This is a genomic window from Pseudomonas bharatica (genome assembly GCF_048586865.1).
Taxonomy (GTDB): domain Bacteria; phylum Pseudomonadota; class Gammaproteobacteria; order Pseudomonadales; family Pseudomonadaceae; genus Aquipseudomonas; species Aquipseudomonas bharatica.
On sequence record NZ_JBMAWR010000002.1, the window covers coordinates 1 to 55,952 of the forward strand.

General features: G+C 63.7%; 53 protein-coding genes (1 of these 53 running past the window's edge). 30 read left to right on the forward strand and 23 right to left on the reverse strand.

Features of this window, described 5'->3' with window-relative positions:
• Window positions 1-69: 69 nt before the first annotated feature.
• Window positions 70-567 carry a PaaI family thioesterase gene (locus tag ACKLLE_RS02460; protein WP_420056676.1) on the reverse strand — a complete coding sequence of 166 codons (498 nt, stop codon included), beginning with the start codon at window positions 565-567 and terminating at the stop codon, window positions 70-72.
• 149 nt (window positions 568-716) lie between these two features.
• On the opposite strand from ACKLLE_RS02460, the gene ACKLLE_RS02465 reads away from it, so the two are divergent.
• Window positions 717-1,121 (forward strand): DUF7832 domain-containing protein, encoded by a 405-nt coding sequence (locus tag ACKLLE_RS02465; protein ID WP_420056677.1) that lies wholly within the window; start codon window positions 717-719, stop codon window positions 1,119-1,121.
• A 159-nt stretch (window positions 1,122-1,280) separates the two neighbouring features.
• Window positions 1,281-1,925, forward strand: a complete 645-nt coding sequence (locus ACKLLE_RS02470) for a TIGR04211 family SH3 domain-containing protein (protein ID WP_420056678.1) — start codon at window positions 1,281-1,283, stop codon at window positions 1,923-1,925.
• Here the strand turns inward: ACKLLE_RS02470 and ACKLLE_RS02475 are convergent.
• Window positions 1,922-2,866, reverse strand: coding sequence for a LysR family transcriptional regulator (locus tag ACKLLE_RS02475; protein WP_064304460.1), 945 nt, complete (start codon window positions 2,864-2,866; stop codon window positions 1,922-1,924). The genes ACKLLE_RS02470 and ACKLLE_RS02475 overlap by 4 nt on opposite strands.
• A 91-nt stretch (window positions 2,867-2,957) precedes the next feature.
• Here ACKLLE_RS02475 and ACKLLE_RS02480 point away from each other — a divergent pair, with 91 nt between their 5' ends.
• From ACKLLE_RS02480 to fusA, 8 genes are all read left to right on the forward strand, one after another.
• Window positions 2,958-4,010, forward strand: coding sequence for a Gfo/Idh/MocA family protein (locus ACKLLE_RS02480; RefSeq protein WP_420056679.1), 1,053 nt, complete (start codon window positions 2,958-2,960; stop codon window positions 4,008-4,010).
• Window positions 4,011-4,127: 117 nt separating this feature from the next.
• Window positions 4,128-5,504, forward strand: a complete 1,377-nt coding sequence (locus ACKLLE_RS02485) for an MFS transporter (protein WP_420056680.1) — start codon at window positions 4,128-4,130, stop codon at window positions 5,502-5,504.
• 18 nt (window positions 5,505-5,522) lie between these two features.
• Complete coding sequence (gene aroQ, locus ACKLLE_RS02490; protein ID WP_420056681.1) at window positions 5,523-5,963, forward strand: type II 3-dehydroquinate dehydratase; 441 nt, start codon at window positions 5,523-5,525, stop codon at window positions 5,961-5,963.
• Window positions 5,964-6,180: 217 nt separating this feature from the next.
• Window positions 6,181-6,303, forward strand: coding sequence for a hypothetical protein (locus ACKLLE_RS02495; protein ID WP_420056682.1), 123 nt, complete (start codon window positions 6,181-6,183; stop codon window positions 6,301-6,303).
• 113 nt (window positions 6,304-6,416) lie between these two features.
• Window positions 6,417-9,041 (forward strand): T6SS effector BTH_I2691 family protein, encoded by a 2,625-nt coding sequence (locus tag ACKLLE_RS02500; RefSeq protein WP_420056683.1) that lies wholly within the window; start codon window positions 6,417-6,419, stop codon window positions 9,039-9,041.
• A complete protein-coding gene (locus ACKLLE_RS02505) occupies window positions 9,042-10,211 on the forward strand; it encodes a DUF6708 domain-containing protein (RefSeq protein ID WP_420056684.1) in 1,170 nt (389 codons plus the stop codon).
• The gene (locus ACKLLE_RS02510) at window positions 10,212-11,294 is read left to right on the forward strand and encodes a DUF6708 domain-containing protein (protein WP_420056685.1); all 1,083 of its coding nucleotides are present in this window, start codon (window positions 10,212-10,214) and stop codon (window positions 11,292-11,294) included.
• Between the two features lie 331 nt (window positions 11,295-11,625).
• Window positions 11,626-13,731 carry an elongation factor G gene (fusA, locus tag ACKLLE_RS02515; protein WP_009394274.1) on the forward strand — a complete coding sequence of 702 codons (2,106 nt, stop codon included), beginning with the start codon at window positions 11,626-11,628 and terminating at the stop codon, window positions 13,729-13,731.
• Window positions 13,732-13,826: 95 nt separating this feature from the next.
• Here fusA and ACKLLE_RS02520 read toward each other — a convergent pair whose 3' ends face one another.
• Window positions 13,827-15,290 carry a SulP family inorganic anion transporter gene (locus ACKLLE_RS02520; protein WP_420056686.1) on the reverse strand — a complete coding sequence of 488 codons (1,464 nt, stop codon included), beginning with the start codon at window positions 15,288-15,290 and terminating at the stop codon, window positions 13,827-13,829.
• A 400-nt stretch (window positions 15,291-15,690) separates the two neighbouring features.
• Between ACKLLE_RS02520 and ACKLLE_RS02525 the strand changes: the two genes are divergently transcribed.
• From ACKLLE_RS02525 to ACKLLE_RS02550, 6 genes are all read left to right on the forward strand, one after another.
• Entirely contained in the window at window positions 15,691-16,968 is a 1,278-nt protein-coding gene (locus ACKLLE_RS02525) for a bifunctional O-acetylhomoserine aminocarboxypropyltransferase/cysteine synthase (RefSeq protein ID WP_420056687.1), read from the forward strand.
• Window positions 16,969-17,212: 244 nt separating this feature from the next.
• Complete coding sequence (locus tag ACKLLE_RS02530) at window positions 17,213-18,982, forward strand: flavin monoamine oxidase family protein (RefSeq protein WP_420056688.1); 1,770 nt, start codon at window positions 17,213-17,215, stop codon at window positions 18,980-18,982.
• Window positions 18,979-20,661, forward strand: coding sequence for an alpha-keto acid decarboxylase family protein (locus ACKLLE_RS02535; RefSeq protein WP_420056689.1), 1,683 nt, complete (start codon window positions 18,979-18,981; stop codon window positions 20,659-20,661). Before ACKLLE_RS02530 ends, ACKLLE_RS02535 begins: the two co-directional genes overlap by 4 nt.
• A gap of 21 nt (window positions 20,662-20,682) precedes the next feature.
• Window positions 20,683-22,680 (forward strand): hypothetical protein, encoded by a 1,998-nt coding sequence (locus ACKLLE_RS02540; protein WP_420056690.1) that lies wholly within the window; start codon window positions 20,683-20,685, stop codon window positions 22,678-22,680.
• A gap of 219 nt (window positions 22,681-22,899) precedes the next feature.
• The gene (locus tag ACKLLE_RS02545; RefSeq protein ID WP_420056691.1) at window positions 22,900-23,415 is read left to right on the forward strand and encodes a hypothetical protein; all 516 of its coding nucleotides are present in this window, start codon (window positions 22,900-22,902) and stop codon (window positions 23,413-23,415) included.
• A gap of 125 nt (window positions 23,416-23,540) precedes the next feature.
• Window positions 23,541-25,496, forward strand: coding sequence for a DNA topoisomerase III (locus ACKLLE_RS02550; RefSeq protein WP_420056692.1), 1,956 nt, complete (start codon window positions 23,541-23,543; stop codon window positions 25,494-25,496).
• 118 nt (window positions 25,497-25,614) lie between these two features.
• Here ACKLLE_RS02550 and ACKLLE_RS02555 read toward each other — a convergent pair whose 3' ends face one another.
• Window positions 25,615-26,436: a class I SAM-dependent methyltransferase gene (locus tag ACKLLE_RS02555; protein ID WP_420056693.1), complete on the reverse strand. Its 822-nt coding sequence runs from the start codon at window positions 26,434-26,436 to the stop codon at window positions 25,615-25,617.
• Between the two features lie 116 nt (window positions 26,437-26,552).
• Between ACKLLE_RS02555 and ACKLLE_RS02560 the strand changes: the two genes are divergently transcribed.
• The gene (locus ACKLLE_RS02560; RefSeq protein WP_420056694.1) at window positions 26,553-26,942 is read left to right on the forward strand and encodes a VOC family protein; all 390 of its coding nucleotides are present in this window, start codon (window positions 26,553-26,555) and stop codon (window positions 26,940-26,942) included.
• 82 nt (window positions 26,943-27,024) lie between these two features.
• Here the strand turns inward: ACKLLE_RS02560 and ACKLLE_RS02565 are convergent, their stop codons facing one another.
• The 3 genes from ACKLLE_RS02565 to ACKLLE_RS02575 form a co-directional block, all read right to left on the reverse strand.
• Window positions 27,025-29,118, reverse strand: a complete 2,094-nt coding sequence (locus tag ACKLLE_RS02565) for a TonB-dependent siderophore receptor (protein WP_420056695.1) — start codon at window positions 29,116-29,118, stop codon at window positions 27,025-27,027.
• Window positions 29,119-29,296: 178 nt separating this feature from the next.
• Window positions 29,297-30,241, reverse strand: a complete 945-nt coding sequence (locus ACKLLE_RS02570) for a p-hydroxyphenylacetate 3-hydroxylase reductase component (protein ID WP_420056696.1) — start codon at window positions 30,239-30,241, stop codon at window positions 29,297-29,299.
• Between the two features lie 69 nt (window positions 30,242-30,310).
• The gene (locus ACKLLE_RS02575; RefSeq protein ID WP_420056697.1) at window positions 30,311-31,480 is read right to left on the reverse strand and encodes a p-hydroxyphenylacetate 3-hydroxylase oxygenase component; all 1,170 of its coding nucleotides are present in this window, start codon (window positions 31,478-31,480) and stop codon (window positions 30,311-30,313) included.
• 259 nt (window positions 31,481-31,739) lie between these two features.
• Between ACKLLE_RS02575 and ACKLLE_RS02580 the strand changes: the two genes are divergently transcribed.
• Window positions 31,740-33,224 carry an aldehyde dehydrogenase family protein gene (locus ACKLLE_RS02580; protein ID WP_420056698.1) on the forward strand — a complete coding sequence of 495 codons (1,485 nt, stop codon included), beginning with the start codon at window positions 31,740-31,742 and terminating at the stop codon, window positions 33,222-33,224.
• 185 nt (window positions 33,225-33,409) lie between these two features.
• Entirely contained in the window at window positions 33,410-34,273 is an 864-nt protein-coding gene (locus tag ACKLLE_RS02585) for a LysR family transcriptional regulator (RefSeq protein WP_420056699.1), read from the forward strand.
• Here ACKLLE_RS02585 and ACKLLE_RS02590 read toward each other — a convergent pair.
• The 5 genes from ACKLLE_RS02590 to ACKLLE_RS02610 form a co-directional block, all read right to left on the reverse strand.
• Entirely contained in the window at window positions 34,270-35,418 is a 1,149-nt protein-coding gene (locus ACKLLE_RS02590) for an HPP family protein (RefSeq protein ID WP_420056700.1), read from the reverse strand. The two genes, ACKLLE_RS02585 and ACKLLE_RS02590, sit on opposite strands and share 4 nt — an antisense overlap.
• Window positions 35,419-35,619: 201 nt before the next feature.
• Window positions 35,620-36,330, reverse strand: coding sequence for an anti-sigma factor (locus ACKLLE_RS02595; RefSeq protein WP_420056701.1), 711 nt, complete (start codon window positions 36,328-36,330; stop codon window positions 35,620-35,622).
• On the reverse strand, window positions 36,327-36,863 hold the full coding sequence (locus tag ACKLLE_RS02600) for a sigma-70 family RNA polymerase sigma factor (protein ID WP_420056702.1): 537 nt from the start codon (window positions 36,861-36,863) through the stop codon (window positions 36,327-36,329). The genes ACKLLE_RS02595 and ACKLLE_RS02600 overlap by 4 nt, the downstream gene beginning before the upstream one ends.
• A gap of 68 nt (window positions 36,864-36,931) precedes the next feature.
• Entirely contained in the window at window positions 36,932-37,456 is a 525-nt protein-coding gene (locus tag ACKLLE_RS02605; protein ID WP_420056703.1) for a DUF3455 domain-containing protein, read from the reverse strand.
• 120 nt (window positions 37,457-37,576) lie between these two features.
• A complete protein-coding gene (locus ACKLLE_RS02610; protein WP_064303765.1) occupies window positions 37,577-37,864 on the reverse strand; it encodes a hypothetical protein in 288 nt (95 codons plus the stop codon).
• A 154-nt stretch (window positions 37,865-38,018) separates the two neighbouring features.
• On the opposite strand from ACKLLE_RS02610, the gene ACKLLE_RS02615 reads away from it, so the two are divergent.
• Entirely contained in the window at window positions 38,019-38,456 is a 438-nt protein-coding gene (locus ACKLLE_RS02615) for a hypothetical protein (RefSeq protein ID WP_009408865.1), read from the forward strand.
• Between the two features lie 71 nt (window positions 38,457-38,527).
• On the opposite strand, the gene ppnN is transcribed toward ACKLLE_RS02615, so the two are convergent.
• Window positions 38,528-39,901 (reverse strand): nucleotide 5'-monophosphate nucleosidase PpnN, encoded by a 1,374-nt coding sequence (gene ppnN, locus ACKLLE_RS02620; protein ID WP_064303766.1) that lies wholly within the window; start codon window positions 39,899-39,901, stop codon window positions 38,528-38,530.
• Window positions 39,902-40,065: 164 nt separating this feature from the next.
• Window positions 40,066-41,259 (reverse strand): Bcr/CflA family multidrug efflux MFS transporter, encoded by a 1,194-nt coding sequence (locus ACKLLE_RS02625; RefSeq protein ID WP_420056704.1) that lies wholly within the window; start codon window positions 41,257-41,259, stop codon window positions 40,066-40,068.
• Window positions 41,260-41,491: 232 nt separating this feature from the next.
• On the opposite strand from ACKLLE_RS02625, the gene ACKLLE_RS02630 reads away from it, so the two are divergent.
• Window positions 41,492-42,040, forward strand: coding sequence for a cupin domain-containing protein (locus ACKLLE_RS02630; RefSeq protein ID WP_009408871.1), 549 nt, complete (start codon window positions 41,492-41,494; stop codon window positions 42,038-42,040).
• A 33-nt stretch (window positions 42,041-42,073) separates the two neighbouring features.
• Here the strand turns inward: ACKLLE_RS02630 and ACKLLE_RS02635 are convergent, their stop codons facing one another.
• The gene (locus ACKLLE_RS02635; RefSeq protein ID WP_420056705.1) at window positions 42,074-43,555 is read right to left on the reverse strand and encodes a DASS family sodium-coupled anion symporter; all 1,482 of its coding nucleotides are present in this window, start codon (window positions 43,553-43,555) and stop codon (window positions 42,074-42,076) included.
• Between the two features lie 445 nt (window positions 43,556-44,000).
• On the opposite strand from ACKLLE_RS02635, the gene ACKLLE_RS02640 reads away from it, so the two are divergent.
• The gene (locus tag ACKLLE_RS02640; RefSeq protein ID WP_009408875.1) at window positions 44,001-44,333 is read left to right on the forward strand and encodes a hypothetical protein; all 333 of its coding nucleotides are present in this window, start codon (window positions 44,001-44,003) and stop codon (window positions 44,331-44,333) included.
• 97 nt (window positions 44,334-44,430) lie between these two features.
• Here the strand turns inward: ACKLLE_RS02640 and ACKLLE_RS02645 are convergent, their stop codons facing one another.
• The 5 genes from ACKLLE_RS02645 to ACKLLE_RS02665 form a co-directional block, all read right to left on the reverse strand.
• Complete coding sequence (locus ACKLLE_RS02645) at window positions 44,431-44,733, reverse strand: hypothetical protein (RefSeq protein WP_420056706.1); 303 nt, start codon at window positions 44,731-44,733, stop codon at window positions 44,431-44,433.
• A 174-nt stretch (window positions 44,734-44,907) separates the two neighbouring features.
• Window positions 44,908-45,099: a hypothetical protein gene (locus tag ACKLLE_RS02650; RefSeq protein ID WP_009408879.1), complete on the reverse strand. Its 192-nt coding sequence runs from the start codon at window positions 45,097-45,099 to the stop codon at window positions 44,908-44,910.
• Window positions 45,100-45,236: 137 nt separating this feature from the next.
• Entirely contained in the window at window positions 45,237-46,121 is an 885-nt protein-coding gene (locus tag ACKLLE_RS02655; RefSeq protein WP_420056707.1) for an EamA family transporter, read from the reverse strand.
• A 280-nt stretch (window positions 46,122-46,401) separates the two neighbouring features.
• Window positions 46,402-46,953: an ATP-dependent Clp protease proteolytic subunit gene (locus tag ACKLLE_RS02660; RefSeq protein WP_064303771.1), complete on the reverse strand. Its 552-nt coding sequence runs from the start codon at window positions 46,951-46,953 to the stop codon at window positions 46,402-46,404.
• A gap of 27 nt (window positions 46,954-46,980) precedes the next feature.
• On the reverse strand, window positions 46,981-47,373 hold the full coding sequence (locus ACKLLE_RS02665; protein ID WP_064303772.1) for a low affinity iron permease family protein: 393 nt from the start codon (window positions 47,371-47,373) through the stop codon (window positions 46,981-46,983).
• Between the two features lie 166 nt (window positions 47,374-47,539).
• Between ACKLLE_RS02665 and ACKLLE_RS02670 the strand changes: the two genes are divergently transcribed.
• Genes ACKLLE_RS02670 through ACKLLE_RS02680 form a run of 3 tightly spaced genes read left to right on the forward strand, consistent with a single transcriptional unit; the run spans window position 47,540 to window position 49,313 of the window.
• Window positions 47,540-48,457: a DUF72 domain-containing protein gene (locus ACKLLE_RS02670; protein WP_420056708.1), complete on the forward strand. Its 918-nt coding sequence runs from the start codon at window positions 47,540-47,542 to the stop codon at window positions 48,455-48,457.
• 12 nt (window positions 48,458-48,469) lie between these two features.
• Window positions 48,470-48,898, forward strand: a complete 429-nt coding sequence (locus tag ACKLLE_RS02675) for a hypothetical protein (protein ID WP_420056709.1) — start codon at window positions 48,470-48,472, stop codon at window positions 48,896-48,898.
• A 43-nt stretch (window positions 48,899-48,941) separates the two neighbouring features.
• On the forward strand, window positions 48,942-49,313 hold the full coding sequence (locus tag ACKLLE_RS02680; protein ID WP_064303775.1) for a hypothetical protein: 372 nt from the start codon (window positions 48,942-48,944) through the stop codon (window positions 49,311-49,313).
• 48 nt (window positions 49,314-49,361) lie between these two features.
• Here the strand turns inward: ACKLLE_RS02680 and ACKLLE_RS02685 are convergent, their stop codons facing one another.
• Together ACKLLE_RS02685 and ACKLLE_RS02690 are read right to left on the reverse strand one after the other, a co-directional pair.
• On the reverse strand, window positions 49,362-49,598 hold the full coding sequence (locus ACKLLE_RS02685; protein ID WP_009408894.1) for a metallothionein: 237 nt from the start codon (window positions 49,596-49,598) through the stop codon (window positions 49,362-49,364).
• Window positions 49,599-49,613: 15 nt separating this feature from the next.
• Window positions 49,614-50,081, reverse strand: coding sequence for a hypothetical protein (locus ACKLLE_RS02690; protein WP_064303776.1), 468 nt, complete (start codon window positions 50,079-50,081; stop codon window positions 49,614-49,616).
• A 152-nt stretch (window positions 50,082-50,233) separates the two neighbouring features.
• Here ACKLLE_RS02690 and ligD point away from each other — a divergent pair, with 152 nt between their 5' ends.
• From ligD to ACKLLE_RS02715, 5 genes are read left to right on the forward strand one after another with little or no spacing between them, the layout of a single operon-like run.
• Window positions 50,234-52,705 (forward strand): DNA ligase D, encoded by a 2,472-nt coding sequence (gene ligD / locus ACKLLE_RS02695; RefSeq protein WP_064303777.1) that lies wholly within the window; start codon window positions 50,234-50,236, stop codon window positions 52,703-52,705.
• Window positions 52,706-52,718: 13 nt separating this feature from the next.
• A complete protein-coding gene (locus ACKLLE_RS02700) occupies window positions 52,719-53,762 on the forward strand; it encodes an acyl-CoA dehydrogenase family protein (protein WP_064303778.1) in 1,044 nt (347 codons plus the stop codon).
• A complete protein-coding gene (locus tag ACKLLE_RS02705; RefSeq protein WP_420056710.1) occupies window positions 53,759-54,511 on the forward strand; it encodes a PIG-L deacetylase family protein in 753 nt (250 codons plus the stop codon). Before ACKLLE_RS02700 ends, ACKLLE_RS02705 begins: the two co-directional genes overlap by 4 nt.
• Window positions 54,508-55,107 carry a class I SAM-dependent methyltransferase gene (locus ACKLLE_RS02710; protein ID WP_420056711.1) on the forward strand — a complete coding sequence of 200 codons (600 nt, stop codon included), beginning with the start codon at window positions 54,508-54,510 and terminating at the stop codon, window positions 55,105-55,107. The genes ACKLLE_RS02705 and ACKLLE_RS02710 overlap by 4 nt, the downstream gene beginning before the upstream one ends.
• The gene (locus ACKLLE_RS02715) at window positions 55,104-55,757 is read left to right on the forward strand and encodes a glycosyltransferase family 2 protein (protein ID WP_420056712.1); all 654 of its coding nucleotides are present in this window, start codon (window positions 55,104-55,106) and stop codon (window positions 55,755-55,757) included. Before ACKLLE_RS02710 ends, ACKLLE_RS02715 begins: the two co-directional genes overlap by 4 nt.
• Window positions 55,758-55,785: 28 nt before the next feature.
• Here ACKLLE_RS02715 and ku read toward each other — a convergent pair whose 3' ends face one another.
• Window positions 55,786-55,952, reverse strand: partial view of a non-homologous end joining protein Ku gene (ku, locus tag ACKLLE_RS02720; RefSeq protein WP_064303781.1) — the 3' portion only. Its footprint extends 667 nt past the window's final position; 167 of the gene's 834 nt are visible here — the last part of the coding sequence; the start codon falls outside the window, past its right edge; it ends in the stop codon at window positions 55,786-55,788.

The window sequence follows — 55,952 nt, forward strand, 5'->3', positions numbered from 1 at the left end:
GGTATCGCATGCTCCGCAGAACCTTGTGGGAGCCGGCGTTGCCGGCGATAGGGCCCTCAAGCTCGACCATCAATCGTGTCCATGCGCCTTCTGCTTCAACCGCTCCGTATCCACCTGCACGAACACTGAGTCCGCCGTCACCGTCAGTACATCCCCCGCCCACACCTCGCAGATCACCCGGGTCTTGCGTCCCGGCTCGCCTTCGACCCGGGCCTTCAAGGTCAGCTCCACGCCCATCGGCGTCGGCTTCAGGTAGGTCAGCCCCAGGTGCCCGGTGACGCAGTCGATGCGCGGCAACGACCCCGGCTCACGCCCTTGGGCGCGGTAGTTATACGCCATCGCCGTCCAGTTCGAGTGGCAGTCCACCAGCATGGCCAGCAGCCCGCCATAGACCAGGCCGGGCCAGCCGCAGAAGGTGCTGTCGGGAGAATGGGTGCAGACCACATGGACGCCATCATCGGCCCAATGGCTTTTCAGATGCAGGCCGCTCGGGTGGGCCGAGCCGCAGCCATAGCAGACGCCGTCCGGCGCTGCCAGGTCCTGGAGGGAGGGTGCTGGGTTGTTCATTTGTTTCCAGATTTGTTTTTGTTGGAAAGTTCAGATGTTAACGCTGCAAACGCCGATGCGTCATTAAGTCTCATATGGCTACCCGCCATGCCAGGAAGGAGTAAGCTAGGCGCCCAGCAAGGCCCCACATCAGAACAAGGACTGCTGCGATGATTGCTCAAGATGCCAGCTGGCATTATGCCGATGACGGTTCCCCACGCCACGCCCCCTACACCGGGCTGTTCCTGGCCTGGAGCGCCAACCGCGACCTGCTCAGCCGCGACTTCAAGGCCGACTACGACGCCGAGATCCAGGCCCTCGCCGAACGCCTGCTGACCCCCGCCCGCTTCTTCCAGTTGTGCTGCGACAGCCTGCTGGTGGACGAAGACCTCAACCGCCAGGGCAATGCCTTCGCTGCCCACTACCTTGGCCGCAAGGCCCCGTCCCTGCCCGACGACCTGACCCAGTTGCTCGGCATCGTCGGCATCGACGAGCCCGGTGCCAGTTGGGAACACTACGACCTGCTCGCGCCGCGCCTCGACCAACGGTTCGCCCAATGGCAGGCCGACCAGTGAACCTGACGCGATAAAAACTGTCTTCTCGCGGTGGCTTGTCGCGGCACTCCCTGACTGACAAGCCCCGGGGACGTCCATCGGTTATCCCCTTTTTTCGTTGCGCTGGCGGCAGGCATGCCGGTCGGCGGTTTTCATTTTTTCTTCTCGGGGAAGATAACCATGCGCCTGCTTCGCCCTCTCCGCGCACGCTCCGCCGTGCTTCCCGCAGTGTTCGCCGGCCTGCTGCTTAACACCCTCGCCCATGCCGAAGAACCTGCCAGCGACGACCGCTGGGTCAGCGACAGCCTCAGCACCTACGTACGCAGCGGCCCCACCGACGGCCACCGGCTGGTCGGCACTCTCAAGTCCGGGCAGAAGGTCAAGCTGCTCGGCAGCCAGGGCAACTACAGCCAGGTCCGTGGCGAGTCCGGCGATACCGTGTGGATTGCCAGCAGCGATCTGCAAAGCGTGCCAGGCCAGGCCGAGCGCCTGCCGCAACTGACCGAGCGGGTCGCCCAGCTCGAGCAGGAACTGAAAATCATCGATGACAGCTGGAAGAACCGCGTCCAGGGCATGCAGGAAACCATGGACTCGCGCAAGCAACTGGTGGACGAGCTCCAGGCACGCAACCAGTCCCTCAGCGAGGAGCTCACCCAGGCCCAGTCGCAGCTGCGTGATACCCAGGCCCGTCTTGGCGACGAGAACAAGCAGGTGATGATGCGCTATATGGTCTACGGCGGCGGCATCGCCGGGGCGGGCCTGCTCGCCGGGCTGATCCTCCCGGCGCTGACCCGCAGCCGCAAGCGCAACAGCGGCTGGGCTTAATCCTCTTTCGTCAAGGCATAGGGCCCGCTGGCCAGCTGTTCACGCAGGAACGCCACGCAGGCCCGTACCTTGGCCGAGCTGGACGAGCGTACCGCCGTCACCGCCCAGATATCGGCCGGCTGGTACCAGGCCGGCAGCACCTGGACCAGCGCGCCACTCTCCAGGCTGCCGGCGATATCCCAGCGCGAGGCCATGATGATGCCGTGCCCGTCGTGGGCCCACTGGCGCACGATATCGCTGTGATTGGACGCCATGGGCCCGGTGACCTTGACCGTTTCCGCGCCGTTGGGGCCGACCAGGCGCCACACCCCGAAACGGTCGTCGCGGCTGCGAAACAGCAGGCAGTCGTGCTGGGCCAGGTCCGCCGCCACCTTGGGCATCCCGCGCTGCTCCAGATACTCCGGGGCCGCCGCCAGCACCCGGGTGCTTTCGGCGATGCGGTGGGCAATCAGGTGCTTTTCCTGAACCTCGCCGACGCGAATATCGATGTCGAAATTGTCGGCGATCAGGTCGACCCGGCGGTCCAGCAGTTCGACCCACACCTCCAGCGCCGGATACTGGCGGCGCAGTAGCGAGAGAATCGGCGCAATGTGTTCCCGGCCCAGGCGCAGGCTGGTGCACAGCCGCAATGTCCCCTGCGGCTCGCGCTGGCCGCCGGACAGCGCATCCACCATCGCCCCCACGTCTTCGAGGATCTTCTGCGCCCAGACGAAGGCGGCCTCGCCATCGCTGGTGATGTTCACCCGCCGCGTGGTGCGGTTGAACAGCTTGACCCCGAGCTGTTCCTCGAGCGTGGCGATGCGCTTGCTCACATGCGCCGGCGACAGGCCGGTCTCGCTGGCGGCGGCGATGAAGCTCGAGCGCCGGGCCACTTCGCAGAACAGCTGAAGGTCACGCAGCAAGGGTTCATTATTCGCTGTGAGCACATTCTGATTCTTCATTGCGCCCGATTATCTCCTGGGACTTTTTATTTAGGCTCTCACATAACCTGCCTTGCCTTGAAGCAGGATTTAAAAAGAACAAGAGAGACCCATGAAGAAGATCCGCATTGCCGTGGCCGGCGCCGGGCTGATCGGCCGCCGCCATATCGAACTGATCCAGGCCAGCAGCGAGTGCGAACTGGCCGCCATCGTCGATCCGCTGCCGGCTACCGCCGCCTATGCCGAATGTCTCGGCGTGCCGCTGTTCGCCGATCTCGACAGCCTGCTCGCCAGCGAACGACCCGATGGCGTGATTCTCGCCACGCCCAACCAGCTGCATGTCGAAGGCGCCCTCGCCTGCGTCGCCCGTGGCGTGCCGGCGCTGATCGAGAAACCGGTCGCCCACACCCTGGACGAAGGCAAGCGCCTGCTGGCCATTGCCGAACAGGCCGGGGCCAGGTTGCTGGTCGGCCATCACCGTGCCCATAGCGCGATCCTGGAAAAGGCCCGGGAGGTGATCGCCGAGGGCGTGCTGGGCAACCTGGTGGCGGTGATGGGCAGCGCGCTGTTCTACAAGCCCGACGACTACTTCGACGCCGCCCCCTGGCGCCGCGAGGCCGGTGGCGGACCGGTGCTGATCAACATGATCCATGAAATCGGCAACCTGCGTTCGCTGTGCGGCGAGATCGTCGCGGTACAGGCCCAGGCGTCCAGCGCCACCCGTGGTTTCGCCGTGGAGGACACGGTGTCCATCAGCCTGCGCTTCGCCAGTGGCGCGCTGGGCACCTTCATGCTTTCCGATACCGCCGCCTGTTCCCGCAGTTGGGAGCAGACCGCGCGGGAAAACCATGACTACCCGAGTTATGCCGACGAAGACTGCTACGTGCTGGCCGGCACCCAGGGTTCGCTGTCGATCCCGACCATGCGCCTGAAGTATTACGCTAAACGCGAGGATCGCTCGTGGTGGAAGCCGTTCGAGACGGCGGTGGCGCAGTTGCAGGAAGCCGATCCGCTAGCGCGTCAACTGGCGCATTTCTGCCAGGTGATCCGCGGTGAGGCCGAGCCGCTGGTAAGTGTGCGCGACGGCCTGCGCAACCTGCAGATCGTCGATGCGATCAGCGAGGCGGCGCGGACCGGGCAGATCGTTTCGACCGAACAGTTGTAGAGACCTTTCGGGCCTCATCGCTGGCAAGCCAGCTCCCACAGGGTCTGGACCTGTGGGAGCTGGCTTGCCAGCGATGAGGCCCCCAAGAACACCATAAAAACAACAAGAGTGAACACCATGGCCACACACGACAACAACCGGCAGACCCGCAAGGCTACCGCCAGCGGCTGGGTCGGTTCCGCCCTCGAATACTACGATTTCTTCATCTACGCCCAGGCCGCTGCGCTGATCTTCCCGCAGATCTTCTTCCCCGCCGGCGACCCGAAACTGGCGATCATCGCCTCCCTGGCCACCTACGGCGTCGGCTACCTGGCCCGCCCGGTCGGCGCCTTCGTGCTCGGCCACTGGGGCGACACCCGCGGGCGCAAGAACGTGCTGCTGCTGTGCATGTTCCTGATGGGCATCGCCACCTTCGCCGTCGGCCTGCTGCCAACCTTCAACCAGATCGGCTACTGGGCCCCGGCCCTGCTGGTGGTGCTGCGCCTGATCCAGGGCTTCGCCGTGGCCGGCGAAATCGCCGGGGCCAGCTCGATGATCCTCGAACACGCGCCACCGGGACGCCGCGGCTTCTTCGCCAGCTTCACCCTGCAAGGCGTGCAGGCCGGCCAGGTGCTGGCGGCAGCGATCTTCCTGCCCCTGGCCTACTTCATGCCGGAAGACGCCTTCAACAGTTGGGGCTGGCGCATTCCCTTCCTGCTCAGCGCCGTGGTACTGATCGCCGCCTTCATCATCCGTCGCGAGGTCAAGGAACCGGAGGCCTTCGTGCACAAGGTCGAAAAGGTCGCCCGCACCCGCTCGCCGATCGGCGAAGCCTTCAAGTACAGCTGGCACGGCATGCTGGTGGTATTCGGCGTGTCGCTGATGAACGTGATCCCGGTGGTCACCACCATCTTCGGCGCCGCGTACGCGGTACAACCGGCCTATGGCATCGGTTTCGACAAGAGCGTGTACCTGTGGATCCCGGTGGTGGGCAACATCGTCGCGGTGCTGGTCATCCCCTTCGTCGGCAACCTGTCCGACCTTATCGGCCGGCGCCCGCTGGTCATCGGCGCGGCGATCGGCTGCGGCCTGATGTCGTTCCTCTACCTGTACGCCATCAGCATCCATAGCGTACCGTTGGCCTTCGCCGCCTCGCTGCTGATGTGGGGCACGATCTACCAGGGCTACAACGCGATCTTCCCGAGCTTCTTCCCCGAGCAGTTCCAGACCCACTACCGGGTCTCGGCGATGGCCGTGTCCCAGAACATCGGCTACATGATCACCGCCCTGCTGCCGGCGCTGTTCACCGCCGTGGCCCCGCCGGGTTCGGACAACGTGCCACTGCTGATCGGCGCGATCACCTGCGTGGTCACCGCCATTTCGGCGATCGCCGCCTGGAGCGCCCCGGAAACCTACCGCACCCCGCTGGACCAGCTCGGCAAGCCCGACGCCGTGGCCCTCGACAAGACCACCTACGACGCGCAACGGGCCCAGTCCCTGCGCAGCAACGCCTGACCAAGGAACCTTTTGCCCATGAAAACCGTACTCGTCCTCAACGGCCCCAACCTCAACATGCTCGGCCTGCGCCAGCCCGAAGTGTATGGCCGCGAGACCCTCGCCGATGTCGAAGCCCTGTGCCGCGCCGCCGGTGCCCGGCACGACCTGGCCATCGAATTCCAGCAGACCAACCATGAAGGCCAGATGATCGACTGGATCCACCAGGCCCGTGGCCGGGTCGACGGCATCGTCATCAACCCGGGTGCCTGGACCCACACCTCGGTGGCCATCCACGATGCCCTGATCGCCGCCGAAGTGCCGGTGATCGAGGTGCATATCTCCAACGTGCATCGCCGCGAAGCCTTCCGCCATCACTCCTATGTATCGCTGGTGGCGCAATCGGTGCTGGCCGGTTTCGGCACCCACGGCTATGTGCTGGCGGTCGATCACTTCGCCCGGCAACTGCGGGGAGCCTAATGTGAAAACCCTCGCCGATCCGCACGGGCGCGTGCGCCTGGGCTTCGTCGGCGGTGGTCTGGAGTCGTCCATCGGCTCTTGACACACTTCGTACTTGAGCTGCTTTCCGGTGCTTGGAAGTTCAGACATTTCAAGCGGCTGCTTGGGAGTTTTCCTATATATCGGCTACTGAATGACATGCAGGATCGCCTGGAAATTCTTTCCATGGCGATTCCGCATGTCCGCCCAATCCGATCTGCGCTTCACCTTCTCCGCCGGCCCCGATGAGTTCGAGGTCGTCGAGTTCCGCCTGACCGAAGGCCTTTCCGAGACCTTCTACCTCATTGCCTCTGAACGCTAAGCCGAACATCGGGCTAGAGCCATGGTTGCTCATGGTCCGAATTGGTCGGCCAATCTTTTGCGCCCCAAGTACTGCCCACCCTGTATCGAAAAGTCCCACAGAAGAGAGCTCCCATGTCGAAACCCACCCGTTCCCTCAGCGAGCTACTCGCTATCAGTCGTCGGGCCTCGAATGAAACGCTAAGCGATGAGCTCCCCAGCCCGTGCGTCAGTTGCAAGCGCACGTTCACCATTCTTCCGTTGCGTTATGGCGTGGTCTCCGGATTGGAGCAGGTCGCCGTCGAGCAGCTGGCTCCAGCACTTCCCGCTCACCTGGGTCGGCGCCTGGTAACTCCCCTCAGTCACAGTCGCTATGCCGTGCGCAGTATTCGTGAAGGCTACGTCTATGTATTCGTCAAGCGCATAGGCCGGAACTACGTCTGCGAAGGTACTTACCGCGCACATGACACTGGCCTTCTGCAACCCGTTTTGACGTACGAACCCGGAACACCGGTCGGCGGTATTTCTGCGTTGGGAACTTGGACCCTGACCGTGGGGGACCCAGAAGACGTGGATGAAGCACGCCTGCTGTTCACGCCGGACCCGCTCAGCCCCGACATGCTGGAGCGCTATTTGAAAACCAGCCGCTACCGTGATCGCCTGCAGAGGTTTGACCTTCGGATATTGGCCAACAGCTGTGGCGTTTTCGACGACGTCATCACGCCTTCGCTGGTGGATAGCACCGTTGCGGAGTTTCTGGCCTCCAACAATGCTGCTTCCCGGGCCCTGTTGGAAAAACAGGCATTTCCTCCTTTCCGTAGCGCACTCGCCCCAGGCGAGCTGCCCAGGGACATGGACTCTATCTACCGCAATGCCCTCGAAAAGTTGATGGATGGAAGAGGTGTTGCCGTAGTTCTCGATGATCCCATTGGCATCGTTCAGGAACTGAACGCGTGGCGCAATGACGCCATCGAAATGAACTTGCCCTGGCTCAAAGCAGTAGATGCGGATGGCATCAGCAATGAGCGCAAGTACATGGTGGCCGAGGCTTTGGATGACGTTAAAACCGCCATGCAGTTGGGGTACGTCCAGAATGCTGTCGAAGCGGCAGAGCGCAAGATCAGGGACGAAAAGAGGTACGAAATGATGAACGCGACCCGCTTCGGTACTCGCTTTGGCGGGCCAGCCGAAAGGGGGGACCACCATGATCCTGAACTCGTGACGCACCAGGCCGAGCTGGAGAAGTTCAGGGTCTTCGACAAGTACGAAGCCATGCTCGACTGGAAGGCCAAGGACGACATCCAGGTCGAATTCGCGAGGCGCGATCTTCGCGCTCAGCAAGAAATGGGCAAGCGCGAAGCAGACCACCTTGCCTGGCTGGACAGCGAGATGCTGGAACAGGCTCTGGATCTCTATGATCGCCAACAACCCATCTGGGGACACGCGTTCTCGAGTCAGATGACCCTTTGCCTGATCGGCATGAACGGCTGCAGCAGTGGTTCGGCAAAGCTGGGTTCCTGGTGGAGGGACACCAACATTGCCAAGCGAAATCTGGCCTGGCGGGCCTTGACTCGTAACCAGGTCGAAATCGAAGAGAGAGTGAAGGAGGCGTTTGCCACGGCGAAGGTCGAAGCCAGCGAACTGACCGTCGACAACCTCGGTGCTGAACTAGGAAATGCCAGTGGCTGGTTCCAGAAGGTCGTCGATCTAATGATCAAGGCGGACGCGGTGACACAGCTGGCAGTGGACGTTGGTAGCCATCGCTGGTTCGATCCGCAGCGGCTCGCCATGTCGCTGACGCCTTTTGCCTTCCTTCATCAGCACCTGCTGTCCCTCCTGCCGGCCAACGCACTGGACCGTCGTCTGTTGGGCCCAATGCTGGCCTTCGTTCATGCCGGGCTGGGCGAGGTGACGACCCGTTTGCGGATGAGTGAATTAGCGGCTGCTGGCCAGGTGGCCAATGTCAATCGGGTGGCAGGTCAGGTGAACTCCCAAATCAACCGGGTGCGTGACTCCATCATGCGCGAGTTTCAGAACGGAGCGGGTGGAGACTTTCGCCGCCTGAGGGGCGGCCTTCTGCTGGCAATCATCGAAGGCGTGATTCTCGGCGTCAAAGCTTCGAACAGGGAAGGAGGGGAAAAGGAGTATCTGGAATATCAGGCGGCATTTCTGATTACTTCGGCAGCCGGGATCGAACTGGCTGCGCTCGGTGTACAGTCGGTTGCTGACCGGTTTGGATCTAGGGGAGTTGTGGCGCGGGGAACTGCTGTTGCGCTGGGCGGGTTGCGGTTGGTGGGAGGGAGCTTGGCAACCGTGGGTGGGGGCATGCTTGCTTATGTTGATTTCATCGACGGAAAGAAATCATTTGAAAATGACTTCCGGGTATTGGGTGGTGCTTACTTTTTAAGAAGTGCCTTGTCGCTGGGCGTATCAGTTCTTGGTGGATTGGTGTCAATTTCTTATACCGCCCCTTTGTTGCGTTTGATATTTGGGCAGAAAAGTCAATTGCAAATGATCTCGGCAGTAGAAGGACTCGCCGGGGCCGGACTCAGGGGCATTATGCTACGTTTAATAGGCATTGGTAGCTTAGTTACCCTAGGCATCAGCCTGGCAATTATCTACCTCTCACCAGATGATATGGAGCAGTGGTGCTGGCACAGCTGCCTCAAGGAGCGGACATCGGACGGTTTTTTTAAACCCTTCCAAGACCAAGAAACAGAACTGCAAAAACTGTATGAAGCGCTGGAGGCGGTGGTCTGAATGTATTGGATAGAATGGATGCTCTGGTATATCCAGACCTCACCACGTGAAATCGAGCAGTGGCAAGAAAAACTGAAGAAGATTCTCGCTGCCAAAAAAATAGATAAAAACAAAGGTAGGACTTCCGAAACCCTAGGCCGAGTTAGTGAAACCCCGACTGCAGAAGGATCAATATATGAATTCAATGAAAAATATATTGAGCTTCAGGCAGGAGAGTCACAAGAGCGTCGCGGACTAATTACATATATCTCGATTGCGATTATTTGCTGTGGCTACAAGGCTGCGAGCATAGCGCCAATGCTAAATATGGTCTGGTTCACTGGCACTCATCATTCTTTAACCATTCCTGCAAGTGGGGGTTACTATGCTTCAGCGGTTTTTGTTGCCCTTCTGACAGCTTTGCTATTTTATTTTTTAGTTAGGTATGTAGGTTTTTTCATACGCCTGGAAAATTTTTCTCAACGCCGCATGCTGATTCGCTTCAACCGAATTACGCGCCAAGTCTATTTGCATCGACCAAAATTCGCTGGAGGGGTTACCGTTTTCAACTGGGAGCAGATATCTGCCGAGGCTGTCGTAGGTGAGGAAGAATCGGCCAACATTGGCCGAAAGCTCATTCTGAGTTGGGGACCTTCAATGCCCGACCTTCCCCACCTTCATGTAGTGTTTGTAGGTAAGCGCGCCGACGGTACCAGCGATATCACCAATCTGTGGGAATTCATTCGTCGTTACATGGAGGAAGGCCCACAGTTAGTACCTGCACCCAAGAAGCTTCTGGGCAAGGCTCCATGGCCTTGGCTGTCGGTAATGGCGTCCTTGAGCTTTTTCAGGCCGTTGTGGCGTACAGGCCTTCGTTGGCAGGTCGCCTGCATTGTGGCGCTTGCTTCTCCCGCATTGGCATTACATGCCCTAGGTCACTGGATATCACTGCTGCTGTGCTGGGAGCCCCGTTGGCCGCGCATCATTCGTGAAGCTGGCTTACCTGAAAAGCCTGTTCCACCGCTCTCGACGGCCGCGGACTGGCCACCATTGCCCGAGGCAAAGCTGAACATAAAAAAGCCGCGTGCACGAAAGACATTGAAATCTGATGCACAGCTCTCGGAGCAACAATCTGTTCCTGAATCCGCTTCCAGCGTCCACTCGAGCACTGATAGCAAGGTAAAAAACTGAATGTATTGGATCGAATGGATGCTCTGGTATATCCAGACCTCATATCGCGAAAGTGAAAACTGGCAAAAGAAACTGGAAAAGATTCTGGCGTCTGACCGTTTACAAAAAAGCAAAAAATCCATAACTCAGAGTAAAGCAAGCGAAACCCCAAGCGCCGACGGTTCGATATATGAATTCAATGACTGCTATATTGAGTTGAGTGCCGGGGAGTCACAGGAGCGGCGCGGTGTTATTACATATTCAACATTGGCCATTGCATATTTTCTTTTCAGCTTCGCCAGTTTCACCTTGACGTTTAATGAGGTTTGGATCACTGGGGCGTACTACTCCACGAAAAGACCCGCCAATATAGGTGATTATATTACCGGACTGCTTCTAATCACATTCGTTTCCTGCCTGTTCTGGGTGGTGCTTCGTTATGCAAGAATTCTTATAAGGCTCGAGAATTTCGTTCAACGCCGCATGCTGATCCGCTTCAACAGGATGACGCGCCAAGTCTATCTTCACCGGCCTAGATTCGCTGGCGGCATTACAATTTTCGACTGGGATCAGGTATCTGCCGAAGCCGTCATAGGTGAGGAGGAATACGCCAACATCGGTCGAAAACTCATTTTGAGTTGGGGGCCTACCATGCCCGAGCTTCCTCACCTACATGTAGTCTTCGTAGGCAAGCGCGCTGACGGTACCAGCGATATCACCAACCTGTGGGAATTCATCCGCCGCTACATGGAAGAAGGCCCCCAATCAGTGCCTGCACCTCGGGAATTGCTAGGTAAGACGCCATGGCCGTGGTTGTCAGTGATGGCATCGCTGAGCTTTTTCAAGCCGCTGTGGCGCGCTAGGTTGCGTTGGCAGGTCGGCTGCATTGTAGCGCTGGCTTCTCCCGCGTTGGCAGTACACGCTTTAGGCCATTGGATATCGCTGTTGCTATGCTGGGAGCCCCGTTGGCCACGCATCATCCGCGAAGCGGGACTGCCTGGAAAGCCTGTCCCGCCGCTCTCGACGGCTGCGGACTGGCCACCACTGCCCAAGGAAATCAACGAGAGAAAACCACTTCGACAAGCAGGCCGGCGATCCAGGTAGATACAACCCTGGACCCGGCGCTGACCGCCAGGTGTCTGTACTGCACTGTGTCAACACCCAGAACAAGCGCAGCTCGCGCCAAGCCCAGCGCGGCTGTAGACTTTGATAGATCCGCTGACGAGGAGCGTAAAGCTGCCTTCCTGGAGCCCATGTCCGCGGTTCCTGAGGAATAACGCGGATATAGGTTTTGCGGCCTCTTCGCCCCCATTCGCGATCAAGCTACCCCCACATCCGTCTCGCTCCGTTCATCTGTCCGGCGATCCGGCAATCCCCCTAGCCTCTGCTACCGTGGAAATACCACTCCACCCCCACGCAGCACAGGTGACCCCTCATGGCGCGCACCACTCCCATCGAGCTGTACCGCAATATCGGCATCGTCGCCCATGTCGATGCCGGCAAGACCACCACCACCGAGCGCATCCTGTTCTACACCGGGGTCAACCACAAGATGGGCGAGGTCCACGACGGCGCCGCGACCATGGACTGGATGGCCCAGGAACAGGAACGCGGCATCACCATCACCTCGGCGGCGACCACGGCCTTCTGGCAGGGCTCGACCAAGCAGTTCGCCGACAAGTACCGCTTCAATATCATCGACACGCCCGGCCACGTGGACTTCACCATCGAAGTGGAACGCTCCCTGCGCGTGCTCGACGGCGCAGTGGTGGTGTTCAGCGGCGCCGATGGCGTCGAGCCGCAGTCCGAAACGGTATGGCGCCAGGCCAACAAGTACCATGTGCCGCGCCTGGCCTACGTGAACAAGATGGACCGTCAGGGCGCCGACTTCCTGCGCGTGGTCAAGCAGATCGACCAGCGCCTCGGCCATCACCCGGTGCCGATCCAGCTGGCCATCGGCGCCGAGGAACACTTCGCCGGGCAGATCGACCTGGTAAAGATGAAGGCCATCTACTGGAACGAGGACGACCAGGGCACCAGCTACCGCGAGGAAGACATCCCCGCCGAACTGCTGGAGCAGGCCCGGGAATGGCGGGCGCATATGATCGAAGCCGCCGCCGAGGCCAACGATGAATTCATGACCCTCTATCTGGACGGCATCGAACTGAGCAACGAGCAGATCAAGGCCGGCCTGCGCCAGCGCACCCTGGCCAACGAGATCGTTCCGGCGATCCTCGGCTCGTCGTTCAAGAACAAGGGCGTGCCGCTGATGCTCGATGCCGTGATCGACTACCTCCCCGCCCCCTCGGAAATCCCTGCGATCAACGGCACCGACCCGGACCACGAGGACCGGCACCTGGAGCGCCACGCCGACGACAATGAGCCGTTCTCGGCCCTGGCCTTCAAGATCGCCACCGATCCCTTTGTCGGGACCCTAACTTTCGCCCGGGTCTATTCCGGCGTGCTCAGTTCCGGCGATGCCGTGCTCAATTCGGTCAAGGGCAAGAAGGAACGGGTCGGCCGCATGGTGCAGATGCACGCCAACCAGCGCGCCGAGATCAAGGCGGTGTGCGCCGGGGACATTGCCGCGCTGATCGGCATGAAGGACGTGACCACCGGCGACACCCTGTGCGATATCAACAAGCCGATCATCCTCGAACGCATGGACTTCCCCGACCCGGTGATCTCGGTGGCGGTAGAGCCCAAGACCAAGGCCGACCAGGAAAAAATGGGCATCGCCCTCGGCAAGCTGGCCCAGGAAGACCCGTCGTTCCGGGTCAAGACCGACGAGGAAACCGGGCAGACCATCATCTCCGGCATGGGCGAACTGCACCTGGACATCATCGTCGACCGCATGCGCCGCGAGTTCGGGGTCGAGGCCAATATCGGCAAACCCCAGGTGGCGTACCGCGAGAAGATCCGCAACACCTGCGAGATCGAAGGCAGGTTCGTCCGCCAATCCGGCGGGCGCGGCCAGTACGGCCACTGCTGGATCCGCTTCGCGCCGGGTGACGAAGGCAAGGAAGGCCTGGAATTCCTCAACGAGATCGTCGGCGGCGTGGTGCCGCGCGAGTACATCCCGGCAATCCAGAAAGGCATCGAGGAACAGATGCAGAACGGCGTGGTGGCCGGCTATCCGCTGATCAGCCTCAAGGCCGCGGTGTTCGACGGTTCGTACCACGACGTCGACTCCAACGAGATGGCGTTCAAGATCGCCGCGTCCATGGCCACCAAGCAACTGGCGCAAAAAGGCGGCGCGGTGCTGCTGGAGCCGGTGATGAAGGTGGAAGTGGTGACGCCCGAGGAATTCATGGGCGACATCATGGGCGACCTGAGCCGCCGTCGCGGCCTGATCCAGGGCAGCGAGGACACCCCGGCGGGCAAGGTGGTACGGGCCGAAGTGCCGCTGGGCGAAATGTTCGGCTACTCCACCGAAATGCGCTCGATGACCCAGGGCCGGGCCAGCTATTCGATGGAATTCACCCGGTATGCGGAAGCGCCGGCGAGCATTGCCGATGTGATCATCAAGAAGCAGGGATAGCTTCGTCGGGCTGATGGCCTCATCGCTGGCGAGCCAGGCGCGCCCCCTGTGGGAGCTGGCTTGCCAGCGATGAGGCCATCAGCAACGACACATGATCAGTGCTCCGCCCCCGCCCGCTTCAGCAACTGCTTGCAACGCTCCGACAGATGCACCACCCGCAGGTGCTTCCCCGCCTTCTCATAGCGCTCGCGCAAGGTCTTCAGCGCCGCGATCGCCGAGTAATCGACGAAGCTCAGGTGCCGGCAGTCCAGCGTTACCTGCGCCGGATCGTTGGCCGGGTCGAACTGGTCGAGAAACGGCGTCGACGAGGCGAAGAACAACGTTCCATGCACCCGGTACAGCCGGCTGCCGTCCGCTTCGTCATGGATGTCGGCATACAGCTCGCGGGCGTGCTGCCAGGCGAAGTTGATCGCGGCGATGACGATGCCGAACAGCACCGCCGTGGCCAGGTCGGTGAACACCGTGACCACGGTCACCGCGACGATGGCCAGGACATCGCTGGCCGGCACCTTGCGCAGCACCCGCAGCGAGGCCCAGGCGAAGGTCTGCTGGGCGACCACGAACATCACCCCGACCAGCGCCGCCAGCGGGATCTCCTCGATCAACGGCGAGAGGAACAGCACGAACAGCAGGATCATCACCCCCGCCACGACTCCGGACAGGCGCCCGCGCCCGTTGGAGCCGAGGTTGATCACGGTCTGCCCGATCATCGCGCAGCCGCCCATGCCGCCACACAGCCCGGACACCATGTTGGCCGCGCCGAGGGCCACGCATTCGCGATCGGGGTGGCCGCGGCTCTCGGTGATTTCGTCGGTGAGGTTGAGGGTCAGCAGGGTTTCCAGGAGGCCGACCAGGGCCATCAGCACCGCGTAGGGGGCGATGATGCGCAGGGTGTCCAGGTTCCACGGCACCTGTGGCAGGGCCAGGGACGGCAGGCCGCCGGCGATATGGGCCATGTCGCCGAGGGTGCGGGTTGGCAGGTCGAGCAGCCAGACCAGCATGCCGACACCGAGGATCGCCACCAGCGCCGGCGGCACCGCGCGGGTCAGTTTCGGCAGGACATGGACCACCAGCATGGTCAGGCCCACCAGGCCAAGCATCAGCCACAACGCCGGGCCCTGCAGCCAGTGCTCGCCATTCTTGAAATGCTCCAGCTGGGCCATGGCGATCACGATGGCCAGGCCGTTGACGAAGCCGAGCATCACTGGATACGGCACCAGGCGCACTAGCTTGCCCAGGCGCAGCAGGCCGAACAGGATCATCAGCAGCCCGCCCAGCAGCACCGTGGCCAGCAGGTACTGCACGCCCTGCTGCACCACCAGGGCGACGATCACCACGGCCATGGAGCCGGCCGCGCCGGAAATCATTCCCGGGCGGCCGCCGAACAAGGCCGTCAGGGTGCAGATGATGAAGGCGCCGTACAGGCCCATCAGCGGGTTGAGGTGCGCGACCAGGGCGAAGGCGATGCACTCCGGCACCAGGGCGAACGACGTGGTCAGACCGGCGAGGACATCGCTGCGCACGCGCAGGGCCCGATTTCGGGTGTGGGTATGGGACATCGGGGAATTCCGTGAGGGCAAGCCAGGCGGGGAAAAATCGTTAGCAAGCTTACCGGATTCGCCATGGCCGACACAAAATCCTGTGGGGCTTGCCAGCGATAGGGCCTGACCTGACAGCATCATTGCTCATGCCGGCCTCATCGCCGGCAACGCCGGCTCCCACAAGTTGCTGAGTCATCCGCAGGATTTGTGTTCGGCACTGACCCTGTGGGAGCTGGCTTGCCAGCGATAGCGCTCGACCTGACAACATCATTGCTCAGCCGGCCTCATCGCTGGCAAGCCAGCTCCCACAGGGGTTCCGCGGTGCTCCGGCTATTTCCTTATAACCACTATGGCTATTGACCACCCGCTCGCCCCCGCCCCATGCTCCGCCTCTCCAACCCTTTCAAGGAACGACTGCATGAAGCTGGAAACCCTGGCCATCCACGCGGGCTTCAGCCCGGACCCGACCACCAGGGCGGTGGCCGTGCCGATCTACCAGACCACCTCCTTCGCCTTCGACGATACCCAGCATGGCGCCGACCTGTTCGACCTGAAGGTTGCCGGCAATATCTATTCGCGGATCATGAACCCCACCAACGATGTGCTGGAACGACGCATGGCCGCGCTCGAGGGCGGGGTCGGGGCGCTGGCGGTGGCCTCGGGCATGGCGGCGATCACCTATGCGATCCAGACCATCGCCGAAGTCGGCGACAATATCGTTTCCGTCGCCAAGCTGTATGGCGGTACCTATAACCTGCTGGCCCATACCCTGCCACGCATCGGCATCCAGACCCGCTTTGCCCCGCACGACGATATCGCCGCCCTCGAAGCCCTGATCGACGAGCGCACCAAGGCGGTGTTCTGCGAGTCCATCGGCAACCCGGCGGGCAATATCGTCGACCTGCAGGCCCTGGCCGACGCCGCGCACCGCCATGGCGTGCCGCTGATCGTCGACAACACCGTGGCCACGCCGATCCTCTGTCGGCCGTTCGAACACGGCGCCGATATCGTCGTGCATTCGCTGACCAAATACATCGGCGGCCATGGCACCAGCATCGGCGGCATCGTCATCGACTCGGGCACGTTCCCCTGGGCCGAGAACAAGGAACGCTTCGCCCTGCTCAACACCCCCGATCCGTCCTACCACGGCGTGACCTACACCGAAGCCTTCGGCCCGGCCGCGTTCATCGGCCGTTGCCGGGTGGTGCCGCTGCGCAACACCGGCGCGGCGCTGTCGCCGTTCAACGCCTTCCTGATCCTGCAAGGCCTGGAAACCCTGGCGCTGCGCATGGAACGGCATACCGAGAATGCCCTCAAGGTCGCCCGCTACCTGCAAACCCACGAGCAGGTGGCCTGGGTCAAATACGCCGGCCTGCCGGATCACCCCGAGCACGAACTGGCCCGGCGCTACACCCAGGGCAAGCCGGCGTCGATCCTCTCGTTCGGCATCAAGGGCGGCCAGCAAGCCGGGGCGCGGTTCATCGATGCCCTGAAGCTGGTGGTACGCCTGGTCAACATCGGCGACGCCAAGTCCCTGGCCTGCCACCCCGCCTCCACCACCCACCGCCAGCTCAACGACGAAGAGCTGGAGAAAGCCGGAGTGCCCCGCGACATGGTGCGCCTGTCGATCGGCATCGAGCACAGCGACGACATCATCGCCGACCTTGAACAGGCCCTCGCCGCCAGCCGCGGATAACCGCCGCAACCGCCAGCCTCGCCCGACCCGATAACGAGGGAGGGCGCGGGCTTGAGCGGTGCCTTTCAAATTGCCTTGCGCACATACCTTCGACGCCTGGGAAACCCCCGGATTCATTGGGGTTCACCGTTTCAGCCAATGCCGACAACATTTTCCGTAATGGCAGATTGGCATTAACGAAAACCTCGTCGATACTGGCTCCCGCACGGAATTCCTTGCCCACAACAACATAGGGATATTTGCGATGAGCCAGACCCAGCCATTGGATGTCGCCATCATCGGCGGCGGCGTATCAGGGACCTACAGCGCTTGGCGCCTGCAAGAAGCACAAGGCGATCATCAACGCATCCAGTTGTTCGAATACAGCGACCGCATCGGCGGGCGTCTCTTCAGTATCAACCTGCCCGGCCTGCCCAACGTCGTCGCCGAAGTCGGCGGCATGCGCTGGATGCCGGCCACCAAAGACAATACCGGCGGCCACGTGATGGTCGACAAGCTGGTCGGCGAGCTCAAGCTGGAGAGCAAGAACTTCCCCATGGGCAGCAACCTGCCGGAAGAGGATCCGGTCGGTGCCAAGGACAACCTGTTCTATCTGCGCGGCGAACGCTTCCGCCTGCGTGACTTCACCGAAGCCCCGGAGAAGATCCCCTACAAGCTGGCCTGGTCCGAACGCGGTTTCGGCCCCGAGGACCTGCAGGTCAAGGTGATGCACAACATCTATCCGGGCTTCGACAAGCTCAGCCTGGCCGAGCAGATGCAAGTCAAGGTGTTCGGCAAGGAGATCTGGCGCTATGGCTTCTGGGACCTGCTCTACCGCGTGCTGAGCAACGAAGGCTACCAGTTCATGAAGGACGCCGGCGGCTACGAGGCCAACGTCGCCAACGCCAGCGCGGTAACCCAGTTGCCCGCCACCGAATACAGCGACAAGACCGTCTTCCTGACCCTCAAGAAAGGCTTCCAGGCCTTGCCCCTGACCCTGGCCCAGCGCTTCGCCGAGGTGCCGGGCGGGTTGATCGCGGGCGAACAGCGCATCCGCATGAACCGCCGCCTGGCCTCGGTGCAGTTCAGCGACGACACCGAGTACCCCTACCGCCTGCACTTCCAGGCCACCCGCACCGTCGACGGCAAGACCAGCGACGTGCCCGGCGCCGAGGAAATCGTCCACGCCCGCCAGGTGATCCTGGCCTTGCCGCGCCGCTCCCTGGAACTGATCCAGTCACCACTGTTCGACGACCCGTGGCTGAAGGAGAACATCGACTCGGTACTGGTGCAGTCGGCCTTCAAGCTGTTCCTCGCCTACGAGCAACCCTGGTGGCGCAGCCAGGGCCTGGTGGCCGGGCGCTCGGTCACCGACCTGCCGATCCGCCAGTGCTACTACATGGGCACCGAGTGCGAGCAGGACGGCGGCGAGAAAACCCTCAACTCCTTGCTGATGGCCTCCTACAACGACATCGGCACCGTGCCGTTCTGGAAGGGCCTGGAGGACGGCGCGCCGTTCGAGGGCTACCAGCCGAAAAGCCTGCAGGGCCGCATCGATGCCAATGAAGTGGTGCCGAAGATGCAGTACCAGATCAGCGAAGAGATGGTGCGCATCGCCCAGCGCCAGGTCACCTCGCTGCACGACCAGATCGAACTGCCGGCGCCCTATTCGGCGGTCTACCACGCCTGGGATGCCGACCCGTTCGGCGGCGGCTGGCACGAATGGAAGGCCAACTACCGTCTCGACCTGATCATCCAGCGCATGCGCCATCCGGTGCAGGAGCAGGAGGTATACATCGTCGGTGAAGCCTATTCCTACGGCCAGGGTTGGGTCGAAGGCGCGCTGACCACCGCCGAATCCACCCTGCAGGACTTCTTCGGCCTGCCCCGTCCGGCCTGGCTGCCCGAGGCCTACCAGTTGCTGCCCACCCCGGCACCGGTGGATATCGACAATCCGCCGGCCCTGGCCTGCACCGACTGCAAGAAGACCCTGACCGAAGTTACCGAGTTCGCCTACACGGGGATCAAAGCATGAGCAGCGCACCTTTCACCGTTGCCGACTACCTGCTGACCCGCCTGAAGGAACTGGGCCTGACCAAGGTCTTCCAGGTGCCAGGGGACTACGTGTCCAACTTCATGAACGCCCTGGAAGCCTTCGACGGCATCGACGCGGTGGGCGAAGTCTATGAAATGGGCGCCGCCTACGCCGCCGACGGCTATGCCCGGGTGCATGGTATCGGCGCCGTCTCCCTGCAATATGGCGTGGGCACCTTCAGCGCGGTCAACGCCATCGCCGGTTCCTTCGTCGAGCGCGCCCCGGTGGTGGTGATTTCCGCCAGCCCGTCCACCCAGAACCGCGAGCGGGCCCGCCAGCAGCATGTGCTGTTCCACCATTCGACCGGCAACTTCGAGGCCGACCGCAACGTGCTGGAACAGGTCACCGTGGCCTGCGAGATCATTTCCGACGCGCGCCAGGCACCCTGGCAAATCGACAGCGCGCTGATCGCCGCCATCACCCATCGCCAGCCGGTGTACCTGGAGGCATGGAAAGATGTCTGGGGCCTGGAGTGCTCGCTGCCGCAAGGCACCCTGAGCCCTGCGCCACGGCCCTCCAACCCGGACGCGCTCAAGCTGCTGGTGGACAACAGCGTCGAGCGCCTGGCCGAAGCGAAGAAACCGCTGGTGCTGCTGGGCGTGGAAGTCATGCGCTATGGCCTGCAGGACGCCGTGCAACGGCTGATCGATGGCTGCCAATTGCCGTTCAGCACCACCCTCGACGCCAAGACCGTTCTCGACGAAAGCCAGGCGCCGTTCATCGGCACCTATGCCGGCCCGGCCTCGCGCCTGGAAACCTCGCCCCAGGTGCTGGATGCCGACTGCATCCTGGCCATCGGGGTGATTTTCACCGACGACTACCTGGACCTGCTGGGCAAGCGCTTCGAGCAGATCATCCAGGTCAACTGCGACCTGGCCCGCACCGGCGCCGAGTATTACCCCAACGTGCGCCTGCCGGACTACGTCGACAGCCTGCTCAAGGCCTTCGACCTGGACCCGCGCTTCCCGCGCAAGGATGTGTTCCTGCCCCGCCACCCGGCCCTGCTCGCCGCCGGCGGCCCCGGCGACGCGCTCGGTTACCAGAGCTTCTTCGCCAGCCTGGTGGACTTCGCCAGGGAGCATCGGCTGTGGGATAGCAGCACGCTGATCCTCGGTGAAAGCTCGTCGCTGTACGTGGCCAGCAATATCCAGGACATGCCGCGCAACGGCTTTCTCTCCGATGCCATCTGGGGCTCGCTCGGCCACGAAACCGGCTGCGCCCTGGGCGTGGCGCTGGGCAGCGGGCGGCGGCCGGTCGTAGTCGCCGGCGACGGCGGCTTCATGATGGTCAGCCAGTCCCTGGCGGCGCTGGCGCGCAACAAGGTCAATGCCATCGTCTTCGTCATGAGCAACCAGGTGTATGCCATCGAGCAAGCGTTCGTCGATATCAAGGCGTTCGACCCGGATGGCCAGTTCGCCCCGTTCGATACCCTGCCGAGCCTCGACTACCGGGCCCTGGCCCAGGGCTACGGCGCGCTTGGCTACCAGGTGACGACGGTTGGCGAGCTGCAGGCGCTGCTGCCGAAACTGCTGGCGATCGGCGACCGGCCGGCGCTGGTGGAAGTGAAGATCCCCGAGAAAGACCTGGCGGCACAGATCAAGCGTCTGGCCGAAGACTGACAAGGACACAGGAACCCGTTCATGGAAAGAATCACCAGCGTGCGCATGGCGGTAGCCTGCGCACTGCTGGCCTCGTTGCCGCTCAACGCCATCGCTCACGGTGGACACGGCGACGCAGGCCCGCAAGGCAAGACCTTCACCAAACTGCCCGACAACACCCCGCTGCCAAAGGCACTGGAACTGTGCGTCAGCTCGAAGGACACCCGGCAGGACCATCTGCTCTCCGGCCTGGGCGGCACCCACTACGACCTGGTGTCAGTGGGCGACAACGAGAAGATCCAGGCCTTCTACAGCCAGGGCATGGCCTTGCAATACGGCTTCAACTTCAGCGAGGCGATCCGCGCCTTCTACCAGGCTTACGTACTCGACGAGAAGTCGGCGATGCCGCTGTGGGGCATCGCCCTGTCGGCCAGCTCGAACATCAATACCGACGCCACCGAGGGCTGCGATCAACTGGCGTACCTGGCGGTGAACCTGGCGCAACAGCATGCCGATCGGCGCGTGCAAAGCATTCCGGCCGGATTCACCGAGGCGCAGGTCAAGCGCGAAGCGCGATACGCCAAGGCATTCCTCAGCCAGTACGACGTCGACGGCGACCGCATCACCCTGTCGGCGGACGGCAAGAAACGCTACGTGGCAGAGATGAAAGGGCTCTCCAACGAGTACTTCGACGACCTCGACGCCGCCGCCCTGTACGCCGACGCCCTGCTCAACATCGACCCGTGGAAATGGTGGAAAGGCAGCGAAGCCACGTCCGATGCGGTCAAGCCCACCGATGAAGCCGCCGACGCCCTTGAAGTGCTCAACCGTGTGCTGGTGCAGGACCAGAACCACTCCGGCGCCAACCACTTCTTCATCCACGCCATCGAGGAATCGCCCTTCCCCGACAGCGGCATGCCCATGGCCGAGCGCTTCCGCACCCTCAACCCGGCGGTGGGCCATCTGATCCACATGGCCTCGCACATCTACCAGCGCACCGGCAACAATGCGCTGTCCAGTGCCACCAACTACGCGGCGATCTCGGTGGACCGCGCCTATGGGCGCGAAATCCAGCCGGAGAGCCCGTACCTGCTGCACTACCTGGGGCACAACATCCACTTCCTGACCTGGACCCTGTCCATCGAAGGGCGCAAGAACGAAGCGCTGAACATGGCCAGCGAACTGGTGGACAACACCACCGAAAACGCTTCGGTGAAGTTCCTCTGCGAGAAGTATCCGGCCGAGCTCAAGACCAAGTCCGACTACTTCTATGCCGTGCCCTACTACTACGCCGTGCGCTTCCAGGCGTGGGACAAGCTCGATGGCTTCGACCAGCAGGTCAAGGACGGGCTGGCAAAGATCAATGACACCTGCAAGGCCAGCCCAGGGGGCTGGGAGACGCTGACCATGCCCTACACGCGGATCATGCAGCGCTACGCCCGGGCCTACCAGGCGCTGGACGGCACGCAGGACAGCGGCCACGCGGTGCAGGCGCTGAACGGTTTCTGGACCACCACCCGCGACGTGCTCCAGGAAACCGAAAATACCGGGCTCAACTACGGCAACAACAAGGCCGTGGACCTGCTGCGCCTGGCCAACCTGATCCTGTTCAACCAGGCGCAGGCGGCGACCGGCAACACGCTGTCGTTGGCTGACGTGCAGAAAACCAGTGCCGGCGCCGTCGGTAACCTCGCCAAGGTCCTGGCCGATGACCTCGCGCAACTGAAGGGCGACAACAACGCGCAGATCCTCGCGGCATGGCGCAAGGCCGTCGAAGTACAGGACGGGCTCTGGTACAACGAACCGCCGGACTGGTACTACACGGTGCGCGAGTCGCTCGGCTATGCGTACCTGGCCCAGGGCAAGGCGCGGGACGCGGAGCGGGTGTTTACCGAGGACCTGAGCGAAAACCGCTTGAGCGGCAGATCGTTGAACGGGTTGAAGCTGAGCCTTGAGGCACAGCAGAAACCGGTGAGTGCGGAGCTGGAGCAGAAGCTGGCGACTGCGTGGCGCAATGCGACGGTGAGTGCGAGGCCTTAGAAGCTAACCGGGGAGCCGCCTGGCGGCCCCCCGATTAGCAATTTGACATGAGAACCGCCTGTACTAACTTTTCAAGTATCTGCCAGGGTGTCGTAAGCATTCCTGGCGGTATTCAAACGTCATTTCCGGCTTCAACCAAACCCTACGCGGTTTGAAGTTTGTTTGTAGACGCGTATTTCCCACTCACCGGGGCGCCATTCCCGGTATAGGAGATCAGCTATGAACAAACGTGTCGTTACCTCACTCTTCATTGCCTTGGGCACCTGCTTCGCCCTTCATACCCCGTCAACCTACGCAGGCGTATCCGTTGGAGGCGCATGCGATGCCAACAAGGGATTGGTCTGTGCTGCTGGGCTGGAATGCAGCAACGCTACCTGTCAATACCCAAGCGACAAAATCGGCGGCGACCTTCAGCAGTGCAAGAATAAACTGATAGAAAATGGAATGAGTTCCGGAGCTAAAGCCTCACTCTACCAAAACACCTGCTATGACACTGTAAGTTGCCCTGGGGTATACGATAACCTGTATGAATTCGCGAAGCTCAAGGATGAGCCGGAAACAAGAATCGAATATGGTGCAGATAGCGACACCCCTGGCGGCTACCAAAAAGAGGTGGCTACTGGGGCAAATGCGAAAAGGGAGGCCTTCCTCAAGGCCGCAGTTCAGGCCTGCAGCCAATGCACCTCTGGTGGCAAACCAAGATGCTTTTATCCAGCAATGAAAATCCTGTACTGATCCCCCAGGCCTGTCCAACGCAGCCCATGTCAACCTTGCTGTATATCCATACAGATAATCCTTGCTACCCATTCATTTCCTGCGCATCCTAGGGAACCTCGTTCCCCAGGATGCCTCCCTTCCCCATGCGCCTGTTCCTCTGCGAAAAGCCCTCCCAGGCCAAGGATATCGCCAAGGTCCTCGGCGCCAGCCGGCGCGGGGATGGCTGCTGGGTGGGCAGCGGGGTGACGGTGACCTGGTGCATCGGCCACCTGCTGGAAACCGCGCCGCCCGACGCCTACGACGCGCGCTACAAGCGCTGGGTGCTGGCCGACCTGCCGATCGTGCCGCAGCAGTGGAAGATGCAGGTCAAGCCCAAGACCGCCAGCCAGTACAAGGCCGTCAAGCGCCTGCTGGGCGAAGCCGCCGAGCTGGTGATCGCCACCGATGCCGACCGCGAGGGCGAGATGATCGCCCGCGAGCTGGTGGAACATTGCCGTTATCGCGGGCCGATCCGCCGCCTGTGGCTATCGGCGCTGGACGATGCCTCGATCCGCAAGGCCCTGGCTGCGCTCAAGCCCGGTGCCGAAACCTTCAGCCTGTACCATTCGGCCCTGGGCCGCTCCCGCGCCGACTGGCTGATCGGCATGAACATGAGCCGCCTGTTCACCCTGCTCGGCCGCCAGTCCGGCTACCAGGGCGTACTGCCGGTGGGCCGGGTGCAGACCCCGACCCTGCGCCTGGTGGTGGACCGCGACCGCAGCATCGCCGATTTCGTCCCGGTGCCGTTCTGGGCCATCGATGTGCAACTGGACAGCGCCGGCACGCTGTTTACCGCGCAATGGCGGGCGCCGGATGATGTGTGCGACGACCAGGGCCGCTGCCTGAAGCAGGAACTGGCGCAACAGGCCGCCGCAGCGATGCAGGCGGCGGGCACGGCGCAGGTTATCGAGGTGAAGACCGAGCGGGTCCGCGAAGCAGCGCCCCTGCCCTTCGACCTCGGTACCCTGCAGGAGGTCTGCTCGAAGAAGCTGGGGCTCGGCGCCCAGGAAACCCTCGACATCGCCCAGTCGCTGTACGAAACCCATAAGGTCATCACCTACCCGCGCAGTGATTGCGGCTACCTGCCAGTGAGCCAGCACAGCGAGGCGCCGGCGATTCTCGCCGCGCTCGGTCGGGCCGATCCATCACTGGCGCGCTTGCAGCCACACCTTCAGGCCCAGCGCCGCTCGCGGGCGTGGAACGACGCCAAGGTCAGCGCCCACCACGGCATCATCCCCACCGCGGCGGCGGTCGATCCCAACCGCCTGCCGGGCAAGGCCAAGGCGGTCTACACCTTGATCCGCGCGCGCTACCTGGCGCAATTCCTGCCCAACCATGAATACGACCGTACCCAGGCGGATTTCGACTGTGCCGGCCAGGCGTTGCGGGCCGTGGGCAAGCAGATCGTCGAGCCGGGCTGGCGACGGGCCTTGCCGGAAGCGCTGACGCCGCCCAAAGGCCGGGAGGCGCCAGCAGCGCAAGTGCTGCCGGCGCTGAGCAAGGGTCAATGGTGCGAGGTGCGCGATCTGCAATTGAAAGACCTCTGGACCCAGCCGCCCAAGCCCTTCACCGAAGGCGACCTGATCAAGGCGATGAAGAACGTCGCCAAGCTGGTGGAAGACCCGCGCCTCAAACAGAAGCTCAAGGAAACCACGGGCATCGGCACCGAGGCGACCCGGGCCGGGATTATCCAGGGGCTGCTCGATCGTGGTTACCTGGTGAAGAACGGCAAGGCCCTGAACGCCACGCCGGCGGCCTTCAGCCTGATCGACGCGGTGCCGCGGGCGATCGCCGACCCGGGTACCACGGCGATCTGGGAGCAGGCGCTGGATATGGTGCAAAGCGGGGAAATGAGCCTGGAGACCTTCGTCGAGAAACAGTCGGCCTGGATGAGCAAGCAGGTGGAGCGCTGTGCAGGCATGCAGTTGCGGATTTCCGGGCCGGCAACCCCGGCCGGCCGGGGTGGATCGCCTTGGAAGAAGAAGTGCAAGGCGGGTACTGCGGCGAAGGATGGGGTGAAGCGGGTGCGCAAGCCGAGGGTGAAAAAGGCAGGGAGTTGATGGGGTGTTCTCGAGGGCCTCATCGCTGGCAAGCCAGCTCCCACAGGTCCGGTGTATGCCATACCTGTGGGAGCTGGCTTGTCGGGCCGCCGAACCGCAGCGATGAGGCCAGCAACCCCTACTCCTTCACTGCCTGCAAGGTATAACTCAAGGGCAACCGCCAGGGCTGCTTGTCCAGCTGCCATTCCCCATTGTCCCGCCGGCTCATCTGCCCCGGCAGCGCTTCCCAGGGGATGCTGTCGTGCTCCACGAGCCCGGTGACCCGAAGCCCCTGGCTGATCAAGGCACTCACCACCTCGCCCAGCCCGTGGTTCCATTCATGGGTTTCGGTATTGACCAGGCTGGCGTCGGTGCTGACGTAGGTCTGGTCACTGATCCATACCGTCGGCTCGGGCCGTTCGAAGTACGGGTATTCCACCACCAGCCGGTCCTGATGATCCTCATTCAGGGCCAGCAGCATCGGATGGCCCTCGCGCAGGAACAGTCGCCCGCCCGGCTTGAGCAGGGTCGCCACGGTCCCGGCCCAGCGCTGGATGTCCGGCAGCCAGCACAGGGCGCCGATGCCGGTATAGAGCAGGTCGAACGAGGCAGCCGGCAGCACCGAGCAGGCCGCGTAGACCTCGGCTTCGACGTACTCGATGTGCGTGGCGCAACGCCCGGCCAGGGCCCGCGCCTGTTCCAGCGAACGCGCGGAAAAATCCAGCCCGGTCATTTGCGCGCCAAGGCGGGCCAGGGACAGGGTGTCGGTACCGATATGGCATTGCAGGTGCAGGCCGCGCAGGCCGTCGATATCCCCCAGCAGCGGCAAATCGAAGCGCACCACTTCCGAGAGGTGCGCGGGGTCGGCGACGAATGCCGCCACCTCGTAGTCGCCGGACGCCGCATGCAGCGGCGCGCGCTCATCCCAGCTGGCTTTGTTGAGCGCCAGTGAATCGGCCATGGTCAGCTCCTTTGGTCCAGGTCCGTGCGCCAAGATAGTGCGCTCGTTCGACAGTGGCAATGTGCTGGATGCCGCAGTGCGGTATGACGTCGGCTTCATCATCAAGGAGGAACGGCATGAAACTGGGTTACACCATTGCTTACGTCGCCGATGTAGCGGCGTCGTTGCGCTTTTTCCAGCAGGCCTTCGGGTTGCAGCAACGCTTCCTGCATGAGTCGGGGGATTATGGCGAGCTGGAAACCGGCGCAACCACCCTCGCCTTCGCTTCGCTGGAACTGGGTGAGATGAATTTCGAGGGTGGCGTGCTGGCGGCGAGTGAAAGCCAGCGGCCACTGGGGATGGAGATCGGATTGGTGACCGAGGATGTACCGGCGGCCCATGCCCGGGCGGTGGCGGCCGGGGCGGTGGAGCTGAAGGCGCCGCAGGTGAAACCCTGGGGGCAGACGGTGTCGTGGGTCAGGTGTCCGGCGGGGATTCTGGTCGAGTTGTGCACTGCCGTGGGTTGACGGGTTGGTCTTGAGGGCCTCATCGCTGGCAAGCCAGCTCCCACAGGGTCTGCGGCGCTTGCGATGAGGCCCTCAAGGACCACTACATCGAATAAGCCAGGCTCAGGCTCAGGTTGCGCGGCTCGCCCGGCATGTTCCACGCCAGGTTGTACCCGCGCTCGTAGTACTTGCGGTCGAACAGGTTGTTCAGGTTCAGCCCGAGGGTCAGTTGTTCACTGGCCTTGTAGTGAGCCAGCAGATCGACCGTGCTGTACGACGGCAGCCTGAAGCTGCTTCCCGCCTGCCCCGAGCGGTCGCCGACATAGTTCGCCGAGGCGCCGAAGTCGGAGCCGCGCAACGCCCCGTCCTGGAACTCGTATACCGCCATCACGCTGCCACTGTGCCGCGGAATGCCCAGCAGATCGCTGCCCTTGGGCAGGCTTGCATCGCCCTTGGTCACTTCGGCGTCGATGTAGGCATAGGCGCCGATCACCCGCACTGCATCCGTTACCTGCCCGCTGAACTGCAGGTCCACACCCTGGCTACGCGCCTTGCCCGCCGCGATGCTGTCGCCGAAGGCATCGGTGGTGATGACGTTTTCCTTGTCGATGTGGAACAGTGCCAGGGTCGCACCGACGCGGCTGTCGAACAGGTCCAGCTTCAACCCGGTTTCATAGCCGATACCCTTCTCCGGCTTGTACACCTGCCCGCGCGTGCCAATGGCGTTGGGCTTGAACGAGGTGGAGGCATTGGCGAACACGCCTATTTGCGGGGTCACCTGATACAGCAGGCCAACACGTGGCGTGGCGACATCCTTCTCCTGACTGTTGCTGACCCGGGTCGTGCGGTTCAGCGCCGTCTGCTCGACCCGCTCCAGGCGCACCCCGACCAACCCGCGCAGGCGGTCGGTAAAGGCGATCTGGTCTTGCAGGTTCAACGCATAGCTTTCGGTGTGCTCGAAGAAGTCATTGGCATTCACCAAGGGTGGCTTGGCCTGGCCGTACACCGGGTTGTAGATGTCGAGCCCGTAGCCGAAGCCGGTCACGCTTTGCGGATACTTCTGGCTGTTGTGGTAGTTCTCGTACTCCAGGCCGACGAGACTCTGGTGCTGCCAGCCGAGGAATTCGAACTGCCCGTGCAGCTCGGCCTGGGTGATGTTGTCGTTCCACTCGAAGTTCCGCTCGCGGTAGAAGCGGCTGATGCGATCACCCACCACCCGCGAGGTTTCCGAACTGTTTCCGCGCAGGGTGCCCTGGGTGTAGTGGTTGGCCAGGCGCAGTTTCCAGTTGTCGTCGAGGTAATGCTCCAGCGCCAGGTCCAGGGTCTGGTTGTCATTGCGGATATGGCCGTCGTTGGGCTCGCCAAGGAAGGTCGAACGGGAGACCGGGCCCAGTTCGTTGTTCACCGCCGGGATACCCCGGTCGAATACCGATTCGGTGCGGGAGAATTCGCTGTCGAGGGACAACAGCGTGTCTGGGGTCAGTTGCCAGCTCAGGGACGGACTGACGATGGCGCGGCGGCTGTCGACATGGTCGCGGAAGCTGCCGTTGTCCTCCAGCGCCAGGTTCACCCGGGACAGCACCCGTCCCTCCTCGTCGAGCGGCGTGTTGACGTCGAGGCTGCTGCGATAGCGGTCCCAACTGCCGGCGCTGGCCTTGAAGGTGCTGAAGGCCTCGGCCTGGGGCTTCTTGCCGACGATATTCACCAGGCCGCCCGGGTCGCCGCGCCCGTACAGGCTGGCGGCCGGGCCCTTGAGCACTTCGATGCGCTCGATGGTGGAGGTATCCGGCGCACTGTAGCTGCCGCGGTTGATGGCGAAGCCGTTCTTGTACAGCTCGCCCGTGGTGAAACCGCGCACGCTGTAGTTGAGGAAGGTCAGGCCACCGAAGTTGTTCTGCCGGGAGACGCCACCGGCAAAATCGAGGGCACGGTCGATGCGGGTGGTGTTGAGGTCTTGCAGCACCTGGGCGGGAACCACGCTGATGGCCTGCGGCGTGTCGCGGATATCGGTGTCGGTTTTCGTCGCCGTGGCCGAGCGGGTGGCGCGATAGCCCTGGACAGGGCCGTCGGCGCGTTCTTCGATCTGGCGTTCGCTGATGGTCAGGGCGTCGAGCAGAACCGGTTCCTGGGCAAGGGCGGGCAGGCCGAACAGGCTGGCGGAAAGGCCGAGGGAAAGTGTGGTGAGCGGGGTGTTCATGGGGGCACCTGAATTGTTGACGTAATAACATAACAATTCAGATACAAAAAGACACCTTTGGGTTTGTGGGGATTTGGGGCCGCTGGCGCAGCCAATCGCCGGCAACGCCGGCTCCCACAAGGCCGCGAGCACCGCCACCCTGTGGGAGCCGGCGTTGCCGGCGATGAGGCCAGTGGATTCACCCGCGAATCACAGCCTTGAGCACCGTCTTGAAGTTCTCGATCTGCTCTTCACTGAACTGCCCGAACACCTTGTCCTGCTGTTCCTTGGCAATGCTCCACAGCGCCTCGGTCTGCTCCACGCCATTGGAAGTCAGGCGCACATTGCCGCCCTCCTCGCTACCGCTGACCAAGCCCTTGCGGGTCAGGTTGGCCACCGCCTCGTCGATCTCCCGCGCCGGCATCGCCACTTCGCGTTGCAGTTCGGCAAGGCTCAGGCCGGCATCGTTCTCCAGCACCATGAGCATCCGCGCTTCGCTGGTACGCAGGCCACTGGACAGCTGGCGCGGCTGGTACCCGGCCTGATAGGCGCGCAGCGCCTGGGTCATCAGGTAGTACAGGTTATGGCTCAAGCGCCCCTGGAAGTGGCTGCTCGGCGGCTGCCCTTCCTCGCGACGGGTCATTCGCGTATGCGGCAGCACCATCGAGTAAGCACCCTGGTGGTACAGCAACGGTGAACGTCCGCAATCCTCGAAGGCCACGACCTTGCCGATCATGATCCAGTGATCGCCACCGTCGACCATCTGGTACTTCTCGCACTGGAAATTGGCCGAGCAGTCCATGAGGATCGGCGCCCCGCCGGCCCCCGGCTGGTGCGCGATCCCGGCGAAACGGTCATCACGCGGCTTGGCGAAGTTGTTGGACAGGTCGATCTGGTCCGCCGCGAGGATGTTCACCGCGAAATGGCTGGCCGCATCGAAGGTCGCCAGGCTGCTGGAGCGCTTGTCCAGGCTCCAGAGGATCAGCGGCGGATCGAGGGACACCGAGTTGAAGCTGTTGGCGGTAACGCCCACCTTGTTGCCCCGGCCATCGTCGGCGGTGACTACGGTAACGCCAGTGGCGAAGTTGCCCAGGGCGCGGCGGAAGGCGCGGCTGTCGAAGGCCGCGGCAGTTTCTGCAGACATGCAAGACTCCCCGGCTGCCGCACAGGGCAGCCGTGATTGTTGTTATGCGAGAGAGAAAAAAGTCCGGACTCAGACCATGCTCGGGTCAGGTTCCAGGCCCATCAGTTCACGACCGAGGATCTGCGCGCAGACGTCGTAGTCGGTGTAGGCATGGGCGCCGGTCATGTGCGAGTCGCGCCACAGGCGCTGCAGCTCGTTGCTTTCGAACCAGGCGGTACCGCCGGCGGCCTCGTACAGGCGATCCACGGCCTGGATGCACATTTTCACCGCGTAGGCCTGGTTGGTACGCCAGAAGGCCAGGGTCTCGCGGCTCGGGTATTCCTTGCGCGCACCATGCTCGGCGTGATCCTGCCAGGTCTTCTCGAGGAAGGCGCGGGCGGCGGCGACCTGGTGGGTCGACTCGGCCAGGCGCATCAACGCAGGCGTCGCGGCACCGACGCTGGCGCCGGTGTAGGCACGCACGCGGTTTTTGGTCTTCTCGCGGAACACCTCGAGCATGCGCTCGGCGATCCCCAGGCTGACGGTGGCGAAACCGACGGCGAAGTACGGGCGGTACGGGGTGTAGAAGATCTTGCTGTCCGGGTACAGACCGAAGCCGGCGGACTTGCCTTCCATCATGTCCTTGGCTTTCTGGATACGGTGCTCGGGGACGAAGGCCTTGTCGATGACCAGGGTCTTGGTGCCGCTGCCCTTCATGCCGGCGGCGAACCAGTCATCGCGGATCTCGTAGTCGCTGCGCGGCAGCACGGCGAAGCAGTAGTCCTGGGTGCCTTCGGCGTTGGTCCGGCGGCAACCGACGATGGCCCATTCGGCATGGTCGCAGCCACTGCTCCAGCCCATTTCACCACTGAACAGCAGACCTCCCTCGACCTCTTCGACCCGACCGAACGGCGCAATGCTGCTGGACGCGGTGTGGTCCGGATCCACGCCCCAGATCTCTTCCTGAAGCCTGGCGGGGAACATCGCCAACTGATGGTTATGGGTGCACAGCAGGCTCATGGCCCAGGCGGTGCTGGCGCAGGCGCCGGCCAGCAGGGCGATGCAATCGGTGAACTCGGGCAGGGAGATTTCCATGCCGCCCCAGGCCTTGGGCTGGAAAGCACGATGCAGGCCGATGCCCTTGAGCAGGGCGATGTTCTCGGCGGGAACCATGCGTTCCTTTTCGGCGCGGGAGGCGTTGGCGGCGATGGCCGGCAGTACCGACCTGAGGTCTTCGAGCAGCGTGTTTGGCTTTTTCATGGGAGGTCCTGCTTATTATTGGATGTCCGGCCCACCTGCCAGCGGCGGCGGTTGCGGCGGATTCGGAGCCAGTATGGGAGCCGGACAACCCGCTGGAAATGCACCTTCCACGGACAAGATTGTACTTTTCATGGCGCAGCCCTCCTGACTGCCACGCCCGTGGCAGACCCGGTCATGTCGTCGTGGCAGGCACAGTCAAGTCCCATCCCCGAGGCTGCGCTAGGGTGCGGTTTTGCCTCTTTGCACAGGTACATCCGACATGAGCATTTCCCTTCTGCCCTCCGTCCAGGCGTTCCTCCAGCGTGATCACGGCCTGTTCATCGACGGCCGCGCCCAGCCCGCCGCCGGCGGGCGCAAACTGGACGTCATCGATCCGGCCAGCGGCGAAGTCATCAGCCGCGTTGGCGAGGCCAGCACGGCGGATATCGATGCCGCGGTGGCCTCGGCGCGCAAAGGCTTCGCCCAGTGGTCCGCAGCGGCGCCCGCGGTACGCGGCGCAGTGCTGCTGAAACTGGCCGACCTGCTGGAACGCAACCGCGAGGAACTGGCGCAGATCGAAACCCTGCAATCAGGCAAGCTCATCCAGATCTCGCGCAATTTCGAGGTCGACCAAGCCGCGCACTTCCTGCGCTACTACGCCGGCTGGGCAACCAAGATCAGCGGCGAAACCATCACCCCGTCGCTGCCCTCGTTCAACGGCGAGAAATACACCGCCTTCACCCTGCGCGAGCCGGTCGGCGTGGTGGTAGGCATCGTGCCGTGGAACTTCTCGACCATGATCGCCATCTGGAAACTGGCCTCGGCGCTGGTCACCGGTTGCAGCGTGGTGATCAAGCCCAGCGAGTTCACCCCGCTGACCATCCTGCGCATCGCCGAGCTGGCGATCGAAGCCGGGCTGCCGGCCGGCGCGCTGAACGTGGTCACCGGCGCCGGCGGCGTGGGCAAGGCGCTGATCGAGCATCCGCACACCGACAAGGTTTCCTTCACCGGCTCGGTGCCCACCGGCCTGGCCGTGGGCCAGACGGCCATGGCCGCCAACCTGACCCGCGCAACCCTGGAACTGGGCGGCAAGAACGCCGCCGGCTTCCTGCCGGACGTGGACGTGGAAAAAGCGGTCAATGGCATCATCGAGGCGGGCTTCCTGCACTCCGGGCAGATCTGCGCGGCGGCCGAGCGCTTCTATGTGCACCGCTCGCAGATCCACGCCATCACCCAACGCCTGTGCGAGCGCCTGAGCCAATTGAAGATCGGCTCGCCGCTGGATGAAAGCGCCGAGTTCGGCCCGGTCACCAACAAGCAGCATCAGGCCAAGCTGGGCCAGTTGTTCGCCAAGGCACGGGCGGAAAACTGCAGCATCCTGCATGGCGGCCAGTTGATCGACGGCCCGGGCTGCTACGTCGAGCCGACCGTGATCCTGGCCAACTCGGCCAAGGACAGCCTGATGACCGAGGAAACCTTCGGGCCGGTGGCGACCTTCCTGCCCTATGACACCGAGGAAGAGCTGGTCGAACTGATGAACGACAGCCCTTATGGCCTGAGCGCCAGCCTGTGGACCAACGACCTGGGCAAGGCCATGCGCCTGATTCCGCAGATCCAGGCGGGGACGCTGTGGGTGAACATGCATACCCTGCTCGATCCGGCGGTACCGTTCGGCGGGATCAAGGCCTCGGGTGTGGGCCGGGAATTCGGCGGGGCGTTCATCGAGGATTACACCGAGCTGAAATCGGTGATGATCCGCTACTGATTTCGTCAGTGCACCGCTAACCCTGTGGGAGCGGGTTCACCCGCGATTCGGTAGTGAATTCACCATCGCAATCGCGGGTAGACCCGCTCCCACAGGGTTTTGCAGGGCCCGCGAAATCCCGTTCCAACGCAAAATCCGTAATAAAGCCTTAGAATCCCCAGCTCCCCTCCCCTCCAGGTTGCCCCATGGACATCGAGCTGGCCCGGACCTTCCTTGAAATCGTGCGCAGCGGCAGCCTGGTCGCTGCCGCCGAGCGCCTGCATGTCACCCAGACGGCCATCAGCGCCCGGGTGCAGAAGCTCGAACAGCAACTCGACAGCCAGTTGTTCATTCGCAGCCGCACCGGCGCCAGCCTGACGCCCAACGGCGAGGCCTTCGTGCCCTACGCCAAGCAGTTGCTGCACACCTGGGAAGCGGCTCGGCGCGATCTGCCGCTGACCGACAACTCCCTTCAGGTGCTGCGCATCGGCGGCGAAGTCAGCCTGTGCAACCCGCTGATGCTCGACTGGGTCAGCGTGCTTCATGAACGGATGCCGCACCACGCGATCCGCAGCGAAGTCGGCGCCAGCGACAGCCTGCTGGACAAACTGGAAGCCGGCACCCTCGACGCTGCGTTGGTCTACCAGCCGATCTACAGCCCCGGCCTGCAGGTGGAACAACTGCTGGAGGAAAAACTGATCCGCATCCAGCTCAAGCGCAAACCCGAGCCTTACGTCTACATCGACTGGGGCGACGCCTTCCGCCGCCTGCACGACGAGGCCCTGCCCAACTGCACGCGCCCGGACATCAGCTTCAACCTCGGGCCGCTGGCCTTGCAGTTCATCCTCGAACACGGCGGCAGCGGTTATTTCCGCACGCGGGTGGTGCAGAGCTATCTGGACCGCGGGGTGCTGGAACGCGTGCCGCAGGCGCCGGAATTCCCCTATCCGACCTGGCTGGTGTACCCGCGGGAACGGGATTCGCAGGTGCTGCAGCAGGCCTTCGACCTGCTGCGCGAGGTGGTGGCGCGCGACAGCGACTGGTCGCAACGCTGGGACCCGCTGATCTAGGCGGCCTTGGCCAGCCGGTCCTGAGCCAGCAGATGTTGGCTGAGGGCGGCGATCAGGTCGGTCTGGGTCACCACACCGACCACTTTCCCGCCTTCCAGCACCGGCAGGCAGTGCAAGCCGCGGTCGCACAGCAGCGGGATCAGCTCCACCGCCTGATGATCGCTGTCCACGGTGATCACCGGCTCGCTCATGATCTGCTCCAGCGTCACCGCCTTGCCGCGACCGAACAGCCCGCGCCAGCTGAACCTGGCCTGGGCCATGGCCGGGCCGACCAGGTCACTGAGGCTGACGATGCCCACCAGCTTGCCGGACTCGTCCAGCACCGGAAGGTTCTTCAAGTGATGGCCGGACAACTGCTTCCACGCCTGCTGCAAGGTGGTCCGCGGGCTGGCGAACTGCACGTCGCGGGACATCACCCTGGCCGCCGTGAGGCCACCGAGGCTGCGCTGCACGGCGTGACGTTCGGTAGCGAGGATGATCCGCTCCAGCTCGGGGCGAGTCACATCGACGAACCCGCCCAGTTCCTCCAGGGCATCGTCCAGGTCGCGGCTGCTGATCCCGACGCGCTCGCTGGCCGGCTGGTCGGCGGTGGCATGGGCGGCTTTGCGTGGCGCGCCGATCTTCGGGTAAAGCACGCCAGTGAGGCGGTTGTAGCCGATGGCCACGGCCAGCACGATCAGAGCGTTGAGCATCACCGGCTCGATCACCCGCACACCCATGGCCGCCAGCGACGGATCGGCCAGGGCCAGGCTCACCGCCAGCGCCGCCCCCGGCGGGTGCAGGCAGCGCAGCAGGCACATCAACAGGATCACCAGCAACAGGGCGGCACTGGCGACGAACAGGCCCGGGCCGAACCAGTGGTGCAGGCTGATGCCCACCGCTGCCGCACAGACGTAGCTGGCGAGCAGCGGCCAGGGCTGTGACAGCGCGCCGGAATGCACGGCGAACAGCAGCACGGTGGACGCCGCCAGCGGCGCCATCAGGTGCAGCGCCGCAGCCGAACCGAACAGGTAGCTGCACGCACTCCCCGCTGCTACCAATGCCAGCAAGGCACCGATCGCGGCACGGAACCATTCTTGGGGGGGGATATGCAAAGCAGCCGGAATGAAGCGATCGAACCAGTGACCAAGACCACGACTAGACATGTGACGACCAGGCACCTTCTTGAAGAAAAGAAGCCCGCCCAACCTGGGCGGACTTGTATCGCGAGGGGCAATACGCAATGGGCTCCTTCCGTGGAGATGGAAAGATTGCCTGGCAGTCTGAAGAAAACCGGCCCGTTGCTCCAATTCAAAAAAGTGCTGTTTTAGTGCAATTATTTTGCAGTGTCGCATTTTGGTGCTAGCTCAGAGCACCTTGACCGCCCGCCCGATGAACTGGATCGGACCGCTTGGCTTGCCCGTCGGCGAGCCCGCCGGGCCCTCCAGGGTCAATTCGAAGAGCTGGTTGTTTTCCAGCGGCGGCAGGCTCTCCAGCGGCACCTCGACGCGCTCGCCCGGCTTGATCAGGCCCAGCGAAACCGGACCGCTCCAGCCGTCGGCCTTGGTCCAGAATTGCAGGGTCTTGCCCGCCGGTACCTCGGCCATGCCCAGCGGGATCAGCTGGGCGCTGCGCGGGCTGCTTGCCTGCACGACCCAGCCAGGGGCCTGGTCCTGCGGGGCGACCAGCACCACCAGGTAGGTCGGTACCGGTGCAGGCGCTTCACGCCACAGTACAACCGCCATGAACAGGCTGGCCGCCAGCCCTGCTGCGGTGGTCCAGCGGCAGGGCGTAGCACGCTGCCACCAGCGCGAAGGGGTCGCTATGGCCGCCGCAGGCGAGAGGCCATCAAGGCTGCGCTCGATCCTTTGCCATAGATAATCCGAAGGCATTTGCGCCGGTGCCAATTCCTGCAGCGGCTGCAGGCGGCGCTCCCAGGCATCCACCGCCGCGCGCAACGCCGGATCGTGTTGCAGACGCCGGGCCAGCGCCTGGCGCTGTTCGGACGGCAGCGTACCCAGCACGTATTCGGCGGCCTGGGCATCCAGATCGTGGTCCTTACCGTCGCCGCTTGTCATCCCATGCACTCGCGCAAGGCAGCCAGGCTGCGTTTGACCCAGGCTTTCACCGTCCCCAGCGGACTATCGAGCTTGTGCGCGATCTCGGCGTGGGAGTAGCCATCGACATAGGCGTGAACCAGGCATGCCCGGCGTAGTGGCTCCAGTTGGTCCAGGCACTGGTTCAGGCGAGCACCGTGTAACAGCCCGTCGAGCTCGCCGGTAGTGGTGAGTGCGGGCTCGCTCCGTTCGTCCAGCTCCACGTCCCGTTCCTGGCTGCGCAGGAAATCCAGCGCCAGGTGCCGGGTGATGCTGAACATCCAGCCACGCCCGCTGCCCCGCGCCGGATCGAAGGTGGCGGCGCGGGTCCAGATACGGATGAAGGCGTCGTGCACCACATCCTCTGCCAGTGCGGTGTCCTTGACCAATCGCCGGGCCACGCCGAGCAGGCGCGGGCCCTCGACGTCGTACAGGCGTCGCAGGGCCTGGCGGTCGCCGCGGGCGCAGGCCGCCAGGTGGTCTTCGTAGTCGAACGCAGGTGCGGATAAGGTCACAGGATCTCGCCGTGGCTGGGGACTGGCTGAAAGCAGCGTAGACCAGCCCCCGGGCTGGCAGTGGCGATTTAGCGGGCGGTCCAGAAAATATAATCCGCCTGGTAGCTCACCACCTCGCGCTTGCCCTTGTCGGCCGTGGTGCAGGCGCTGCCCGGCGCGACCCCGCCCTTGAGCGCCGTGCGCTGGATGTAGGTCACGCCGCTCATGGCGCCCTTGCCTTCGGCCGGATTGGCCTTGACCAGTTGGTACGGCAGGTTGCCAGGGCTCGAAGGCGCTACCGCCAGTTGCGTGCCCGTGACCCTGGAACCGTCCTTGGCCTGCCAGGTCGCGGGTGGACCGAAGTAATCGCCTATGGCCTTGCCGCTACGGTCGTTGAGCACCGCTTTCGGCCCGACGAAGACCCATTCGGTCTGCCCCGGCATATTCGCCTTGTCGCGGCACTCGTAGGTGATTTCACCGACGCCCGTGGTCTCCAGGGCGACCTTGTGTCCGTCGGGCACCTTGATGCTGTCGGGCAGCGTACTGCTGGCGTGGGCCAGGGCGCTGGACAACAGGGCGGCAACGACCAGTTCGAAGCGGTATTTGACGTTCATGGGCATGACTCCAGTCAGGGGATCGGTTCGCAGCGCGCTGGCTGCTGTCTGGACTACCTGGCTGGAGCGGAAATGGATGCAGGCCGCTGAAAATAAATCCGCAGCAGCCCGGGGGAGCGCTTACAGCCCCAGTTCTTCCGGGGTCAGCATGTCCGATTCGAAGGCGATCCAGCCGTATTCCAGCTCGGCGTGGCCGTTGAGGATCTCGCCGTAGTAGGTCAGGCCGTTGTCCAGGGTGACGCAGATATGGGTAGGGTTTTCCGGGGCGGCCAGGGTGCCGTTGAAGTGGACTTTCTTCAGTTTTTCCGACACCGCCTCCAGGGAAACCTGCACACCGGTATTTTCGGTGGCTTCGACGTCATCGCGCTGCTCGGCGCTGATGGTGACGGTGGAGGTGTATTTCTGCATGCTCGGCGGCTCCGGAATGGACGGACGGGAAAAGTCGCACAGGATAAGCCAGGCCGCCGCTAAAAGCCCGCCCGGCCATCATGAAAACGAGCACCCGGGGCCGCGCGCTGGTATCGTGCCCGGCTGAATCCGCACGACCGCAAAGGAGATGACCTTGAGTGCCGAAGCGAAAATGACCGGTGACCTGTTCGAAGTCGACAAGCGCCTGAGCCTGAAGCCCGTGGTGGACTTCAACACCTACCTGAGCAATGCCTTCGGCGACGGCCGTTGTGCCTGCGCGCGCTGCAAGGACAGCGCCAACGACGAAAGCGCCTATGCCTTCGCCCACAGTTTCGAATTCAACGGGATTCCCTTGCATCGGCGCTTCGCCGTGACAACGGCGGCGGACGTGCTGGGCGGTCTGAAGAAGGCGTGGCTGTCCTACAACAAGGAAGAGATGCCGATGACCGGAAGCCTGGACCTGGAAGCGGTCAAGGCCTTTGTCGAGCCGAGCCTGCATGTGCGGGTGAAGCCACTGTTGCTGGCCAGTGGGCTGGTGAAGGAGCAGGCCGACGGGGGCCTGCAATTGATGGCTGACGGGGATTTTGTGTAAGCCTTGAGGGCCTCATCGCCGGCAACGCCGGCTCCCACATTGTGGGAGCCGGCGTTGCCGGCGATTGCGGGCTACGCCACTACCCGATAACACGGCACATAGGCCGCCCCACCCGGCAATTTCATCCGGTGCTGTTCGACGAACGCCTGCAGCAGCTTGTCCAGCGGCCCCATGATCTCGGGATCGCCATGGATCTCGTACGGCCCGTGTTCCTCGATCAGCCGGATGCCCTTGTCCTTGACGTTCCCCGCCACGATCCCGGAAAACGCGCGGCGCAGGTTGGCCGCCAGTTCATGGGGCGGCAGCGACCGGCTCAGCTGCAGTGCCGCCATGTTGGCGTGGGTGGGATCGAACGGCCGCTGGAAGCTCTCCTCGATCTTCAGCAACCAGTTGAAATGGAAGGCGTCGTTGCGCTCGCGACGGAACTGCTTGACCTCCTTCAGCGCCTCGGTCATCACCCGCGCCACCTCTACCGGATCATCGATGATGATCTGATACAGGCCCTGCGCCGCCTCGCCGAGGGTGGCCCCGATGAAGGCATGCAGTTGCTGCAGGTACGGCGCCGCACTGCGCGGGCCGCTGAGGATTACCGGGAAGCGCAGCTCGCGGTTCTCCGGGTGCATCAGGATGCCCAGCAGGTAGAGGAATTCCTCGGCGGTGCCGGCGCCGCCGGGGAAGATGATGATGCCGTGGCCGACACGGACGAAGGCTTCCAGGCGCTTCTCGATGTCCGGCAGGATCACCAGTTCGTTGACGATCGGGTTCGGCGCCTCGGCGGCGATGATTCCCGGTTCGGTGAGCCCCAGGTAGCGCCCGCTGCTCATGCGCTGCTTGGCATGGGCGATGGTGGCGCCCTTCATCGGCCCCTTCATCACGCCCGGGCCGCAGCCGGTGCAGATGTCCAGCTTGCGCAGGCCCAGTTCGTGGCCGACCTTCTTGGTGTACTGGTATTCCTCGCTGCTGATGGAGTGGCCGCCCCAGCACACCACCAGCTTGGGATCGACGCCCGAACGCAGGGTCCGCGCGTTGCGCAGGAGCTGGAACACGTAGTCGGTGATGCCCTGGGAGCTGTCCAGGTCGATTTTCAGGCGATCGAGCTCGCTTTCGGTGTAGACGATGTCGCGCAGGGCGCTGAAGAGCATTTCCCGGGTACTGGCGATCATTTCGCCATCGACGAAGGCGTCGGCCGGGGCATTGAGCAGTTCCAGGCGCACGCCACGGTCCTGCTGATGGAAACGGACCTCGAAGTCCTTGTAGGCATCGAGGATGGTCTTGGCATTGTCGACATGGGCGCCGGTGTTGAGGATGGCCAGGGCGCACTGGCGGAAAAGGGTATACATGCTGCCCGAGCCGGCCTGGCTCAATTGCTGGACTTCACGTTGGGAAAGCGTCTCCAGGCTACCTTTTGGGGCGACCGAAGCATTGATTACCTGTCTTTGGGTCATTCTGGATTCCATGCTGTTCGGTGCCTGCGAACGACTGTGGCACCGCTGTTGTGAACACCGCACGCGCGGGTCTCGCACCTGTTTGTAACAGGTGCCCCGGCATGAGGCAAACGCCGCCGGGGTTCACTGAGTATGGACGCTTGCGCGGACTTGTCGTTCCCTCCTCAGGCCTTGTGCCTGACACCTCGGACAATCATCCCGTAGCAGGCCAGGCAGCCCAGCCCCGCCAGCGCCAGGGTCAGGCACATCGGCCGCGGCGTGCCGTCCGCCAGGGCGCTCACCAGCGCGGAAAACAACGCGCCCAGGGCGAACTGGCAGGCCACCGCCAGCCCGGCCGCAGCCCCGGCCTGGCGCGGGTACAAGGCCAGCAGGCTGGCTACGCAATTGGCACCGAGCAACCCGGTGACGCTGACATAGACCACCACCAGGGCCACCACCAGCGCCAGCCCGCCCCAGCCGGTCAGGCCTGCCGCCAGTAATCCGAGGGCTGACGCCCCGGCAAGGCCCGCGCCCACCGCCAGCATGCGCAACGGCCCCCGACGGCTCACCAGGCGGGCGTTGACCAGGGTCATGAGGATGATCCCGGCGATGTTCAGGCCGAACAGCCAGGCGTAGCTGCGCGGCGACACGCCGAAGTACTCCATGTAGACAAAGGGCGACGCGGTGATGAAAGCGAACATGCCGGCGAAGGCCAGGCCCATGCACAGGATGTAGCCCAGCGCCAACGGTTGCGTGGCGATGTGCCAATAGGCCAGGAATACCGTGCCCAGGCTTTCGCCGCGCTGATCGGGCGCGTGGGTTTCGGCAAGCTTCCAGGTGGCGGCAACCAGGCAGGTCGCGCCGAACAGCAGCAGCCCGAGGAATACCGTGCGCCAGCTACCCAGATCCATCAGCACGCTACCCAGCAGCGGTGCGACCAGGGTGGCAAGCATGGTCACCAGGTGCATCAGCGACAGCACCTTCGCCGCTTCGGCCAGGGCGAACAGGTCGCGCACGATGGCCCGCGCCAGCACCGAGGCCGCGGCCCCGCCCAGGGCCTGGAAGAAGCGCCAGGCGACAAGCTGCTCCACCGAGCCGGCGAACAGGCAACCCAGGGTCGCCACCAGGTACAGGCCGATGCCACCGAGCAACAGAGGACGCCGGCCATAGCGGTCGGACAGCGGGCCGTAGACCAGCATGCCCAGGCACAGGCCGACCAGGAACAGGCTGATGGTCAGTTGTACGCTGCCAGCGCTGGCCTGCAGGTCCCTGGCGATCAGCGGCAGGCTGGGCAGGTAGGTATCGATGGACAGCGGCGCAAAGGCCACCAGGGCAGCGAGCAGGACGATCAGCCGTGCCGGATTGGAGTTACGAATCATTGGGGCTCCGCATGCAAGTCATGGCGTTAATGGATCCAGGTAAACAGCGAGGTTCCTGGCTTCGCGGGCTAAAAGATAACATGTTAACAATGTAACGATGACCCATGTCCGCCGAAGCGGGCCGGCCAGCTACGAGGCGCGAAAGAAGCCCATGGAAATCCGGCCCCGACACACCCCCCGCGAGTGTGTTTTAATGCGTCGCCCATTTTTTCTTCTGAACACCAAGGCGGCTATGGACACGGGGACACGACTCAGACTGGTGCGTGAACGCAACAAGCTCTCCCAACGGGAACTGGCCCGACGCAGTGGCCTGACCAACTCGACGATCTCGCAGATCGAGCAGAACCGCGTCAGCCCCTCGGTCAGTTCCCTGAAGAAACTGCTCGAAGGGATTCCCATGTCCCTGGCGGAGTTCTTCAGCTTCGACGAGCCACCGCGGGAAGAACGCTTCGTCTTCCGCGCCGCCGAACAGCCCGACCTGGGCCGCAGCGGCATGCGCATGCTGCTGGTCGGCGCCAGCGTCGAAGGCCGGCAGATGCGCATGCTGCGCGAGCTGTACGCCCCCGGCGCGGATTCCGGCGAAGAGCCGATCGTCCATGCCGAAGGCGAGGAATGCGGCCTGGTGACCCGTGGCACCATCGAACTGCGGGTCGATGGCCAGGTGAGTATCCTCAACTCCGGTGACGGCTATTACTTCCCCACCACCCTGCCCCACAGCTTCAAGAACATCGGCCAGGACGAGGCCGAGATCATCAGCGCCAACACCCCGGCGAACTTCTGATGAAACGGCGGCCCTGGAGGCCGCCGTTCTCGTTCACATCCACCCGAGCCAGTGCCACCAGGTAGCGGCGAACACCAGCATCAGCAGGTAACCGACCAGGGTCACGACAATCCCGACCTTGGCGAACTGGCGTGCGTTGAAGGTTTCGGTGCCCAGGCAGACCATGTTCTGCGGCGCATTGATGGGCAGGATGAAGCCGTAACTGACCACGAAGCCGAGGACCATGGTCATGCCCAGGCGGTTGAAGTCGCCCGGCAGCGTCTGCAAGACCGCAATCAGGATCGGCAACAGCGCCGAGGTCAGCGCGGTAGCGCTGGCAAAGCCCAGGTGGATCAGGATCAGGAAGGCGCCGAGGATCGCGAATACCCCCAGCGTACCCAACTGGTCCAGCCCGGTATGGGCGACCACCTGCGCGCCCAGCCACTGCCCGGCCTGGGTGGTGAGCAGGGTGGTGCCGAGGCTGATGCCAACCCCGAAGACGATTACCGTGCCCCAGGGAATACGTGCCTGCACGTCCTTCCAGGTCATCACGCCGACTCGCGGCAGCAACAGCAGGACCAGCCCGGCATAGGTGGTCGAGGTGGTGTCGAACCCGTGCAGCTTGCCTTCGGTGGCCCAGGCCAGCAGCAGGGCCAGGGACACGCCGAGCAGACGTTTCTGCGCGGTGCTCATCGGCCCCAGCGCCGCCAGTTGCGCAGACACCGCGGCCTTGCCCCCGGGAATGCTGTCGGTCTCCGGCGGCAGCATCTTCAGCACCACGACGATCAGCAGCGCCGACATCAGCACCGCCCACGGCGCGCCAGCGATCAGCCAGTCGATCCACGACACCCGGGCACCGAGCATCTTGTCCATGAAACCCACGGTCAGCAGGTTCTGCGCGGCGGCGGTCTGGATACCGATGTTCCAGATGCTGGTGCCCTGGGCGACGATGATCATGATGCCGGCGGCGATGTTCGAACGCTTGTCCACGCCGAATGCGGCGATCACCCCCATCATGATCGGCACCACGCACGCACTGCGCGCCGTGGCGCTGGGCACTACCAGGCTCAGGAGTAGGGTGACCACCACCGCGCCCAGGAGGATGCGCCGGGTGCTGACGCCGACGCGGTCCAGGGTGACCAGCGCGATACGCCGGTCCAGGCCGGTGTGGGTCATGGCGGCGGCGAGGAACAGCGCGCCGACCACCAGTGCCAGGGCGGTATTGGAAAAACCGGTGAGGGCCATGCCCACTGCGGCGGACGAGCCATAGCTGACGCTCGGGTCAGCCAGGGTAGGCGCGGTTCCCAGGAGAAACGCCAGCAGCGAGGTAATCATGATCGCACTGGCTTCGTAGGACACCGCCTCGGTGATCCAGATGACCACCGCGAAGGCGAGGATCGCCAGCACCCTGTGCCCGGCCACCGGCAGATCGCTCGGCAACGGCAGCAGCAGGACGCCGATCAACGCGGCGATGCCCACCCACAGGCCGATGGGTAATCCCAGCCTGGGGGTAGCGGTTGTGGACGACGTATTCATGGCCTGCCTCGCTGGCTTGGAAAATGTTGGCAAGCGCTCTACCGCGAGGCCTGCACCCTTCCATCAATCATCCCCGCGCCGTTGCGCGGGGAAAATGACATCGATCAACCCCTGCCGGATTAGCCCATCGCGGATTTTGTAGGACAACCCGGCAATAACTACATAAGCAGGAAATCAATTTTGTAGTGATAAGAAAAAATCACTACAAACCCGTTGACGCCGTTTATCGGGCTCTTGCATGATGGGCCCGTCTCCCCGATCGGGAGCGCTGGCAAGGGTGTTCCAGACGATCCGAGCGGTATCCGGGTTGTCCGTGGAGTGGGACTGTCCAAAAGGCAGAGTGAAGAAAGCCCCTGTTGCGATGCTGCTGTAGCAGCCTTGGTAGATGCGCTACATGAAGCGCGAGTCTGAACGAATCAACCACTGAAGGGTTATGGGGGCTTTAATGATGAATCTGAACGAACAACCGACCATCCAGGAACTGGCCAAGCTGTTCGCTGCGCGCAAAGACACGCTCGACAGCCATATCCTGTGGATCTGCGAAGCCGGTGAAGTGCATATCGACAGCCTGTCGCCCTGCACCACCGAAGATGAATTCGAACAGCGCAAGCCCGGCATGCGAGCGCGGATGAAGATGTACCGCCGTGGCCAGGGCTACGTCGGCAAGAAAGCGGCCGCTGATACCCAGTTCGTCGGTCGCGTGCTGGAAACCCTGCAACAGGAGTGGCCAGCGCTGCGTGAAGGCCAGGGCGTGCGGGTCATCGACCGCCTTAGCTGAGTCTTCCGTTCGCTTGAGCCCGGCCCGCAAGGCCGGGCTTTTTAATGCGCGAAGAAAAGGCCGGTGGGTCACACCGGCCTTTTACCCAAGGTTTTGGTCATGCGCGGCGCAACAGCGCCAGCGGTTCTTCAGGCTGCAACCCGGCGACCATCGCCCGGGCCCGATCCACACCCCAGACCAGCGCCCGGCTCATGCTCTCCCCCGGCCTGGACGGATGATATTCCTCCAGCAGCGCCTTGCCGTGGCGGGCGTACACGCCGAGGAACAGCTGGGTCGCGCCGGTGCGCGAGAGCCGGACCTGGACGTCGATGCTGATCCCGTCGTTGAGCACTTCATCATGGCTGCGGCTATGCAGCATCGCATCCGCCCATTCCCAGTATTTTTCTTCCCTGATACGCATTGCTTTCCTCCACTGGAATAGCGCATTGACGGCACATAGTAAGGCATAGATCGCCATCACTCTCCAGCGCCGCAGGGCGGCGCAATGAGCGAAGTCAAACAAAGCTGCATGAATTGGCCGGAATCGCGTACCCGTCGGTACTTTCACCAATCGGGCAATACTCCGGCCGCAGCGTCAGCGCTTGGGCAATGCTGCGGGAAGGAAGCGGCGACTTTCCATGCGCGCCGGCATCCTCGACTTGAAGGTGGCCTGGGCATCGTCCAGGGTCATATGGGCAAAGCCCAGGCGAAACGCTGACTGGCCACAACGCACCACGGCATTGATCGGGAATTCGTCGCCGAGGTCTTCGAGAAATTGATCCTTCATGTTCTTGCTCCCCTCTGAAAGCGACCGATACCGATCCTCCAGCGGAGAACCTGAAAGTATCGATCTCAACCTTCAAAAGACTAGCCGGACATTTAGCGACCAACCGGTCAGCATGCCGATCCCCGACCAATGGCGCCTCAGGCCTGGGCGGTCCTCAATGCTTCCCGCAGACGCGGGCCGAATACGTTGATCAACAACCCCAGCATCACCAGCAGGCCGCCCCAGCACTGGATCGCACTGAGGCGCTCGTCCAGCAGCAAGGCCGACGAAGTCAGCCCTACCACCGGAACCAGAAGCGAAAAGGGTGCCACTTTCCCCGCCGGGTAGCGCGACAGCAGGCGACTCCACAGGCCGTAGCCGAGCATGGTGGCAATAACCGCCAGGTACACCAGCGACAAAATCGAACTCAAGCCGATATTGCGCAGCGACGATTCGATCAGTTCAGGGCCTTCCAGGTACCACGACAGGCCCAGGAACGGCAGCGGCGGAACCAGGCCGCCCCAGATCACCAGGGCCATCAGGTCGATGTTGCCGAAACGCCGGGTAATGATATTGCCCATGGCCCAGCACGCACCGCCGCACAGGGTCAGGAGCAACGCCAGCAAGGGCACGTGGCTGTCGTTCTCGCTGCCGATCAGCGCCAGGCCACCCGCCGCGACCAGCAGGCCGCACACACTCGCGGCGCGCAGGCGCTCACCGAGGAACAGCGCAGCGAAGATCATGGTGAAGAAGGCCTGGGACTGCAGCACCAACGACGCCAGCCCCGGCGGCATGCCGTTGTGCATGGCCTCGAAGAGAAAGGCGAACTGGCCCAGGGAAATGGTCGAGCCATAGGCGATCAACCAGCGCCAGGGCAACTGCGGACGACGGATGAAAAACACCGCCGGGAACGCCACCAGGATAAACCGCAGCGCGCCCAGCAACATCGGCGGCAGCCCGTCCAGACCGACCTTGATCACCACGAAATTCAGGCCCCAGGCAACGATCACCACCAGCGCCAGCAACAAATCCTTGAGCGGCATTCTTCCCCCATCGCACGCGTAATAATTTGAAACATCATATCGTCATTACGCTGGCGGGTGACACTGCAAGGTCTGCGGCGCGGTTGATTGTGTGGGAGTCCGCCCAGCCTTCCAGGCTGTTCTGTCGCGCAGAGAACAGTTCCAAAGCACGACGCGTACCCTGTGGGAGCGGATTCACCCGCGATTGCGGTAGTGAAGTCACCATAGCAATCGCGGGTGAACCCGCTCCCACAAGGTCCCTGCAAATCAAAGAGTCATGTTTTGCTCTATGGGAACCGGCTCAGGCATGCACACTCCACTGCACCACATCCACGCCGATCACCGAATCGTCCACCGCCTGGATCAAGCCGCAGCGCATCGCCTCTTCGGGCGTGACGATCCGCGGATGGGCCATCAGGTAGCGCGGAATATCCAGCACCTCTTCCGCGCCCCGGGTGCGTTCCTCGACGATCTGCGCGTACAGCTGCAGGTCGTAATCCAGGCTCATCGCGTATTCAGCCATCCGCGCATGGTCCACCGAACCGTGCAGGGTCCAGTGGAAGGGGTGGAACAGGAATTTGCTCAGGGCACAGGCCGTACGCCGCTCGCCGGCCAGGAACAGGATGTTGCCCATCGACTCCACCGTGCCGAGATTGTGAGTATGCACCGGTACCGGCAGCGCCCGGAGGAAGTTGTACAGGCTGAAGCCGTAGCTGCATTCCCCGCCCATGGTGGCGATATTCAGCTGGATACACTCGGCGCCCTGCTGCAGGGCCCGCGAGCAGGTGGTGATGAGGTTGCCGCAGGTGGACGCATTGATCGGTCCGGTGAAATGGATGATATGACTGGCCATGGTCACCTCGTGCTGTAGGTCCTTGGGTCAGGGGTCGTTGTCACGCGGTTGCTTGTCGGCCCCCTTGTCCTCGGCGAGTTCGCCCAGGTGCTGGTAGCGCTCGCGTAGCGCATGCAGCTGCTTTTCATCCAGGTCGTCGAGCCCGAGCAAGGCGTTGTGGGCCCGGCGCGTGGCGCGCAGCAGCTCGTCGACCTTGATATGCAACTGATCGGTGTCGCGGTTCTGGGTGTTCTGGATCAGGAACACCATGAGGAAGGTCACGATGGTGGTGGAAGTATTGATCACCAGTTGCCACGTGTCGCTGAAGTGGAACAGCGGCCCGCTGATGCCCCAGGCCAGGATCAGGCCGAAGGCGATGGCGAAGGTCAGCGGACGGCCCGTCCAGTTGGCCAGCTTCTGGGCGAAACGGGAGAACTTCATGGGAGGGCCTCCTCTTGCGGTCCTGCGTGTCGAACCCGACATTCGGTGGAAAAGCTGGGGCTGGCAAAGTTCAGTCCGGCCACTGCCCGCCACTCGTCAATCTTGCTGAACCCGCCTTGCCAGGCCCCGGTCGCAACCTGTAACGAGCAGGACAAGGAACGACGGCGTGAGCGAGATTCGCATCGGTATTTCCGGCTGGCGCTATGCCCCGTGGCGCAAAGTGTTCTATCCCCAGGGCCTGGTCCAGGCCAAGGAGCTGGCATTCGCCTCGCGGGCGGTGAGCAGCATCGAGATCAACGGATCGTTCTATGCCCTGCAGACCCCGCAGCGCTATGCCGAATGGCGCGACGCGACGCCCGAGGGCTTCGTCTTCGCGGTCAAGGCGCCGCGCTACATCACCCATGTGCGACGGCTCAAGGAGATCGACGAGCCGCTGGCCAACTTCTTCGCTTCCGGGCCGCTGCAACTGGGCGCCAAGCTGGGGCCGATCCTGTGGCAGTTCCCGCCGAGCCTGAAATTCGACCCGCAGCGCTTCGCCGATTTTCTTCAGCGCCTGCCCCATGATCATGCCGCGGCCAGCCGATGCGCACGCCATTGCGCCGAGCGCTTGAAGAAAGACGGCGCCTTCGAAACCCAGGGCAACGGCACGCTGCGCCATGCCGTGGAGATCCGCCACGACAGCTTCCGTGACCCGGCCTTCATCGAACTGCTGCGCGCACACCAGGTGGCCTTGGTGGTCGCCGATACCGCCGGGAAATGGCCCTACCTGGAAGACCTCACCGCCGACTTCGTCTACCTGCGCCTGCATGGCGATGCCGAGCTTTACGCCAGCGGCTACACCGATGAAGCCCTGCAGCGCTGGGCCCAACGCATCCGCACCTGGAGCCGCGGGCAACAACCGGGCGATGCACAACTGGCCGGGCCCCGGGAAGCCGCGACCAAGGGGGCAAAGGCGGTGTACTGCTATTTCGACAACGACCTGAAAGTCCGCGCGCCCTTCGATGCCCGGGAGCTGCTGCACCGCTTGAAACTCGATGCCGGGCTGCAAACCGAACCGGGCCAACCGGCGCAGCCACCTTTGTGACGGGAGACGACCATGCATACCCCTGCCCTGCTGTTGATCCTTGCCAGCCTTGCCAGCGGCACGGTCCTGGCCGATGCCTGCCAGGTCACCACGCGCTCGTCCAGCGCCGCGGTGCCGGAGGTGGAGACGCGTACCTGCTACAGGCTCGAAGGCATGCCCGACGAGGCCATCGATTGGTCCTGCAGCAGCGAGAACAAGGAAATGCTCAATACCCTGAAACAGCGGGTCCCACGCTGCCCGGACCAGGAAATCGGTCAATGCACTGCACCCTTGACCCAGGAAAGCCTGGCCAACCCCAAGGCCACCAGCAATGACTCGCAGGCGGCCAGGCCACAGGTTCCGAACGATGCGCGGGTGGTGACCTATTACTACGACACCCGCAACCAGGGGCAGGCCAGGATCGACTGCGAGAAGGCAGGCGGGACCTGGCGCATGCCGTGACGCCCGCAGATTTCCCTTGCAACCCACACAGGAGTGCATACCCATGCCACGCGGAAGCAAAGCGAAGTACACCGAAGAACAGAAACGCAAGGCCGAGCATATCGAGGACAGCTACGAGGCCAAGGGCGTGTCCAGGGACGAGGCCGAAGCCCGAGCCTGGGCCACGGTAAACAAGCAGTCCGGCGGCGGTGAAAAAGCCGGCGGGTCCGGGCAGAAGAAGAGTGCAAGCGCCAAGCACAAGGCGCGACAGTCTTCGGCACAACGGGCGGTGAAGACCAGGCACGGGGAACCGCGACCGGATCAGCCGCTGGGGGATATGACCAAGGCTGAACTCATGGACCGGGCGCGCAAGCAGAACATCGCGGGGCGTTCGACCATGAACAAGGCGGAGTTGGTCAAGGCGCTGGGCAAGTAGCCGGAAGGCCCGCTTCGGCGTCAAACCGCACGAAGCGGGCCCTCAAGCTCACGGCGAAATCGGATCGCTGGCCGGGAACGTTTCTTCAAGGGCGTTATCCACCTGCTCTTCATCCGGCTGCCTGGCCTTGTCGTCGCCGCAATGGCATTCGCTCATGCGGCACGGTTCGCCATTGGCGTGGCCACTGGCGCAGGCCTTGCAGCAATAGGCCTCGCCGGCCAGTTGCACGGCGTTGGCGTCCACCTCGCAGGTGCATCCGGGACAGGCGCAATGTTGTTCGCTCATGGTCGTGTCCTCCTCTCAAACGTCTTCATCGCCTTCGGGCGGCGATACACGATCGGTCCAGGGTTTGCCGTCCAGTGGCGCCGAGCGGGCCAGCTCGGCTTCGTCCAGGCCGATGCCGCCGCCGATCTCGTCCTCGTCGACCCGGCGCAATTGCTGGTCCGCCGGCCCCGGGCCGCCTCGCTCGGACGGATCGCGGGCGCCGGTCTGGTCGAACAGGGTGTCGGGGCTGAGGTCGTCCAGGGTGACGTTGTCCTCGTGCAGGCTTTCGCTGAGCGCTTCACCGCCACTCATGCCACCCCGCTCGACACGCTCGGCCGGGAACTCGCGGTTGAATTCCTCTGCCGGCCGCGCATCGCCGGCGCGGCCCTGACGTTCGTCATGGCGGTCACTGAAATCCAGCTCGCGGACTTCGCCCATGCGGTCCTGGATGTCATCGATTTCGGCTGGCACATGGGTGGCCGGCCTTTGGCTTTTCTCGTTCATGGCAACCTCGCTTGCGGATGAGCTCTCCTGAAGTCGACTCACCTGCGTGGAAAATGATTCAGTCTTTCTGCCGCCCGGTCGCCACGCCGATTGAACTCCCGTCGCGCACGCCCTCTCCCACTTGGTAAGACGCCGGACACAGAGCATTCGCCATGGCCAAGCCCCTCGAGGAGTACCAACGCAAGCGCAACTTCGCCGCCACCCCCGAACCCAGCGGCAAGCGAGCCCGTGGCAAGGCCCGGGCGCTGCAGTTCTGCATCCAGAAACACGACGCCAGCCACCTGCACTACGATTTCCGCCTGGAGCTCGATGGCACCCTGAAAAGCTGGGCGGTGCCCAAGGGCCCGTCGCTGGATCCCAAGGTCAAGCGCCTGGCGGTGCACGTCGAGGACCACCCGCTGGACTACGCCAGCTTCGAAGGTCATATCCCCGAGGGCCACTACGGCGCCGGCGACGTGATCGTGTGGGACCGCGGCATCTGGATTCCCGAAGGCGACCCGCACCAGGGCTACGCCAAGGGCCACCTGCGCTTCGAACTGCAAGGGGAAAAGCTCGGCGGGCGCTGGAACCTGTTCCGCACCCGCCTCGGCGGCAAGAAGGAACAGTGGATGCTGGTCAAGTCCTCGGATGCCCAGGCCCGCGAAGAGAAGGACTACGACATCCTCGAAGCCGCCCCGGACAGCGTGCTCAGCGACCGCAGCCTGCCTTCGGCCAGGCCGGTCGCGGCGCCTGCGGCAAAGGCACCCGCGGCAAGGAAGAAAGCCGCATCCGCCAGCAGCACGAAAAAGGCCCCCAAGGCCGCCCTGCCCGAAAGCCTCAAGCCGCAGTTGGCCACCCTGGTGGACTCGCCGCCGCAAGGCGACTGGAGCTACGAGATCAAGTTCGACGGCTACCGCATCCTTGCCCGTATCGACGATGGCGAGGTGCGCCTGTTCACCCGCAATGGCCATGACTGGACAGCGAAGATGCCGCGCCAGGTGGCGGCGCTGAAAACGCTCAAGCTGAAATCCGCCTGGCTCGACGGTGAGATGGTGGTCGCCGACGACAACGGCGTGGCCGACTTCCAGGCCCTGCAGAACGCCTTCGATACCGAGCACGACGAACGCATTCTCTACTACCTGTTCGATGTGCCCTGGCTCGAAGGTCGCGATCTGCGCCAGTTGCCGCTGCAGGAGCGGCGCGCCGCCCTTGAAGCGATCCTCGCCGACCCGCCACCGGAGCTGCGTTACTCGGCGAGCTTCGCCGAGCCGGTCGCCTCGCTGCTCGCCAGCGCCTGCCAGATGAACCTGGAAGGCCTGATCGGCAAGCGCCAGGACAGCGTCTACGTGGAGCGCCGCAGCAGCGACTGGATCAAGCTCAAGTGCCAGAAACGCCAGGAGTTCGTGGTGGTCGGCTACACCGAGCCCAAGGGCAGCCGGGCAGCGTTCGGCGCCCTGTTGCTGGCCCTGCATGACGATGGCCGGTTGCGTTATGCGGGCAAGGTCGGCACGGGTTTCAGCACCGAGACCCTGCAAAGCCTGCATCGCCGGCTGCAGCCGCTGGAGGCGCCGCGCCCGCCACTGGATAACCCGCCGACCGGCGCCGAAGCCCGGGGCGTTCACTGGCTCAAGCCGCAGTTGCTGGCAGAAGTCAGCTTCGCCCAGATGACCCGCGACGGCATCGTTCGCCACGCGGTCTTCCATGGCCTGCGCAACGACAAGCCGGCCAGCGCCATCAACCTGGAGCGTGCCATGCCCGTAAAGAACAGCAGCGCAAAGGCAATGCGCCTGACCCATCCCGACCGCATCATCGATGCCAGCAGCAACACCACCAAGCTGGATATCGCCGAGTACTACGCCAAGGTTGCCGGGCTGATCCTGCCGCACCTGGAGAACCGTCCCGTGGCGCTGGTCCGCGCCCCGGACGGGCTGGACGGCGAACTGTTCTTCCAGAAGAACGCCGCACAGCTGGACCTGCCCCACGTGAAAACCTACGACAAGGACCAGGCCGGCCAGGCCGCGATGATCATCAACCGCGAAGACACCCTGCTCGGTGCGGTGCAGATGAACACGCTCGAATTGCACACCTGGAATGCCACCGACAAGCAATTCGAGCGCCCCGACCGCTTCGTGCTCGACCTCGACCCGGACCCGAAACTGCCCTGGAAGGCGATGATCGAAGCCACCACCCTGACCCTCACCCTTCTGGAAGAGCTGGGCCTGCGCTGTTTCCTCAAGACCAGCGGCGGCAAGGGCATCCACGTGGTAGTGCCGTTGCAGCGCAAGGCCGGCTGGGACGAGGTCAAGGACTTCAGCCACGCCATCGTCAGCCACATGGCCGGGCTGTTTCCCGAACGGCTGTCGGCGGTCTCCGGGCCGAAGAACCGGGTCGGGCGGATCTTCATCGACTACCTGCGCAACGGCAAGGGGGCGACCACCGTCTGCGCCTGGTCGCTGCGGGCCCGGGAAGGCATGCCGGTGTCGGTGCCGATCTGGCCCGAGGAACTGGCCGGGCTCAAGGGGGCCAACCAATGGACCCTGGCCAATATCGACGAGCGCCTGGCCGACGGCAACGACCCATGGCAGGACTACGCCAGCACCCGCCAGTCGATCACCGCCGGCATGCGCAAGAAACTCGGCCTGTGAAGGAGCCACCGCCATGAGCATCATCCAGGATTTCGACCTGGGCAGCCTGGACACCCTGCTGCGCAGCTTTACCCAGCGACCCCAGGCGCTACATCTGGACACCCAGTTGCCGCTGGTCATGCAGTCGCTGCAACAGGACCATCTCGACCTGCTGCCACTGCCCGGCCAGGGCCATACCCTGCAACGCTGGCAGACCCTGGCGCGCATCGCCGGCTGCGACCTGAGCCTGGCCAAGCTGTACGAGGGGCACACCGATGCCCTGGCGATCCTCTCCGAGTGCAGCGCCAGCCACCGGGTCGGCCAGGGCATCTGGGGGGTATGGGCCGCCGAGTCGGCAGAGGCCCGCACGCGCATCGTCGGACGCGAAGGCGACACGGTGCTGCTGGAAGGACGCAAGGCCTGGTGCTCCGGCGCCCTGCAGATCGACAACGCCCTGCTGACCGCCTGGGACAGTAATGAGCAGCCGCAACTGGTAGCCATCGAGCTGTCCCATCCGAGCCAGCGCATCCTCGCCGAGGACTGGCAAGCGGTGGGCATGGCCACCACCACCAGCGTGGTCATGGAGTTCGAGGGTACCCCTGCCGTGGCCATTGGCGCCCCCGGGCAATACCTGTCGCGACCTGGCTTCTGGCACGGCGGCGGCGGGATCGCTGCGTGCTGGTACGGGGCCGCCGAGGCGCTGGCCGACTACCTGCGCGAGCACTGCCGCAAGCCGCGTCCCGACCCACATGCCGAGGCCCACCTGGGCGCGGTCGATGCCGCACTGGGCGGTGCCCGGGCGACCCTGCGCGAATGCGCCGCGTGGATCGACGCCAACCCCGGCGCCAACGCCGAGCTGCTGGTACGGCGCACCCGTGCCCAGGTCGAACAGGCGGTGAGCCAGGTTATCCAGCATGTCGGCCGCGCCCTGGGTGCCACGCCGTTCTGCCACAACAGCCACTTCGCCCGGCTCTCCGCCGACCTGCCGGTCTTCCTGCGCCAGAGCCATGCCGAACGCGATCTCGCCGTCCTCGGTCAACAACTGGCCCAGGTGCCGGCGGGAGCCTGGCAGCTATGAGCGAAGACCTGTTCCGTGGGCCGGCGACCACACCCGCGCAATGGCAGCAGTCGGCCCATCTGGCCAGGGCCACCTGGATCACCCCCGAGCAGCTGTGCCCACCGGGGCGCCGCCTGATCGTGGTGGCGCCTCACCCTGACGACGAGATCCTCGCCTGCGGCGGCCTGCTCGCCAGCCTGCGCGGGCGCGAGCAGGACCTGCTGCTGATCTCGGCCACCGATGGCGAGGCCAGCCATCCCGGCTCGCAACAGTGGACGGAGCATCGCCTGCGTCGCCAGCGCCCCCAGGAAAGCCGCAACGCCCTGCACCGGCTCGGCCTGGACCTGCAGGCCCTGGACTGGCAGCGCCTGTCGCTCAAGGACACCGCGGTAGCCCGCGACGAAGCCTACCTGGTCGGCCACCTGGGCCAATTGCTGCGGCCCGACGACCTGCTGCTCTGCACCTGGCGTGGCGACGGCCATTGCGACCACGAGGCGGTTGGCCGCGCCTGTGCCCAGGCGGCGCAGGCCAAGGGCGCAACCCTGCTTGAAGTGCCGGTGTGGGCCTGGTACTGGGCGCAGCCCGAGGATCCGCGGCTGCCCTGGGAACGGGCTTGCAAGGTGCAACTGGACGCCGATGCCGTGCAACGCAAGCAACGGGCGATTGCCGCCCATCTCAGCCAGATCGAATCCGATGGCGAGCGCCCGCCGGTGCTCCCGGCGGAAACCCTGGAGTGCCTGATGCAACCTTTCGAACTGGTGTTCCGATGAGTGTGGATGCGCGCTATTTCGCCGACCTGTTCGCCTCCAGCGACGACCCTTGGGCCTTCCGCACCCGCTGGTACGAAAAGCGCAAGCGCGAACTGGTCATGGCCAGCCTGCCCAGGCAGTTCTACGAGCGGATCTTCGAGCCGGCCTGTGCCAACGGGGAGCTGAGCGCGGCGCTGGCCGAACGCTGCACCGAGCTGGTCTGTCATGACCTCGACGGTACCGCCGTAGCCCTTGCCCGCCAGCGCCTGGGCGGCCTGCGCAACGTGCAGGTGGGGCAAGGACGCCTGCCCGGGGACTGGCCCGGCGGCAGTTTCGACCTGATCGTGCTTGGCGAGATCGGCTACTACCTCGACCCGGAGCAGTGGTTGCAAGTGATCGAGCAGGCAGTGGCCAGCCTGGGCGAGGACGGCGGGCTGCTCGCCTGTCACTGGCTGCACCCCATCGATGGCTGCCCGCAGAACGGTCGCCAGGTGCACGCCCTGCTGGAAGAGCGCCTGCCGCTGTACCGCGTGCTGCGTCATGAAGAAGCGGATTTTTTGCTGGAGTACTGGAGTTGCCAGCCCAGCGTGATCGACCTCGACGAGACCTGCCCATGATTGCCGTGATCATCCCCGCCCACAACGAAGCCGATACCCTGCCCCTGTGCCTGGCTGCCGTACGTACCGCCGCCGATGCAGCCGAAGCGTTGGGCCATCGGGTCGAAGTCATGGTCGTGCTGGACTGCTGCACCGACGCCAGTGCCGAAATCGCCCGCTGCTTCGGCGTGGACACCCTGGAGGTGGAGGTGCGCAATGTCGGCCAGGCGCGCCGTGCCGGCGCCGAGCTGATGCTGCAGCGTGGCGCCCGATGGCTGGCCTGTACCGATGCCGACAGCTGCGTACCGGCGGACTGGCTCCTGTGCCAGCTGGACTTCGCCGCCGACGCGGTGTGTGGCACGGTGCATATCGAGCAATGGCAGGCCGAGCAAGACCCGGCACTGCGCGAGCGCTACCTGGAGCACTACCAGATGCGCGAAGGACACCGGCATATCCACGGCGCCAACCTGGGAATCTGCGCCCGCGCCTACCAAAGGGTGGGCGGCTTCCGCCCGCTGGCGCTGAACGAGGATGTGCAACTGATCGAAGACCTGCAGGCGTGCGGGGCAACCATCGTATGGACGGCGCGCAACAGTGTGACCACTAGCAGCCGCATGGACAGCCGCGCCCGGGGTGGCTTCGGCGACTATCTCAGGTCGCTGATGGCTTGATTGAGCGCAAGCCTGCCCCGGGGCCGGTTCAAGAGGCCTTGCGCGACGTCTTCTTCTTCGGCGCCGGCTTGGCCTTGCCACCCAGGCTGCGCTTGAGCAGTTCGGTGAGGTCGATGATATCGGCGCCCTTGCCCTCGCCTTCCTCGCCCGGTTGCTCGACCACGCTGATCTTGCCCTTGGAGGCCTTTTCTTCCA

Coding starts and splice junctions, on each gene's coding strand:
- ACKLLE_RS02460 (WP_420056676.1), bottom strand. CDS start 567: ATGAACAACCCAGCACCCTCCCTCCAGGACCTGGCAGCGCCGGACGGC.
- ACKLLE_RS02465 (WP_420056677.1), top strand. CDS start 717: ATGATTGCTCAAGATGCCAGCTGGCATTATGCCGATGACGGTTCCCCA.
- ACKLLE_RS02470 (WP_420056678.1), top strand. CDS start 1,281: ATGCGCCTGCTTCGCCCTCTCCGCGCACGCTCCGCCGTGCTTCCCGCA.
- ACKLLE_RS02475 (WP_064304460.1), bottom strand. CDS start 2,866: ATGAAGAATCAGAATGTGCTCACAGCGAATAATGAACCCTTGCTGCGT.
- ACKLLE_RS02480 (WP_420056679.1), top strand. CDS start 2,958: ATGAAGAAGATCCGCATTGCCGTGGCCGGCGCCGGGCTGATCGGCCGC.
- ACKLLE_RS02485 (WP_420056680.1), top strand. CDS start 4,128: ATGGCCACACACGACAACAACCGGCAGACCCGCAAGGCTACCGCCAGC.
- aroQ (WP_420056681.1), top strand. CDS start 5,523: ATGAAAACCGTACTCGTCCTCAACGGCCCCAACCTCAACATGCTCGGC.
- ACKLLE_RS02495 (WP_420056682.1), top strand. CDS start 6,181: ATGTCCGCCCAATCCGATCTGCGCTTCACCTTCTCCGCCGGCCCCGAT.
- ACKLLE_RS02500 (WP_420056683.1), top strand. CDS start 6,417: ATGTCGAAACCCACCCGTTCCCTCAGCGAGCTACTCGCTATCAGTCGT.
- ACKLLE_RS02505 (WP_420056684.1), top strand. CDS start 9,042: ATGTATTGGATAGAATGGATGCTCTGGTATATCCAGACCTCACCACGT.
- ACKLLE_RS02510 (WP_420056685.1), top strand. CDS start 10,212: ATGTATTGGATCGAATGGATGCTCTGGTATATCCAGACCTCATATCGC.
- fusA (WP_009394274.1), top strand. CDS start 11,626: ATGGCGCGCACCACTCCCATCGAGCTGTACCGCAATATCGGCATCGTC.
- ACKLLE_RS02520 (WP_420056686.1), bottom strand. CDS start 15,290: ATGTCCCATACCCACACCCGAAATCGGGCCCTGCGCGTGCGCAGCGAT.
- ACKLLE_RS02525 (WP_420056687.1), top strand. CDS start 15,691: ATGAAGCTGGAAACCCTGGCCATCCACGCGGGCTTCAGCCCGGACCCG.
- ACKLLE_RS02530 (WP_420056688.1), top strand. CDS start 17,213: ATGAGCCAGACCCAGCCATTGGATGTCGCCATCATCGGCGGCGGCGTA.
- ACKLLE_RS02535 (WP_420056689.1), top strand. CDS start 18,979: ATGAGCAGCGCACCTTTCACCGTTGCCGACTACCTGCTGACCCGCCTG.
- ACKLLE_RS02540 (WP_420056690.1), top strand. CDS start 20,683: ATGGAAAGAATCACCAGCGTGCGCATGGCGGTAGCCTGCGCACTGCTG.
- ACKLLE_RS02545 (WP_420056691.1), top strand. CDS start 22,900: ATGAACAAACGTGTCGTTACCTCACTCTTCATTGCCTTGGGCACCTGC.
- ACKLLE_RS02550 (WP_420056692.1), top strand. CDS start 23,541: ATGCGCCTGTTCCTCTGCGAAAAGCCCTCCCAGGCCAAGGATATCGCC.
- ACKLLE_RS02555 (WP_420056693.1), bottom strand. CDS start 26,436: ATGGCCGATTCACTGGCGCTCAACAAAGCCAGCTGGGATGAGCGCGCG.
- ACKLLE_RS02560 (WP_420056694.1), top strand. CDS start 26,553: ATGAAACTGGGTTACACCATTGCTTACGTCGCCGATGTAGCGGCGTCG.
- ACKLLE_RS02565 (WP_420056695.1), bottom strand. CDS start 29,118: ATGAACACCCCGCTCACCACACTTTCCCTCGGCCTTTCCGCCAGCCTG.
- ACKLLE_RS02570 (WP_420056696.1), bottom strand. CDS start 30,241: ATGTCTGCAGAAACTGCCGCGGCCTTCGACAGCCGCGCCTTCCGCCGC.
- ACKLLE_RS02575 (WP_420056697.1), bottom strand. CDS start 31,480: ATGAAAAAGCCAAACACGCTGCTCGAAGACCTCAGGTCGGTACTGCCG.
- ACKLLE_RS02580 (WP_420056698.1), top strand. CDS start 31,740: ATGAGCATTTCCCTTCTGCCCTCCGTCCAGGCGTTCCTCCAGCGTGAT.
- ACKLLE_RS02585 (WP_420056699.1), top strand. CDS start 33,410: ATGGACATCGAGCTGGCCCGGACCTTCCTTGAAATCGTGCGCAGCGGC.
- ACKLLE_RS02590 (WP_420056700.1), bottom strand. CDS start 35,418: ATGTCTAGTCGTGGTCTTGGTCACTGGTTCGATCGCTTCATTCCGGCT.
- ACKLLE_RS02595 (WP_420056701.1), bottom strand. CDS start 36,330: ATGACAAGCGGCGACGGTAAGGACCACGATCTGGATGCCCAGGCCGCC.
- ACKLLE_RS02605 (WP_420056703.1), bottom strand. CDS start 37,456: ATGAACGTCAAATACCGCTTCGAACTGGTCGTTGCCGCCCTGTTGTCC.
- ACKLLE_RS02610 (WP_064303765.1), bottom strand. CDS start 37,864: ATGCAGAAATACACCTCCACCGTCACCATCAGCGCCGAGCAGCGCGAT.
- ppnN (WP_064303766.1), bottom strand. CDS start 39,901: ATGACCCAAAGACAGGTAATCAATGCTTCGGTCGCCCCAAAAGGTAGC.
- ACKLLE_RS02625 (WP_420056704.1), bottom strand. CDS start 41,259: ATGATTCGTAACTCCAATCCGGCACGGCTGATCGTCCTGCTCGCTGCC.
- ACKLLE_RS02630 (WP_009408871.1), top strand. CDS start 41,492: ATGGACACGGGGACACGACTCAGACTGGTGCGTGAACGCAACAAGCTC.
- ACKLLE_RS02635 (WP_420056705.1), bottom strand. CDS start 43,555: ATGAATACGTCGTCCACAACCGCTACCCCCAGGCTGGGATTACCCATC.
- ACKLLE_RS02640 (WP_009408875.1), top strand. CDS start 44,001: ATGATGAATCTGAACGAACAACCGACCATCCAGGAACTGGCCAAGCTG.
- ACKLLE_RS02645 (WP_420056706.1), bottom strand. CDS start 44,733: ATGCGTATCAGGGAAGAAAAATACTGGGAATGGGCGGATGCGATGCTG.
- ACKLLE_RS02650 (WP_009408879.1), bottom strand. CDS start 45,099: ATGAAGGATCAATTTCTCGAAGACCTCGGCGACGAATTCCCGATCAAT.
- ACKLLE_RS02655 (WP_420056707.1), bottom strand. CDS start 46,121: ATGCCGCTCAAGGATTTGTTGCTGGCGCTGGTGGTGATCGTTGCCTGG.
- ACKLLE_RS02660 (WP_064303771.1), bottom strand. CDS start 46,953: ATGGCCAGTCATATCATCCATTTCACCGGACCGATCAATGCGTCCACC.
- ACKLLE_RS02665 (WP_064303772.1), bottom strand. CDS start 47,373: ATGAAGTTCTCCCGTTTCGCCCAGAAGCTGGCCAACTGGACGGGCCGT.
- ACKLLE_RS02675 (WP_420056709.1), top strand. CDS start 48,470: ATGCATACCCCTGCCCTGCTGTTGATCCTTGCCAGCCTTGCCAGCGGC.
- ACKLLE_RS02680 (WP_064303775.1), top strand. CDS start 48,942: ATGCCACGCGGAAGCAAAGCGAAGTACACCGAAGAACAGAAACGCAAG.
- ACKLLE_RS02685 (WP_009408894.1), bottom strand. CDS start 49,598: ATGAGCGAACAACATTGCGCCTGTCCCGGATGCACCTGCGAGGTGGAC.
- ACKLLE_RS02690 (WP_064303776.1), bottom strand. CDS start 50,081: ATGAACGAGAAAAGCCAAAGGCCGGCCACCCATGTGCCAGCCGAAATC.
- ligD (WP_064303777.1), top strand. CDS start 50,234: ATGGCCAAGCCCCTCGAGGAGTACCAACGCAAGCGCAACTTCGCCGCC.
- ACKLLE_RS02700 (WP_064303778.1), top strand. CDS start 52,719: ATGAGCATCATCCAGGATTTCGACCTGGGCAGCCTGGACACCCTGCTG.
- ACKLLE_RS02705 (WP_420056710.1), top strand. CDS start 53,759: ATGAGCGAAGACCTGTTCCGTGGGCCGGCGACCACACCCGCGCAATGG.
- ACKLLE_RS02710 (WP_420056711.1), top strand. CDS start 54,508: ATGAGTGTGGATGCGCGCTATTTCGCCGACCTGTTCGCCTCCAGCGAC.
- ACKLLE_RS02715 (WP_420056712.1), top strand. CDS start 55,104: ATGATTGCCGTGATCATCCCCGCCCACAACGAAGCCGATACCCTGCCC.